The following is a 42,215-nucleotide window of genomic DNA, read 5'->3' on the forward strand; positions in this document are numbered from 1 at the left end:
TATTCAAAATCGTTAATTTTTAACGATATAGGCTTTGCTATGCTTATTTTTCAAAAAACTACTTTTAAAAAAGTCCTTGACCTATTACCGCATCACTTTTGAATAATTCACAAAATGATATAACGGCTAAAGTGCCAACACATCCATAAATCACCCACAAGATCAAATGTCTAACTTACCCGGCAAAACATTAATAACTAAATCCCCTATTTATACCTGTATGCTATTAAGGTCAACATATTAGTTTTTGTTATGAATATCATATAGTATAAAAGCTTTAACTTACAATTGCATGAATTTCCCCATAATGTTTAGTGGATTTGGGACTGGGTCAGGTTTGCTTGCTTCGACCTGTATGCTCCTTGTCGTTGACAACCTTGTCAACGATGAGATACTGCGATCGCCGGCCCAGAGGGCGCCCCGGCTCCTCGAGTCAGATATGCCAGAGGCGTTAGACAACATAATACCGCTTAGTGTCTGTATCTATTCAGGGTGAGTGGTTGGAACAGGCATCATATTACGCCTGGATAAGTAAGAAACTAGCAGTCCTGGCTCACGAAAACTGATTTCTTTACCTAAATGAAAACTCCAAGTTTTTACCTAGTGCTTTTGATACCTTTACCAGTGTCGATATCTTTATATCTTCTGTGTGCTTTTCTATCCTTGATATTGCTGACTTTTTTGTATGAATAGCATTGGCTAATTCTTCTTGGGTTAATCCAGCTTTTTTTCTTTCTTCCTTTATCATCTCTCCAATTGCCTGTAGTTTAAAATCCTCATATTCTTCATCATAATTCCTGAATTCTTCAGAATATTTTCTTGAAACTTCCTTTTTATGGTCATCATACCTTATCATCTTTGTCCCCTCCTCAAATACTCGTTTTTATATTTAATGGCGAGCTCAATCTGTCCTTTATCTGTCTTTTGCGTCTTTTTCTGATATCCATTTGTTAATATTACTAAACTGTCCTTATCAAAAAAGCAAAATATTCTATATATATTCTATTCTTATTTCCCATATCCCTGCTGCTCCGTCTATTTTATCTAAAAATTTTCTAGGCACTCTGTCAAAACTTTGTATAATATCAAATACGAAAAATATCTTCTTTATCACTTCTTGGGTTTGCCCGTCAATAAATTCTTTGATTGGACATCTTCCATTAGTCGAATAATATAATATTTTTCTGCTCATATTCTGATTATACCCTTTTTATTTATTAAGTAAACCTACATGTTAACTTTAGCAATTTAATCTCTTATTCATTACTCATTAGTTCTTTCCCCCGGTATTTTCTTGATAGTTTATCTACTCTGATAAAAGGTACTTGATGCGTCTCGTTACCTCCTTGCGCCACAAAGAATCGCACATCATGTGCGCAAAGACAAAAAAACACCTAACAATTATTGACATTAGGCACACATTGTAGTTATATAATTAATATGAAAACATTCAACTGGAATACAGAAAAGAATCAGCAGCTAATAACAGAACGAAAAATATCTTTCGAACAAATCGTTCAGTGCATAGAAGAAGGCAGATTACTTGATATCGTTGCGCACCATAATCCAGACTCTTATTCTAATCAGCAAATACTTATTGTTGAATATCAAGGATACTATTATTTAGTTCCTTTTGTTGAATCAGAAACTGAGTATTTTCTTAAAACAATAATTCCTAGCAGAAAGCTTACATAATTAAGGAGGATAAAAAATGAAAAACTTAAATAAGGATGAAAATGACATTCTTCAATCTTTTGAACAAGGAGCGCTAAAATCTGTTATCACAAACAAAAGCCAGCTAGATAAATTTCAAAAAGCTGCAACAGCTACACTTCAAAAAAACAAGAGAATTAATATTCGCGTATCCGAAAAAGATCTCAATGATATCAAGCTGAAAGCCGTTGACGAAGGACTGCCATATCAAACCCTAATATCAAGCGTTTTACATAAATTCGTAACTGGTAGATTAAAAGAAAGAACAACCTAAATATATCAGAATATCCAAAATGATTCGCTGAAATCAAAGAAAAAGTTATTATTGCTCGTCAAAAAGCTTCACTTGCCGTTAATTCAGTTCTAATGGAATTATACTGGGATTTAGATAAAAAAATAGCAGAAAAAGAAAATAATACTAAATGGGGCAGCGGTTTTATTTAGAAGCTATCAATTAACCTGTTTCTGCTTCGTCAACATGCTTAAACAACATAGCATATTGCTTCGCCGTCCCTGGCTCAGGCTAACAAGTTGTAGTATCAACACTGCAGAGTGGTATTCCCAGGGTTTTTAACACTCGATTCAGGTATTCGATCAAATACCCTATCCGACGGATATAAATATCGGCACATTTACTTTTTGCTTCTTCAGGATCAATTTTTGTTTGGCAAAATGAACATAACTTATCATTTTTATTAGTTAAAAAATAGTCGGTGAAGTAGTCCTCCATCTGCGGATATAGCTTGAATAGTTTTTGCAAAGACTGTTTTAGATCCTGATAATGCGGATCTTGCGGTTTAGAGGGAAACTCCATGACTGAAAACAACCTTTCTGCAATATGTTCAACGAACGCTTCCTCAATCATATTGTCATCAAAGCCTTCAAAACATAAATGTACTCCTTCATGAATAACAAGATAAACAAAACTTAATTTATCTTTATAATAATTGTTGATATTGATAAAGCTCTTATGGTTAACTTTATTGGCATGTTCAGTATAGTCATTTGTGACGTTAGTTACTGCCGACAGAGATAATGGTGCGGGCTTAAGAAAAACGCTAATGAACGCTTTTTGAAACTGTGTATCAATATCAATTAATAGAGCTTGAATATCCGCAGGAACAGCCTTTATAGCTTTAGCTTCGTCGGCTCTGCTATTGATTATCATTCTAATAGCAACTTCCTCTATAATTGCTTCCCTTGTGGTTTGATAACTACCGTTATTTTTTTTAAAAAACCTGAAGGTATTCACATTCCATTGTTCATTAGAGCTTTTGTATTTGTCAAAGTAATATTTGCCAAGTTGTTCGTCACTGCCATTAACCGGCATGTCCCCGAATTCTCTTATTTCTTCAGCTAATAATAGCAAGAATTCTAAAATCTCTTCATTATTATAAATTCCTGCAGTACAGAGCTCATTTTTAATTACAGAGTTGTCTTTCAAACTATTCCGATCATTACAATAACTGAAAAGAATTGTTGTTAATTCTGGTATCGAAGCAAAATGTTCTATAAGATTTGAATACAAACCAAGTTTCTGTCCGATATAATCTTTAAATACATCAATATCATTGCCCCTCCGAAAGTTCTGGTCAAAACTCAAATGATCTGTATATTTTCTTTCGACTTGAGAATGGAAACTTATAATTTTTTTATAGTTAACCATAGGAGCACCTTTCATATTAATTATTCCCACGTAAATTATTTGTGAAACTTATGGCCTCCTCGAGTCAGATATGGCATCCATTGCGCGAATTGTTGGCCCTTCCTCAGCTCAACTCCATTTCGGTTACGCGACAGGTTGAATTGTGGTAACATATTACAGTAATGACATCCTTGGACAGATACATATTTTAAGGAGACTGGAACGATGAACACCTGGATTTATAACGAATTCAAACATTGCGGAGTTGATTACGCGGATGTTAAACAAGCGGAAAACTATGATAACCAACATCAAAAGTTTAGGAATTACGAGCAGGAACTCATTGGCATGATAGAGTTTCTGTCATTGCAGAATACGCAGGAGATGACACTCATTGATTTGGGGTGCGGAACCGGAGCTACGGCAATTTTGGCTTCGGCAAAATTCAAAAGAATATATGCGGTTGATGTTTCGGAAGTAATGATAAATCAGGCAAAAACTAAAATGGCTACCATTAATAACATCGAATTTATAAATTCCGGTTTTTTAAGTTATGAACATAAAGCTGAACCCGCAGATATAGTGTTAACAAAAGCAGCATTTCATCATTTACCGGATTTCTGGAAACAAATAGCACTGATAAACATGAACAAAATGCTCAAACCCGGAGGAATTCTTTATATTTTCGATATCGTTTTTCATTTTGAACCAACCGAATACAAGAATAAAATTAATGATTGGGTAACAGGATTTGAAATAAAAGCCGGTAAAGAATTCAGAACAGAAGTTGAAACACATATTAGAGATGAGTTCAGTACCTTTAATTGGGTAATGGAAGGAATGCTGAAAAAAGCAGGATTCATAATTGAAAAAAGCAGAACAAGTGACGGATTTATAACTGAATATTTTTGTAAAAAAGTTGAATAAACAATAATAACTGATAAATAAGGATATGTTTATGTGCCGGGATAGTAATAGTACGCCAGACCAGGACAAAGCCAGCATTAATAAATGGTTAAATAAAGAGCGCGACACCAATAAGCAGGCTGATGAGTATAATGACAAAAAAGGCACCACTGACGATGGACAGTGGCCGGAATGGTATCGACGGGCAAGGAAATAGTCCGGACTAGCTGGAACGCGCTTGAAGCATCTATTTTTACCGCGCTAATTCATCTAATCTGGCGTAAAGTTCCCTATCATCTATGTTTCTCATTTTTTTGGCATTCTGAAAATCTTCCGGGTCCAGATTATTTTTTTTCAAAAACTCTATGATGATTTCGCTGGCTAATGCCGGATCTTTATATTGATTCAATAAATCAAGAAACGATTCATCAAGCTCGTATCCCTCATCATCATTATCCGACAAATCCTCAGCAATAAAGACCTTCGGCTTTTCCTCAAATTTCTTTGCCATTTTTTTTCCTGGTTTCATAACCGTTCTCCCTCTTTTGATTAGATTAACTCGACTTACCGACTCCATGTGCATTAGTTTTTATAATAAGCAGCTGATTGCCCCCTACCTGGAATTCGTAGTCAACTTTTTTAATCTCTATTTTCTTATAGCTGAATTCTTTTAATATTTCACCTAAATAACTGGATATCTCAGCATTAACATCAAGAATCGGAAAAATTCTTACCTCCGGAGCAATTCTCAGCATTTCAGCGATGGCATCCCGATGGAACTGATACGACAAGTTATCCGTGTATAAAAACAGGAAGTGGGAGCAGAGAGCAATATCAAAAGAATTATCTTCAAAAGGAAGTGCAGGAAGCTCGCCGGGAACGTATGTATGAGGGTTTTCTTCATAAGAATTCAAAAATAACCGCATAGCGTCCATTCGTATTTTGCCTAGTTCTTCGACAGAACCTATAGTGTTCCATATAAATTTGTCTTGATTTTTTCTGGTTTGGCTGATAACGGTGTCATACGTTTCTTCTATTCGTCCTTCAATCTGCTTTTTTGTTAAGTTATAAATCGGATCAACAGAAATGACATCTCCGCCGAGCTGATTACAAGTACAATTAAAACTAGCCGGACCTCCCCCGCAATCGAGTATTTTTAAACTCATGTCCGAATCGGTTAAGGCAAACATTCTTTTGTACTCATCATAATTTCTGCCCCAGGGAACCACTTCTTTATAGTTAAATGCCATAATACTCCTTTTTATATCCCGCACGTCAAAGCTTATCAGGCAAATCCAGCCATAGTTTGCGTTAGTTCATGGACCGACTGAAGGATCGGGGGTACGTGCCAATCAACGATGTTGTCAGATATCAAATAATCTTTTAGGTTAATAGATTCCCGAATCTTTTCTCCGTAGTTAACCCTCTTCTGTTTTGGCAAGGGATTAACACCGCTAATTTAATACAATTATACGACGATCCATGGTGTTTATAAATGGCAACTTACAAAAAATTATCTGTTTTAAATCGCCTGATAGAATAATTATTCAAATTCCCATATAATGACTCTATGGAAAAGATTGAACTCCTGGCTCCGGCCAGAAACCTTGAATGCGCAATCGCGGCAATTAAATGCGGTGCAGATGCTGTCTACATCGGAGCGCAGCGATTCAGCGCACGGAAGTCGGCTGCAAATACACTGGAAGATATCGCTGCACTGGTTCTTTATGCTCATAAGTACTGGTCAAAAGTCTATGTAACGATTAACACTATCCTTACCGATGCTGAGCTTTCCGACGCGCACAACCTGATAAAAGAGCTTTACGCTATTGGAACAGACGCAGTTATTATTCAGGATATGGGGTTGCTGGAATTGGACCTGCCCCCTATTCCGTTGTTTGCGAGTACGCAGTGTAATAATGTTACTATAGAGAAAATCCAGTTCCTGGAAAAAGTTGGCTTTTCCAGAGTGATACTTGCCCGTGAATTGTCCCTTGATCAGATAAAAGAAATAAGAGCTCATACGACCATCAAGCTGGAATCGTTCGTACATGGCGCGCTATGTGTCAGTTATAGCGGGCAATGTTACTTAAGCTGCGCTATCGGCGGAAGAAGCGGTAATCGGGGACAGTGTGCGCAACCTTGCCGCAAGATGTACTCCCTCATCGATGCAACCGGAAAAGAGCTGGCTGCAAAAAAGCATCTGCTTTCTCTCAAGGATTATAACGCTTCTGATTATCTGGAAGAGCTTCTTGCAGCCGGAATCACCTCCTTCAAAATAGAAGGACGGCTTAAAGATGTCGGCTATACAAAAAATATTGTACGGTACTACCGGGAGAAAATAGATGGTTTTCTGGATAACAAACACTATAAAAAAGCCTCCAGCGGAACAAGCCAGGCAAACTTCGTACCAGCCCCCAGCAAAACATTTAATCGCGGCTATACCGATTATTTCTTAAAAGGCCGAACAACAGCTATTCACTCGCCTGATACCCCCAAATCGATAGGGGAATATATAGGAAAAGTGTGTGATCTTCGGAGAAATTCGATCATTATCGATTCTGATAAAAAGCTGCATAACGGCGATGGCATATGCTTTTTTGACGATAACGGACAGCTCGGTGGAACCCTGATTACCAGAGTCGAGGATCCACAGGTTATGCCTCAGTCCATGAGTGATATTAAGATTGGCACGGCAATCTACCGCAATGCCGATATTGAATTCGAAAATATCCTTAAATCAGCAAAAATAGAAAGAAAAATAAATGTATCTTTCACTCTTAAAGAAAAAGACACACAACTGCAGTTATCTGTCATAGATGAAGACGGGACTGAAGCCGCATACGCTATTGAGATGCCGGTTTCGGTTGCCCAGAACCCGCAGGTAATTCAGCAGAAAATAAAAGAACAATTGCAAAAGCTCGGAGATACAATATTTCGAGCTACTGAAATCGACCTTGGAATTGATCCCCGGACCTTTATTCCGATTAGTGCAATTAATGAAATGCGCAGACAAGTTATCTCACAGTTAATACTCGCACGAGAGACCGCTTATCCGGTGATCACGGAACAACGGAAGCCGAATAATGTGCCATACCCAGAAAAGAGCCTCGATTATCGTGGCAATGTGTTCAATGAAAGCGCGAACACATTCTATATACGCCACGGGGTTGAACAGATTGATCCGGCAGCGGAAACGGGCATCCCGATGGCAGGAAAGCGCGTCATGACAACTAAGCTTTGCCTGAAATATCAACTGGGGTTATGTTCGAAACAAGGGAATAAGGTCAACTATGAAGAGCCATTATTCCTGGTTGATGAGATGAAAAAAAAGTATCAGTTGCATTTTAATTGTGAACGCTGTGAAATGGAGCTCTACTTTAGTGAGCGTGTTCAGTGATCCTGAGTATTTTTAAGGAACTATCGAACCCCGGTTAAAGCTTAAGGAGTTTTTATTCTTGCAAGTTATAACAAAAACTATTTGCCGGATAATGATTACGGTACTCCTAGGTTTTAGCGTTGCCAGTCCAGGTATTGCCCAAGAGAAAATCAGGAACAATTATGCCTCTCCCTCAAAAAAAGCCCATCCATTACCTGCAACGCGTTGGGTAGCGGTGGGATATTCCGATCTACTTGATAAGAATAAGATAATCAGAACCGGGCAGCCGCTGCGCTCAGCCTTAAGCGATCCCGCCCTGCGCGGCGCAGTTCAGCCATTTGTTGATCGATATTCGTATCTTTTACCCTACGCAGTTGAGATGTTAAATGGCCCTAACCCATCCTATCATAAGGATATAACAGCTGATTACCCGATTGGAACGAGTCAGCCGGCATGGGTAGCCATCGTGCGCGAAGGAACAATCGTCGTAATGACCGACCATTCAGGGAGTGCACAAGTCTTTCTCCCGGCAGAGAGCGCACATTCTGCGTATGTACAGCACTACCCGGTTATCCGGCACGCTCTCTCGACACTCCTGCCCACGGATGGATCAGCATTAGCTGTCGAAGTGTACGCCTATAAGCATAGCTACCGAAATTCAGAATTTCAGCTTAATCCCCAGCCTTATCGCTTTCGTTCGGCGAGTTTTCCTCGACCGGCAGGAACTATACCGCTCGATCTGGCAGGGCTGGAAACTTTTTTTACTCGCGGAGGGCAGCTGGAATGCGCTGAGATTTCAAGACAAAAGGGACTGATCCTCTATGCAAAAGAAGCTTCGAAACAGACTCTATCCGGACAAAAAATTGCTCTTTCCGATTTCGCTGTTGCGTACCGGGCAGTTTTTCATGCGGGTGACAACCAGGCGTTCATTAGTCTGGACCCGCACAAAGACATTACCAAGACTACGGTTAATTTCGGCGGACTGCTTGAGGATACCCGGATCGGCTCTGTAGTACTGGAAGCGGATAAACGTTTCAAGACCATTTCCAGTGGAATTGATCCGACGACCTACCAGGATATGCGACAGTATACGCGACGTTTTGTTCCGGGATTTTTGTCGGTTTCCGAAAGGGAGTTTGTTACCGACTATGAAGACAATTCCAGTAACTGGATAAAAACGCGGTTCTGGTTCTACCCTGATTCGATCGATATGATAACTGATGCAGCTAATCATTTTGTCAAGATTAATAGCCCCCAATTCACAGCTGATGCAGAGCGAAGCAGCGATGATTTTTCTTCCAATGCAGAGTATCAGAGAAAAAAGAAACAGGCGCTTCTGCCAAGCATTCGAAAGAATATCGATCATTTGAACCAGCATTACGCTGAGTATGCCAAAGCATATCAGGATATCAACGAACTTTCGAATGTTGGCCGGCTAATGGGAATATGCAGTTGGCTCAGTAAGGCCAAGGCACCTTGGCTGGACCTTGCTGAGCTGTTGTCAGTCGAACTGCCGCCCTGTCAGACGGAACGGGAACGAACACAGATGATAACCGTTTCCTACCTGGCAACAAACAACGCGGCAATAAACGAAGAGACAGTCAATGAGAAGGTAAAGGTCAGCTTTTTAAGTCCTCTGCTCGACCAGCCAGTGAAAGCATGTTTTGGCAATCAGGATAACCTGGCTGAGTTTCTGGCGAGAAAAAGCAACAAACCAGCGACTACAATGGATTTTTACAAAAAAGAATCCCGGAAATTATTTAATGCTCCCATTACAGCACGAGAATTGATTTCTTCAAAACATGATCTTGAAATGTTTGCGGTTTATAACGCCGGCCGGATTGATAAAGGTCCGGTATATATCGCTGACAAAGAAATTATCGAAAAAGAGAAAAAAACACTGGATACAATATTTGCTACTCTCAACACAATAAAAAAGCAAATCGATTCGCCGGATGTCACAAGTAAAAACTTGTTAATCGAGAAATACAAGGAGCTGGTTAATCTCTACAATTCAAAGGGAGAAGCGCTCACAAAAAAAATCGAGAACTATAACGCCCTGGTCGGTAACTCAAGACATAAATTATTCGTCGAAATTAGTGGCGGCATCAATTTGGAACCTAAATATTTCGCAATAAAAAAATCAACGGATGCTAATGAATTCCGTCATTTAAAACACGTCAAAGACAACAATTGGACGCAGTTCGCTAATTCTGGAAAGTGGATTAGGAGTCGGGTCGACAGTCCTAGAGGACCAAGAGCTCAGACTCCTCCGCAAAAAAAACAATCTGCCTTTGATTCTATTCCAGGATTATCATTCCTTCGTTCTCTCAGAAACGAAAAACCTATCGCCAGCAAAAATAAACCTCAAGATAATTATTCGATTACCAGAAATGCCCAGACTCAGTCCTGGAGTGATTCATACTCGGAGCAGGCTTCCGTAAGCCGCACCAGGAGCTTTGACGGAACAAGGAAAACATTGAAGATCACCGATTATCACAATGGCAAAGTCGCATCAGAGATCAAAGGTGAAATGGTCAATAACAACAAAATTGTCTTCACGAAAATTCCGGACAAAGACAACTAATAGAAAACGTCAATTACCTGCCAAGAAACCCGGCATGTGAACATAAGATCGAGATAAGGCCTATATACACGACCATAAGAATGAGTGAAAGATAAAAGAAATTTACAGCAACACGCAAATTGGCAGTTTTGCGGGACAATATCCTGGACACCTCATAAAGCTGATCGAGGATTTCGTTAAACATTCGATCTTCATTAATATCATCGTATTGGGTAACAAAATCAGCCTTCTTCATTCTTGCAATATGTTCAAAATAAAATACCGAATGGTCTTGGTGAGAAAAATGTTTTGATAGCCGTGGTTTGATGATCTTAAACAACATATAATATAGTTGTACCAGGAGAACAATAACCAGAGTTGCTCCGACAATGAAAGTCACAACAGATAAAAAAGTTCCTGTTGAATGCTTGAACGTAAACGGATTAACATAGGTAACATTTGAGGAAAAGTCGATAAGCGCTTTGATAACAAAGCTATAGACAAGCAATATTATGCTGGCCTTCTGGTCAGTAAACTTAATTAAGTCCTGCACGTTCTTAAAATCTTCTAAAATAAAATTGATTTTGTTCATAATTACCCTCTCAGGTCTTGTGATAATGTATCATTATAATCATAAAAAAAATTAACGGTCAACGTTCAAACCAGCGATGGTTATGTTTATCGATTATATTTGATGAATGAGCGTACCTGCGGAATCAGTGGACTATGAACTCTCAAGGTAGGAGATAGTCTCTATTTCGATTTTTGCTCCCATTGGCAAGGCCGCCACCTGATAGGCCGCCCTGGCCGGAAAATCTTGTGTAAAGTACTGCGTATAGATCTCATTCACTGTTTTAAAATCACTAATATCCGAGAGGAGTACCGTAACCTTAACAACATGCTCAAAATCCATTTCAGCTGCGCTAAGGATTGCCTTGATATTAGCAAAAACCTGCCGCGTTTGTTCTTCAATCGTGGTCCCTTTGATCGTCATTGTTTGCGGATCAAGAGGTATTTGACCTGAAATGTAGAGGAATGGCCCGGCTTTAACTGCTTGAGAGTAAGGGCCTATTGCCTTAGGCGCCGCATCGGTTGATATGATTTTTTTCATATTACACTTCCTTTTTTGCTCAGTTACATTATAAGAAGGTTTTTGGTTTTCGACCACACTCAGGTTTCTTTGCAATTTTGCGCCTGCCCTTTGCACACCCGGCGTTCAAATACGTCACTATAAACCGTTATCCTTTTCCAATTTTTCTTCTTTTAAAGCCTTTTGTATTTCATTAAGCAGGCTTCCAAAGCGAGACCATTGAGAGTCAGCATCAGCTAATTTGCATCCAAGCATAAGCATTTTTATGATTTCCAGCGGATTTACATTCAGCGAGTCAAAATATTTTGACGTCAACTCAAGTCCTTTTCCATAGTCCTTTTGGGCTACCATTAAAAGAGCATAGTCTTTTATTGCCTCAAGATACATTTTTTGCATACCGCGTTCCAACCCGATTTCAGTAGTGATTACCGCTTCGGCAAAATGTTTTTTAGCAGAATCTCCTTCCACGGCATTTATCCTGAATCGATTTTTATACACGTTCAAAAACTTAACTATTTCTTTATAATCTTCCCCCTCTTTATCGAAGTCGATAGCTTCCTTGCGAAACACAGTTCCTTTCCTCAAAACGAAGCAGATACAATTTTGAATACCGTCAGCAATAATATCAAATCCCGCTAATCGAAAAAGGATAGTTATCGTTCTATAGGAAAAGTTATACAGATGGGCATTTTGAAAGAAATTATATTCAAGGTCACCATAAGGTTGTCTGATATCAGGAACCTCAATATACACCACTCCGTTTTCGCTCAGCATATCCCTTACTAACCCAAGTGATTGCAAGGGATCTTCGAAGTGTTCCAGTACATGATCAAGAATTATCAGGTCAAACTTTACGGTGCTGCGAGGATAATCCTCAACCATTCCGCAAAAAACTTCAAAACCGTAATTTTCTGAGGCACTCTGCGCAAGGTTACTTGCAGGCTCAATTCCGAATACAGAAATATCGTTCCTGAGATTTTTTATTTCGCTGAGCAGCACACCATTTGCGCACCCGATTTCGAGTACCTTCCCATTCTCAGGTACATAATTAATGAAAACCTGGGCTTTTGCTCTTTTTCCAGCCCGGTATTCGACGCTATCAATATCAACTAGGGTGTATTGTTCCCGATACTGCTTATCGTAATAACTTTTTAAAGATTCCTTTGTTTGTCTGGGATTAATAAAAACCAGCCCGCACATTTTACATATTACATTCGTAACTTTGATATCATACCGCGACGTACCGCATAGCCGTTCATGGCTATCACTGCCACATAGCATGCATGGAACTCTCTGGTCCATAGGAGACATTACCCTTCTTGCTGATTTTCATATTATTCGGTATAACAGGTGAACCTTCAAAAAAGTTATTCACTGCAACACAAACTTTATGCAGGCTAACTGACCTTATTATACTTGAATATGTCGGCTAAATCCCGGTAACTTTAATAATAGACTGCTTCAAGTTTTCAAGAAGATCAGCTATTTCCTCTTCAGCAATACTTAATGGAGGTACGAGAACTATAACATTCCCGAGCGGGCGTAACAGGAACCCTTTATCAAGCATATCTTTGCAAACACTAATTCCAGTCCTCTCGTTCCACCCATAGGCTTGTTTGCTACGTTTATCAAGGACCAGTTCTATCCCCACCATTAATCCCTGCTGACGGATATCCCCGACATGACACAAATCACGAAAAGGAACTAACAAAGAAGTAAGCAATGCAATTTTGTTTTGAAGTTTCTCGATAACCCGATCTTTCTCAAAGAGATCCAGGCTAGCTAGGGCCGCACTGCACGCCAGCTGATTTCCGGTATACGAATGCCCGTGAAAGAAAGTCTTCTTCTCATTATACTCACCTAAAAATGCCTGATAAACAGCCTCCGTGGTTAGGGTCGCAGCCAACGGCAAATAACCACCGGTCAATCCCTTGGCAACACACATGATATCAGGAGAGACACCTTCATGCTCACAGGAAAACATTTTTCCTGTACGGCCAAACCCGGTAGCCACTTCATCGACAATAAGTAAGATTCCATATTCACGGCACAGTGTTTCGACTTGTTTAAGGAATCCTGGAGGAGACGTAATCATCCCGGAAGCGCCTTGAATACGGGGTTCGATAATGAGACCGGCAATCTCCTCGTGATGTTCCTTCATGATGGTTTCCAGCTTATAAAAGCAAGTATTGCTGCATCGGCTTTCAGAGCTGTCGCAGCGATAACAATACGGATAAGGGGCCTCATAGGTTTCGAATAATAGCTGTTTATATGTTTCATGAAAATCGTCCATGCCCCCTACACTGACCGAGCCTATAGTGTCTCCATGATAAGCGTTTTTGAAGGAAATGAATTTTGTTTTGTTTCTTTGGGGAGTAGCGATCTGCTGCCAATATTGGAAGGCTATTTTAAGTGCGATCTCGACTGACGTAGAACCGCTATCGGAATAAAAAACTTTCACAAGGTCCCCAGGAACAATCGCAACAAGCTTTTCTGCCAGAAGGATTGAGGGAACATTGGCAAATCCCAGCAACGTCGAATGGCTGACGGTTTGGACTTGCCTGATAATTGCCTCATTTATTTCTACGCGGTTATGGCCGTGAATATTTACCCACAAGGAAGAAATCGCATCCAGATATTTTTTCCCGTTAACATCAAATAAATAGTTTCCCATTCCCTGTGCCATTATAATTGGTTCTTGTGCCAACCAGTCTTGCATTTGGGTAAAAGGATGCCAGAGGTACTGTTTATCAAGTGCTTCTAATTGTTTATAGTCCATAGGGTTTACACGTCTCGAAAAGTTTCCTTGTATTGATTTCTTTATCTAACAAGTTAGCCAGTTGATCGTAACTTTTTTGATACGCTTTATTATAACTTATTTTAGCGATGACAGGAACCTTCGCCAGCCGATTTATCAACTGATAACTGCTATCCGTTGTCATATCGTCATCAAGACATAAGTTATAAATAATACCCGTAACCTCGATGCCGCGCTGTTGTAGTAAGGTCGTCGTCATAAGGGTGTGGTTTATCGTACCCAATCGGGCAGGTGAAACCACGATAGTCTGCAATCCAAGGTCCGCAATAAGATCAAGTACCAGATAATTCTCGGCAAGCGGTACCATAATACCTCCGACTCCTTCAATGATGCTGATATCATGGGATTGAATAATACGCTTAATTCGGGAAAGCAAATCGGGGATATCTATTGTTTCATTCTGGAGTTCTGCAGAACTCATTGGAGCCAGCGGATATTTAAGAAGGACGGGATTGATTACGCCCATAAGGTCAGTGGACCTTGATGCCTCTTGCAACCGGATAGCATCAGAAGAAATTGATTCACCGGTAGCTACAGGCTTACAACATCCGACATTAAGCCCCAGCTTACAGAATGCCCGGCATAATCCTGCCCCGACCAATGTCTTTCCAACTTCCGTATCCGTAGCTGTAATAAAAAAAGCTTTCCCCATTTCAAATCTCCTTTATTGCACTGATGCGATAGTATATTTTTTGCAAACAGTTACAAGCGTTTTCGCCAGGAATTCTATCTCTTCGCAGGTATGTGCTGCATTGATAGCGATTCTAATTCTCGCAGTATTCGGCGGTACCGTAGGTTCACGAATGGCCAGCGCAAGAATATGATTTTCTTTTAAACACTCAGCAAACGCTAGTGCCTTCCCGGTATCCCCGATAACCAAAGGAAATATAGCACTCTCTGAATGAGAAACCGGGATATCGAGTGCTTTAATTAATTTCCTGAAAAATTTAAGTTTCTTATGATACTGGTCAATGTACAAAGCATTGGCAAATAAAAATTCTATATTCGCAGCTATTGCACCACATAATGCCGGAGCAATTCCGGTTGTATAGATAAACGGTCTGGCAGTAGAAACCATATAATCAATCAGTTCCTGTGACGAGCAGATAAACCCGCCCTGAACGCCAAGTGCTTTGGAACAGGTTCCCATGATTATGGGACTTCCCTCTGTAGAAGCATAATACTCTTCGATCCCCTTCCCCGTTTTCCCGAGCACTCCGGTAGAATGGGCCTCATCGATAATCAGTCGGGCTTTATGTTTTTCGCAAACTGAAATTAGCTCAGGCAATGGGGCAATATCCCCATCCATGCTGAATACAGCTTCGGTAGCAACATAGAGATTGTCATACCGGCCCCGGTATTTTGTAAGAATACGGTCTAAATCTGCCGGGGAATTATGCTCAAAAACAAGCAGCCTAGCGGCAGAGAGTTTGACTGCATCAACGATACTGGCATGCGCCAGCCGGTCGATGACAATCGCATCTTTGGGGGTAGTTATTGCAGTAAAAAGTGCCAGGTTCGCCATATACCCGGTCGGGAACAATAAAGCAGCCTCACGCTTCTTCAACCGGGCAAGCAATCTTTCGGTAGCCACATGAAGCGAGGTTGTCCCACAGATAAGCCTGGAAGCAGTTGCCCCGGCCCCGAAATCATCAAGGGCTTGCTTTGCTGCCTCAAGCGCGCCTTTATGCCCGGAAAGGCCCAGATAATCATTTGAACAAAAATTAAGATAGGCAACACCGTCTATCTCAATAGCATTTAATTTTTTTTTAACTATTTCTTTGGTTGTTCTGAGAAGATTGGCTTGCTTTAGCAAGGCAAGCCGGCTATGGATCTCTTCCATTAAGAAACCTCTAGTCCGAGATTACAGATCATTTCCAGATCTTTTTGAGCCGGTCGGCCCTGAGTCGTAAGATAATTTCCCAGCAAGATCACATTCGCGCCCGAAACCAGCACAAATGACTGGAGATCTCCCATACGGGATTCCCGGCCTCCAAGAACACCGACATCTATTCGGGGAAAAACAAACCGATAGGCAGCAATAAGTTTGAGTGCTTCAAGCGGCTTGAGCGAAGGCGCATCAGCAGCTTTCGTTCCCGGGATCGGATGAAGAATATTGATGGGAACAGAATCGACATTCAGTTCCCTGAGTGTGAACGCCAGCTCAATCCGTTGAAAAGAGGTCTCTCCCAATCCAAAGATTCCGCCACTGCATACTTCAAGGCCAATTTCTTTTGCATCCTTAACTGTTTGAACCCGATCTTCGTACTCATGAGTTGTACAAATCGCGGGAAAGAAACTGCGGGCAGTTTCAAGATTATGATGAAACCGTTTTAAACCGGCAGCCTTGAGTGCTAGAAGCTGTGCCTTTGTTAGAATCCCGAGAGAAGCACAGGATTTTAATGAGACATTTTCAGTGACGCCCTTAATCCCATTGGTGATAGCGTCAAAATCGTTTTTATCTGCGGCTCCGCGACCGCTCGTAACAACGGAAAAACACGTAGCTCCATGCTTCGCAGCTCTCTCCGCCTCGGAAATAATCTCCGATTGAGAGACTAGAGGGAATTCAGCAACATCAGTATTGAAATGCGCAGACTGGGCGCAGAAGCTGCAATTCTCCGAGCACGAGCCGGATTTAGCATTGACCAGAGAACACAGCTTAACTTTATTACCGAAAAAATGAGATTTGATTTTATTGGCTGCCGAAGTAAGCAGAAACACCTCTGCGTCAGAACAGTTGATAAGTAATTCAGCCTCTTCCAGTGAAATCTGATAGCCATTTATTACTTTATCAGCCAATGATAAGAAATCCATTACGAGGTCCTCTCTAGCGTTTCTTTTTGAGAGATAATTGTATCATGTCTATATTCTTAGAGTAAATAAGCTTTGCTTCTTTAGCCAGGGCTATCGCATACTAATTGAAACAAATGGAATTAACCCGCCCAACAGCATAAATGAGCTATTATTCTCTGTTGTCCCTCCCAGGAAGGGAGTGGAAATATCTATAGAAACCTGATAAATATTACAAAAAGAAAAAGTTAAGTAACGTCATTAAGATAATTATATAAGTTACCTTCAGGATAATCTTTTTCGCAGGTTATCTTATTCTCGCCAGGAGTAACAATAAACTTGTAATTTAGCAGATACGGGTTCGAAACTAACTCCGGGTTAACCTCATATCGAAAAATGATTTTGCCGGTCGTTCCATTATCCTCATAATCTATTTCCGCCAGTTTATGTGACTTATTATTAACCCACAGATACTGTTGCAAAACAAGAAACAGGTCCATGGTGACCCCTGCGCGCAATATATCATCTGTTGAAATATTTTGCCTAAATATAAGGACTTCTCCATCAACATTTACAAATAAGTTCCTTAAGCTTTCTTTTTGCTGTTCATATGTGGGGAAAATATCAGAGCGCATGATCTTCCCGGATGAAAAATCCAGTTGCCGGTGACCATCGGCAAGGTTCAATTGTGGACGCGCCATATCTTTATAGTTAATTACAACCAGCTTTGAATCATTAGTATTGCCATATCCACTGAGAGCTTTCACATTTGGCGAACAGAAACGTATGAATTTTAATTTAAGGTCATTGATGGTTGCCGAATATGGAACTTCATCTCTGATTTTTATAATTTTCTTATTCACCGGCCACTCACGTCCTTTACTTGTACTCTGCAGGGAACTTTATTAACCATTATTTTGTTTAATGTAACAGCACTATATGTTTTTAGAATATTTCGGCACTCACCAGAGCGCACTATCAGACTTTTTGAACACATAAATATATTGCAAAAATCCTCCAGACATTGCATCGATAATATTTGTTGTATGTAAATAAACTGGCGGGGCCTACAAATACTTTGAAATACAGCTCTATATTTGTTAGAATAATCTACACCGTCACTTAATCTGCTCTAAAAGAAATATAACTATGGAACTTATTACTTCCGATGGAATTAAAATAAACTTTGAAGTCTCCGGAAAAGGAAAACCGGTCATCTTTATTCATGGCTGGACCATGGACCAATCCGTTTATTTTTACCAACAGAAAGAGCTCAAAGAGTATCAGATAATAACCGTCGACCTAAGAGGTCACGGAGCTTCCGATAAAAGTGAACCGATAGACCTGTCGTTTCCTAGAATGGGCAAAGATATCGCCGAACTAATATCCAGCCTTCCAATAACTAGCCCGGCCATTGCCGGCTGGTCTATGGGCGTATCAATCATTCTTTCATCGATCGACACGTTACAGCCGCTTGCCGGTTCATTTATTTTCCTGTCCGGCACTCCTAAGTTCATAGCCGGAGATAACCTTTCATTTGGCATGCGGGCAACAATAGCGAATCGATTAGCTGACAATATAAAAACCGACTACCAACCGGCTCTATCTAATTTTTATCAACTTATATACCATTCCGAATGCGTCAATAAGGAAGAGAAAAAAATGCTTGAGTCACTCTTTAACAAGCTCCCCGGCTTAACTCCGCAAACCGTAGCACAAAAGACACTTGAACACCTCTACGAAGCAGATTACAGAGACCTTCTCAAAAAAATATTGGTGCCGACTCTGATCATTTCTGGTACACTTGACAAAATTTGTTCTCCAGCCGCCTCTGAATATATGGCTAAGCTTATTTCGAACTGCGCATTTGAACCTATACCCGATGCCGGGCACATGCCTTTTCTTACGAAATCAGAACAATGCAATACGATTATAAAGGATTTTTTAAACCACCTATATGCGCCTTGAACAGATAACAAATAACTTCTCTAAAAAAGCTTCAAACTACAACTCCAAAGCTGTAATGCAAAAAGAGATAGCTGAAAAGCTCGCGTTATTTTTACCGGATAAAGAGTACAAAACTATTCTAGATGTCGGATGTGGGACCGGGTTCCTCACAAAACTCCTCCGACAAAAATATCCAAACAGTACAATTATCGGCGTAGATATTGCGCCCGCAATGATCGAAATTGCAAAAGAAAACGTTCCCGATGCCGAATTCCGATGCTGCTCGATCTACGAAATAGAAGACCTCAAAAATCAATTCGACCTGGTTGTATCGTCATCTGCACTTCACTGGATGCATGATCTATCTGAATGTTTTGCCATACTTCACGATATCCTTGTTCCCAATGGAGAAATAATTACCGCCATCTTTGTAGACGAATCACTTTTCGAATTAAAAGACTCGTTCAATTATGCTTACGAAAATACCAGGATCAAAAAGAAAAAACACGTCATAGATTTTCCCAAAAGCCAAGAAGTCATCGAAGACCTCTCGAAGAAGTTCGAATTACTCTTCAACGAAAAAATAGCCTATTTTCTCAATTATTCCTCCGCAAAAAACTCAATAAAGGCCATTCGCGAAATAGGTGGAAATTATTCATATCTGTACAACCAATCATTTACTGAAAGAAAAACTATCTTTTCAACCGTTTTCACTTATTATGACAAAAAATACAGAGGAACAGCTGACACAGTAATCCAAAGCTGGGAGATACTAATGCTCGGAGCAAAACGCAATGGCTAAAAAGGTTTCTGTTTCAAGATCTCGCCCTGAATCTCTGACTTTTTTTTCTGTACCTGTTTAAAAACGTTATTTACCTGAGCGTTCCACTCATTTTTTAGCCGGTTATAATTACTATTAACCTGTTTTTGTATCGATTGATATTCTGATTCCAACTCATTGATCTTCGGCGCAACTTCTTTATCCCACTGCTGAGAGAGTTGTCCTTTAATTTTTTGAGCCTGCACTTGCAGTATTCCTTTTGAAGCACGTTGAAAGAGAGCATCGAGATTAGTATCGATAAATACTTTCTTTCCATCCTGCCGGATGTTGATACGATAATCCTTTGTACTGCTCAGCATAGCGTAGAGTATCTGGTGAAAAGTATTTTTGGCATCATAGGTACCGGATGGCACGAAATCTGCATTGTTTGCTTTCACAACAACATTCGAGTTTATCGAGCCATTGGCATAATCGAGCAATCCACGGAAAATAAGCTTTCCTGAAGCAACGTCAAAAGGAATATACGTGGGATCCCAATATCTTTTTGCCAGGGGCAGGTTATCACTTGCTGCCGCGAGGTGAAATACCCTCCTGTTTTTCCGGTAATCAAGGAACCCATTGATACGAACCGTGCCCTTAACATTCGCCCTCACCGAGTTAATAACAAAAGTCGTTGGAATGTTTCGAATATCCTGATCGGATGTCACTTCTTTAATCACTCCATTAAAACTTATCCGATAATTTTCCGTGGTAAGGCTATCTACATTGAACTGCCCGGAGAGGTTTAAGGTTTTGATCAAAAATTTTGGCTGAGCTCCCGGAACAGGCAAAAACTGTTTTTCAAGTCTTGTAACTAATTTCTCGATTACACCGGGTTTTCTTTGTTTAACCCTTTTTTTTACTTCCCGGTACATTTCATTATATTGTTTCACCGAATCAATATATGCCATATATTTTTCTCCGATTATCCGGTTAAAAAGATTCGGAACAGTTGATTGCGCTAATGAAACTTTGTTTTTAATTGTCGCAATATCCTTCCTACTCTGGAGTTTCACTTGAGTGATATCCTTCTCTATTTTTTTAAAATCATTTTTCACAATATAGTTTAATGTCGTAATGGTAGTCTGGAAATTTCTGATATCGCTATTTAACCTATCTAATTGCTGGTAATATTGAGTATATTCCTGAAGGCTCTGTGGACTTGTGCGGGATATACGGTCCCATCTCGACTGAATGTTTTCTAGTTTTCCTGGAATGTTCGTACTGGCGATTTGTTGATTTACTGTCTCAGGTAGAAGTTTTATTGCGCTTGAAGACTGATTTAGCTTCTCAAAAGTTTTAAGCGAGTTTAGGTCGACAATATCGTTAAGATGTAATCTTTTTGAAATCTGACCTAAAGAGTAATATTTCTTTAACTCTTCCAGGCTCGGCAAGGTTGTTCCTTGTGTTTTTCCCGGCATTACAACTGCAAGAGTAGCTCGTTTTGTAGCGAATCGAAGATCGTCAATATTCATCGTATCGATTAAATAGTGAAACCGAAGCACTGATGAGGTATCATAGGTAAGCTTGCAGTGCTTAAAACTCGCAAGGTTCCTCATCGGATTGTTACGATCTCCGATTTGGACATTATACAGGTCCATTGTATGGTTGCGCAGTGATAACCGGAGATCTCCGATATCAACCTTAGCTCCCAGGATTTCTTCCCCGTTTCTGGCAATTCTCGATTTTACAATTTGATCAAGCAGAAGGAAACGAAAGACAATAATCCCAGCCACGATGATAATAAGGAATAATACAAACCCGTATATTTTTTTCATAGCCAGCATCCATTGTTTATCTTATATCATTCTTACAATAAATTAAGGTCGGTACATTATGCTGGGACATTATAGACAATTCTAGCCATTAGACAAGGTCCGGAATACCCGCCGGGAAGCTGTCACAGGTTGTTATTATTACCTTTAAACTAAGACTATTCTGAGGTAAACTCATAGTAAGGCTCCTGGTATAATTTTCTGTCCATATCAGACAGACTCCTTAGGAGACCCTTTTATCTATTATTTTGCCCTAACAAAAAGCTACTTTCCGAATAGTTCCAGGTGCGGAACTGGAAAAAGTTATTTAAAAAATCAAGGAGAATTTGTCAATGAAAACGATAACTGCTGATAAAAGTTTGATTGCTGCTTGCGGGCTTTATTGCGGCGCTTGCAAACGATATTTGAATGAAAAATGTCCCGGCTGCAAAAAAAATGAGAAAGCGACCTGGTGCAAAACCAAAAGCTGCTGCAGCGAGAATAATTATTCTAGTTGCGCGGATTGCAAAACAGTTTCCGAAGCTAAAGATTGCAAAAAAGTAAACAATCTTATCTCAAAGTTTTTTAGCTTGATCTTTCGCTCGAACAGGCTTGAATGCATAAATATTATCAAGAAAAACGGCTATGATAAATTCGCCCGGGAAATGGCAGAGAAAAAAACAATGACCATAAAAAAATAAAGCGCCTGCATTGGAAAAAAACTATTAGCCTGCGTACGGTCATTAGAGTAGAATATAAGCAACAGATAATTGGGTGCAGCAAAAAGTTAGCAGAAAAAGCAAAAAATTACCGAATCAAGGAGTAAGCTATGAACCACCATTTTTCACGAAGAATGAATAACGCTCACAAATCATTTATTCGGGAAATATTAAAGGTAGGCGAGAATCCTTCCGTAATTTCGTTTGCAGGAGGGCTTCCTAATCCTGACCTTTTTCCCATAAAAGAAATACAGGAAGCGTGCAATAAGGTACTTACAACCGGCGGTGCCGATGCCCTGCAATACAGCACAACCGAAGGATATCTGCCGCTCAGGGAATACATAGCCGGACGCTACCTAAAACGCTTCGGGCTTACAGTTGACCCTGCCGAAATACTTATAACGAACGGTTCCCAGCAAGGCTTGGACTTGCTGGGGAAAATATTTATCGATGAAGGAGACAATCTCATTATCGAACAGCCGGGATATCTGGGGGCAATTCAGGCATTTACGGCGTATACCCCTAATTTCTTCCCGGTTCCGCTTAATGAAGATGGCATAGATATCGCAACTTTCTCTGAAACAGTAGCAACCGCCAAAGCCAAGTTTTTTTACTGTGTTCCGAATTTCCAGAATCCTTCCGGGATAACCTATACGAAAGAATGCCGGGAACAGGTAGCCCGCATACTCGACAAATCAGACACACTCCTGATCGAAGACGATCCTTATGGAGAACTGCGGTTCATTGGGGAACCCAGCCCTACGTTCAGAAGCTATTTAGGAACTAAAGCAATAATTTTAGGAACCTTTTCAAAAATCGTTGTACCATCATTTCGGCTTGGCTGGGTCTATGCTCCCAAACGGATCATGGAAAAGCTTATCATCGCGAAACAAGGAACGGATCTCCATACGAATTACTTTTCACAAAAGATAGTGTCCCAGTATTTACAAGACTATAACATTGATGATCATATAGAAAAAATTAAAGTAGTTTACAAAAAACATCGCGATACAATGATCCGAATGATCGAACAGCATTTCCCGTCAGAAATAGAATATACCAAACCTGAAGGCGGCATGTTCTTATGGGTCACATTGCCGGCAGGACTTACTTCGATGGCGCTGTTTGAGAGAGCATTAACAAAGGATGTCGCCTTTGTTCCCGGAAATCCGTTTTTTGTAAATACCAAAGGGAACAACACGTTACGGCTGAATTATTCGAATGCTAATGAAGAAATGATAGAAAAAGGCATAAAAAAGCTAGGAGAAGCCATAAAGGAACTCATAACAAGTCAGGCAAAAACTCTATGTCCCGCTTAAACCATGTTTTCTGTACTCAATTCGTTTAAGGAAAACTTTCATAATTTTTAAATACATTTCCGCTTTGATGACGGCATCTTCGACACCGGAATCAATCGTCGGATTATCGTTAATTTCAATGACATACAGCTTACCCTCGATCTGCTTGATATCCACACCATACAGCCCATCTCCGATGAGATTCGCCGCTTTCAGTGCAATACTCACCACCTCTTTTGGCGAATCCTCAACAGCTAAGGTTTCGAAATCACCATAAATACTTCGCCCGGAAGAAGTACGCTTAACAATCTGCCAGTGTTTATCAGCCATATAGTATTTGCATACATATAACGGCTGTCGATCAAGGACCCCAACCCGCCAATCAAACGTTGTAGGCAAAAACTCCTGCGCGATTATCATATCCGATTCCTCAAGCATCAACTTCACTTTTTCTTTAAATTCTCTCTCATCGTCAACTTTTATTACCCCCAGAGAAAAAGAGCTATCAGGCAATTTCAGCACACAGGGAAACCCGAGCTGATGTTTGACCGGGGAGACATTCGCATTATGAAGAATGACAGTCTTTGGTGTGTTAATTTTATGCCGTTTTAATAGCTCAGACAGGTAAACCTTGTTCGTACAGCGCAATATCGACTCAGGATCGTCAACAAGCACCAGACCATCTCTCTCCGCCTGTCGCGAAAACTTATAGGTATGATGGTTTACCTTCGTCGTTTCCCGAATAAAAAGGGCATCAAACTGAGCAATCCTTCCCAGATCATTTTTTCCAATAATTTCCGGTTCCAATCCCACTGTTTTTGCAGCTCTCAAGAATTTTTGCATAGCCTTGGGGTTTGATGGACTATCCTTCTCTTGGGAATTAGCAAGTATCGCTATATCATACCGATAGAATTCTCTTCTTGGCCGATTACAGCGGCGATTATCGAAATACTCCCTTGCGGCAAAGACAATGAATTCACGATGGTGCTCAGGAATATCACTCACCGATAAAGGTTTAATAGTTTGAAGATGCCACTTATTATTACTGCAAACAAAACTGGCACGCAAAAGCGGCGCTTGAAATACATAAAAAAGTTGAACGCTTAAACGTTCATATATCTTAGCAACAGTCCTTGCAAAATAAATACTGATCGTAAATTTAGTTGATTTAATATGCCGCAAGCTCTTCTGGATAAGTTGGTCAAGTTCATCTGAAATAAAGCGTATTACCGGCTGTGAATTCATATCAAGGATATTGCTGATCTCAGGTAATGGCTTATGCGCACGCGCTGCAGCTAACAACGAGACATAGTAACCGATACTCTGGTATTGATATGATCGGCAAAGATTAAAAACCCTCGTCCGGTTAAACTCACTGAAATCATCCTTGCGCAAGTATTCCCTTGCAGAAATAACTACAACTCCAGGAATATCTATCGGCCAATCTTTAGGATTGTTAACAACAACTAATATCTGCATAAACCAGTTTCATAACTATAGACACTTAATTAGGCAATAATTTTAATAACTTTTTAAGATAAAACCTTCAGTCTTAACTGTTTTCAAATCCCGTTTAATTATCATCTGACTAAGCCACCTGTTGCCAGGCCTTATTCTATACGAAAAGTCTAATAAACAAAAGAAGCAATATAAGTCACAAACAGCACTTGCAGTCAGGCGGATAATTTAAAAAAATATTTTGCTTTTTTTAACACAAAAATTTGTGCTGGAAAAAAATATTTTTTTGATGTATTTTATGCACAAATTAAAGACAATAAAAATGTTCATTTATGATAAAGCAATATTATTATTACTATTAAAACAAAAACAATACTTAGGTTACCTCGTTATCGACAATAGTGACAAATGAAATCGATAATGTAGCGTGTTCGCGCAAACAGATCGAACATAATGCGTAAAATGACGATCAATAAGAGGTAACTGAATGAGTAAGCTGCTAAACATACCGAAACAGCACACACCGAAACTCTGCACCCTCATCACCGGCGGGGCCGGCTTCATCGGGATCAATTTATCGCATCGGCTTCTCAAATCTGGAAAGCCAATACTCATTTTGGACAACCTTTCGAATCCATATGCAGAACAAAATCTAAAATGGCTTCGTGCCCTTCATGGAGACACCGTTCAGACACTAACAGCAGATATCCGGGACAGAGATTCTTTGCATGACGCCATACAAAAATGCGACGAAATCTTCCATCTTGCTGCCTACGTTAAGCTCGGGAAAGATCTGGCTGAGCCGATGAACGCCTTCGAAGCAAACTGTTGCGGGACCTTGAATATATTGGAAGAACTTCGATCCCAGAGTAAGCCAATCCCGCTATATTTTGCTTCTAACAAGGAAATCTATGGATCTCTTGCCGATATTGCACTAAGGAAAAACAAAACAAGATATGAGCCTGAAAATATTTTTTTTGCGTTAAATGGCATAAGCGAAAATCGACCTCTGGACTTGGAAAATCCGATAGCCTGCTCAAAAGGAACAGCAGATCAATATATCATGGCCTATTCAAGGAAGTTCAATATACCGGCGATAGTCTTTCGTCTGAGTACTGTTTATGGGTATCACCAATGGTACGGCAACTGGGTAACACAAGGTATCATAAGTACAATAGCCGGAATCCAGGAACATGGGGAATGGGATTTTCTGCAAGTTACCGATTTGCTGTTCATCGACGACCTCATTGACGCGTTTTTCTTAGCGAGAACGCATATCAGTAAGATGTCCGGACAGGCCTTTAATCTTGGCGGCGGACCGGACAATACAATAAGTGTTATAGAATTTCTCGATCTTATCCAAGAAATGTTCCACCCGCACCATCCAATTATTGTAACTGATACCCCGAGAAGCCGGGATCAGGCATATTACGCGACTGATTATTCCCATTTTAACAGTAATACGGGATGGCATCCTAAATTTGACATTAAGCACGGACTTGAAAGGGTCTATGGCTGGTTGCTCGAACGAAGGAATGAAATCCCGGCATTAATAAACGTCAGGAGCGCCACATTATGAAATTTGCACTTATTAATCCTCATTGGTCATTTAAAGGAAGCATCTATTTCGGTTGTAGAGAGCCCCACCTGCCTATCGAATACGGCTACGCAAAAACTCTCTTGGAAAAGAAAAAACATGAAGTCCTCATTATTGATTGCCATAGGGAAAACTTGTCAGTAATGGAGTTACGGAACAAAGTCATTACCTTCAACCCCGATTATATAGTGATAACAACCGCACCCACGTATCTTTATTGGCGATGCACACCTCCGGAGCTGACGGCCCCGATTGAAACTATCGAGGCTATCAAAGACCTTGATTGTATCAAAGTCATTGTCGGCCCACATGGATCAGTTACCCCAGTGACAACACTTCGCAAACTGGGTGCAGATATAGTCATTATAGGAGAATGCGAAGAAATAATCCCATTGCTGAATGACAAAAACCGCAACAAATGGAAAGACATCCACTCTATCTGCTATAAAGACAGAGACCAAATCTTCGTAACCGGGGGACCGCATGCGTCAAATATGAGCTTATTACCCCCGATCATATGGTCCAAAGCAACCCTCGACCAATATCGGCATCAGCATCACCGTTTTGACTCCAACGAATCCAGTAGCGGCGCTGAACTTGAAGGCTCAAGAGGCTGCCCGTACAACTGTTTATTCTGCGCTAAAGATAACTTTCGGAACAGGTATCGAAAAAGACCACTCACAATTGTACTTAAGGAACTGGATAATCTCATTAACAATGGAATTGAATACATCTATTTTATCGACGAAATATTTCTTCCCGACAAAGAATTACTTTCGGCCCTCATAGAAAGGAACATAAAATTCGGTATGCAAACAAGGATCGATCTCTGGAACCGGCAAACGATCGATCTTCTTAACCGGGCAGGATGCATATCGATGGAAGCGGGAATTGAAAGTATTAGTGAAAAGGGACAGTTAATGATTAATAAGCAATATATAATTTCAACTGAACAGGCAACAGAATACCTGATATATGCAAAAAAAAGAATACCGTTTGTACAAGCCACCTTAATTGACTCCAGACTCGACAGTCAGGAAGCTATTGAGAACTGGAGGCAATACTTACAGCACTTCGGCGTTTGGGCAAACAAGCCCTATCCGTTATTTCCCTATCCAGGCTCGGCAGAGTACGCAAAAATGTGGGGAGACCCTGATATGCAGGCCTGGGAACGTGCCCAGGAATACTATCATAATACCTATACGGAGTTTAATGACTTACAGGAAGAGCATTTTCTTCATTTATCAGAGCGGGAAGTGAGGTCGATACATGAACAACGCATGCGCATTACCAATTAAACGAATATTGATGACCGGAGAAATAACCAGCACTATCTGGACATACATGATGGAGCTAATCAAAGCACTCGATGAATATAACATTGAAGTAGTTTTGGCAGCGATGGGAGGGCTTCTTCCTGATGAACAAAAAGAAGAAATAAAAAAATTAGCAAACATCAAGGTATATGAAAGCAATTTCAAGCTTGAATGGATGGAAAAACCATGGAAAGACCTGGAAAAAGCCGGCAAATGGCTGCTTATGCTGGAAAAGCTAACGAAACCGGACATTATACACTGCAATAGCTATGTATACGGCGCACTTCCCTGGCACAATCCGGTTGTACTCGTAGGACATCCATATGTACTCCACCAACTCGCACTCCAGGCAGACGTCACCAAAGAACACGAAAAATACTATCAGCACGTACAAAGCAGTCTGGACAAAGCCGCGTCTATTGTCGTACCAACAAAACAGTTACTGTTTATGCTCGAAAAAAAATTCGGGCAATTAAGCAGAGCACGCATCATTAGATACAGCAGGAATCCCTCACTTTTTCCACTTGGGAAAAAAAATCCGTTCATTTTTTCTTCTGAAGAGACATGGAATGATATTCCCTCTATTGAAACGCTGAACAATATAGCGCCATCTCTGAATTGGCCAATCTATATAGCTAAAAATAGCGATGTCCCAGGAGAGAAACCTAACCCTTACCGCAACCTGTTAATCCTGGACCGGTTATCCTCAAAGCTCGCACGTTCCTGGCTAACCAGCGCAGCTATCTATGTTCTGCCATCAGGCAATGAATCCTTCGGCTTCTCAGTTCTCGAAGCTGCCTTGTCCGGATGCGTACTGGTATTGGGAGATACCCCGTCTCTCAGGGAGCTGTGGGGTGATTGCGCTGTTTACGTTGCTCGCAATGATGAAGAAGGATTAAAAACAACACTAAAATTCCTTATAACGAGCAGGGACTTTTGCCAGAACATAGCTGCACGCTCTCACAAACAGGCACTCGAATATATTCCCAAAAATATGGCAAAAAGTTATATTTCTTTATATCAGGAACTCAATATAGCACGTTACCAGAAATCAACGCTCACGATAAAACAAGATACTCCCCAAAAATACTGTGTCACTCAGCAGGCTACTTGTTTAAGCGCATAAAAGGAGGGATTTATGTTTATAAGCGATCCTGATTTAAATGAATTAGCTACCTATACAAGGGCCCAGGGGGCCATAAGTATTTATATTTACACTCCGCCCGATGAAAGCTTACAAGGATTCCGGACACGGCTCCATAGCTTTGGCGATGGCATAAGAAAAGAATCGGCCCAGTTTAATAATAGAGACCTTACCTTGCTCGTTCGAAAGTTTGAAGAGCTGGAACAACAATTTGTTGATAATCACGTTGAGAAAAAAGCGAGGACCTATTGTTTATTCTGGTCACCAGATTATTTCAAGCTTATCGAAGTACCTGTTAAGCTCAAGGAACAATATCGAATAAATCAAAGTTTTTATATTTTCCCAATACTGGGTCCGCTCCAACAATTTGAGCGCTTTGCAATTCTGGTATTTAACAAAAAAAAAGCTCGCATTTACAACTATTATCTTGAAAAAATCAAAGAGGAACAGTATATCGAGCATGATTATGTCATGCCGAAAACCAGACCCCCCGATGCCTATAAAGACAAGGTATTTCTAAATAAGCTTGATGAGGAATATAATCGGCATCTGAAAGAGGTATCGATTTCATTATTTAATTATTTTAAAGAAAACAAATTCGACAGGTTACTGATTGCTTCGCAGCAAGACAAGATCAACGATATCAAGCCTCACTTGCACTCCTACCTTCAACAAAGTCTTGTAGGGGAATTTGTCGCAGATGTTAATGATACCATCTCCATAATACAAGAAAAAACAGAAGAAACTGTCAATACCCATAGAAAAACAAAAGAAAAGAACCTGCTCAACCAGTTAAATCAGGATTTAGGCCGCCGGAAGGCTGTGTACGGCGCTCATGATGTCGTTGACGCGCTGAGGGAGAAAAAAATCAAAGAAATCTACATTTCCCCGGATTTTCATATTAGCGGATACGCCTGTCCGGAAGAACATTTCTTCTCAGTTGATTATATCGGCGAGAAAAAATGTGCGCCTGACAACTCGGCAATGAAAAAAGAACAAAACTTAGAGGAAGATATTGCACAGGAAGCTTATCAGCAAAACGCAAAAATTGTTTACATCTTTTACCCGGACGAAGAATTTAGCAAACATAATATCGCAGCTACCTTAAGATATTAACGTATAAAAAACAAGGAGGGATTCTCTATGAGCATGACCGGATTAGGAGTTTTTGATACAACCGTACAAAAATCAAACTTATGGTTAAAATCGATTATGGAAGAATTGGATTGGAACGACAAACATAAAGCATACCTGGCACTGAGAATAGTACTGCACACATTGAGAGACCGGCTCACGTTCGAAGCGGTAGTCGAGTTCGGAGCACAGTTGCCGATGCTTATCCGTGGGCTTTATTATGAAGGGTGGGAACCGGAAGGGAAACCAATTAAGTATAAGCACAAGGAAGATTTCCTGGCACCGGTTGTCAGTCATTTTCAAGATGATCCGCTACTGGATGCAGAGAGGGTTGCGCGTACGGTTTTTGATGTCATTGCAAAAAACGTCTCGGAGGGTGAAGTAAAAACAATAAAAAATCTTCTCCCGAAAGATCTTAGTAGCTTGTGGCCAAAAGCTGCGTAAATAGAGCGGGCTGGTTAGTTGTCAGTTATTAAGACTACTTTGTATTTTCAATAACTGACAGCTGGCTAATCCCTAAATCTCTGAACTGCATAATCGATATCGGTCTTAAGAAAATCCCGTAAAGCGTTTTTCTTGAGCTTATTGATATTTTATTATATTTTTTGAATTGGGTACGGATATCTCAACAATCTGGCATACCACCCAAAATATATGATCAAACATTATATAAAGATATGATAATTTAGTGGATTGACAAAGATAATCCAAGATGATACCTTTGTCCGCACGTAAGAAGGCGTGTCACGATGAATATTCTTTATTATTGTTAAATTATTCCTGCCATTTTGCTTTTTACCAGATAATAACAGGTAAACACATAAAAAATGAGATTAATTGATAAACAACCTCGCAGTCATTTCTACCCCTGCGCAATGTCGCAACAAATAACGGACGTTTATAGTGGTTTCATTGAAAGGCATTCATTTGAAAGGAGAAAGAAAAATGATCAACCGAAGTAATTATACTGAATGGTTCGAACATATCGGTGCAGATGATGTCAATTTTGTCGGCGGGAAAAATGCCTCTCTGGGAGAAATGATCAGCTCATTAGGAAATCAGGGGATACAAGTTCCGGGAGGATTTGCAACTACCGCTACGGCGTATTGGGTTTTCATTGATGCGAATGATCTCCGGGGAAGAATCTCAGAACTGCTGGATAACATGAAAAACCAGCAGAAATCGCTTGAGGACACGGGCAAAGCAATTCGAAGACTATTTTTAAACGCAATGATTCCCGAACATCTCTCCGTGGCCATTAGAAATTCGTATAGAGATCTGGGGACTAGATATGGCAAAGAAAACGTTGATGTTGCAGTAAGGAGCAGTGCCACAGCGGAAGATCTCCCCGGAGCAAGTTTTGCAGGGCAACAGGAGACCTTTCTAAATGTAACAGGAGAGGATGATCTGATGGATGCCTGTAAGCGATGCTACGCGTCCCTCTTTACCGATCGAGCCATAGTTTATCGCGAAAATCAGGGCTTTGATCATATGAAAGTCGCACTTTCAATCGGCATCCAGAAAATGGTTCGCGCTGACAAGGCTGGCGCAGGGGTAATGTTCACTCTTGATACTGACACCGGGTTTCGAAATGTGACCATGATAAATGCTTCCTGGGGTCTGGGAGAAAATGTAGTCCAGGGAAAGGTAAACCCTGATCAATATACCGTTTTCAAACCTTTACTCGACAAAGACAATTTAAGACCGATCATTGAAAAAAACTTGGGAACCAAGGAAATCAAGCGGGTATATTCTACATTCGGTACTCAGGCGACCAAAGATGTTAACGCATCGAAACAAGAGCAGCAAAGCTTTGTCCTTAATGATGACGAAATTCTGACGCTGGGAAAATGGTCTGTCATCATTGAAAAACACTATAACCGGCCAATGGATATAGAATGGGCTAAAGATGGCGAAACCGGCAACCTCTATATAGTTCAGGCCCGGCCTGAAACCGTACAATCACGCAGAAAAACAGGCTACGCAAAAATATATACGCTAGCCGAAAAAGGCAAAAAGATAATAAAAGGACTAAGCATCGGGCAGGCAATTGCTTCGGGCAAAGTGAAAGTGATTAGAAGCCCTCACGATATGGACCAGTTTGAAGATAAGGATATTTTAGTAACCGGGATGACAGATCCGGACTGGGTTCCAATAATGAAAAGGGCCGCTGGCATTATCACTGATCAGGGAGGCAGAACGTCACATGCAGCGATTGTTAGCAGAGAGTTAGGAGTTCCCGCTATCGTCGGCACAGAGAATGCAACGCACGTCTTAAAAAATGAGCAGGAAATAACTATGTCCTGTGCCGAAGGAGAAGAGGGTTATGTCTATGAAGAACGGCTCCATTATGAGATATCAGAAATAAATTATAATGATCTGCCACGAGTAGAAACACCTCGTATTCTGATAAATATTGCCAGTCCCTCCGAAGCTTTTAACTGGTGGCAATTACCGGTCCGGGGAATTGGTCTGGCGCGGATAGAATTCATTATAAGCGATATTATCAAAATCCACCCGATGGCCCTTGCCCGGTTTGAGCAGATTGAGGATAGGGATATACGAAAACAGATTGAAAAACTAACAACTCTTTATCCGGACAAATCAGAATATTTTATAGATCACCTATCACGCGGAATCGCCAAAATAGCAGCTTCACAGTATCCACACCGAGTTATTGTAAGAATGAGTGATTTCAAGTCAAATGAATACGCCAACCTAATCGGCGGAAAATTATTCGAATATTCTGAGCCAAACCCTATGTTGGGATTTCGAGGAGCTTCTCGCTACTATAACGACCGCTATCGTGACGGATTCGCGTTAGAGTGCATGGCGGTAAAACGAGCTCGCGATGTTCTGGGGCTTTCAAATATAGCCATAATGATCCCCTTCTGCAGGACATTGGAAGAAGCAGACAAGGTACTAAACGTACTCTCGGCAAATGATTTGAACAGAGGCGAAAACGGTCTCCAGATTTTTGTAATGTGTGAAATTCCATCGAACGTTATTCTGGCAACCAGGTTTGCAGAAAAATTTGATGGATTTTCAATAGGAAGTAATGACCTTACCCAGCTTGTTCTGGGCGTTGATAGGGACTCCGCAGAACTATCAGGGCTATTTAACGAAGAAAACGATTCAATAAAAATAATGATCCGGGACCTTATTAACAAAGCCCATCAGGCAAACCGTGAAGTGAGCATTTGCGGACAGGCCCCGAGCGACCTTCTTGATTTTGATACGTTCTTGGTACAGGCAGGTATAGACTCAATTTCTATCAATCCGGACAGCTTCGCAAAAGTGATTCAACGAATTGCAGAAGTGGAACAGGGTCGAAGGCTCAAGGTAGCATAATAAATAATTTCCGGATCCAGGAAAAGCAGCTTGGTTAAATAAAATCAAAAACGGGGGGATATGCAATGGATGAACATGGGATTTGTGCAAATACAATAAAAACAGCGAATGAATGGTTAACTTTTATAATGAACGAGTTAGGCTGGGAAGATAAAAGAAAATCTTATATGGCATTATATTTGGTACTTCAAGCCTTACGAGACCAATTGAATACCGATGACGCAGCAGAATTCGGAGTTCAGTTGCCGATGCTTATCAGGGTACTCTATTATGAAGGGTGGAATACAAATCTTAAGAATAGGAGACCGAAAAGAAAGGACTTTTTTCTCTCTATTAAGGAACAATTTAAAGATAGCAAGGAGATCAAACCGGAAACAGTTGCCAGTGCCGTGTTCAAGCTATTATCAAATCGCGTCTCAGTAGGAGAAATCAAAGATATAAGAAAGTTATTACCTTATGAATTGCGCAAATTATGGCCCAAAGAAGAGCTGGCCAGGTATCAGGCTGCTTAATTATGATTAAAAAATTAAGAAATAAAGGAATTAATGATATAATATAATTGTCATGCAGCACCCTATTAATATATTATACGATGCAAATATGCCTCTATTACGAGTACATAGCGCATTAACTCATCACAGCATGGATTATAGCTTTACCAATTACACGCTATTTGCGCATATTTTTTAGCTGATTTTGGAGGATAGTCGATGATAAACTCTGTAAATAAATATTCAAATAATTTCGTCCCAAACGTTATAGGCGAAATAAAAGAAGATGCAAAAAAATGGATTGTCCTTATTAACGAAACCAGAGAATTTCTCAATTGTCATATTCAGCAACAAAAAGATAACGGGCACTGGAACACGATAAATACGAATTTCAAATCACTTATTATGTATGCCCTGAATTACTTCAGTCGAGGGAAGGATGAGTTATCAAAAATAACCAACGAAACATTGACTGACTTTACTTCTGAACATGCAAATAGATTAAGAAAATTAGCCGAATTGGCACAAGATCTGGAAAAAGACTTTGAACAATTATGGCAACAAAAATACTTGCAAAATGAATATCGCAAAAAAAATATCCGTATACTCGAGACTCTCTACAACAAAACCAAAGGCATGGCTGCCGACATGACAAACCTTGCCCAATTGGCATATCGGATGGAAAACCGACTTAACCTTGATCATGGTCCAGAAAACACAAAGGAAGAAAGCAAGTCAAAACCCATATTCTTTAGTCTATAACAATCAATATCTCATAATCCCGGCGCGACACCAGCTTGGAGTATGAAAATAACTTTTTTAACACTAAACGCATGTCGTAGGGGCATAGCGCACTATGCCCCATATACTTAATAGATCCCTTTATCCCTCAAGCTACCTGACTACAATAAAAACCATAATTTCAAATTGAACATTTTTCAAAATTATGATTAACTTTCCCCAATCTTTAAGGTAATAATTAGAACTATGAAGAAACTCGTCCAAAACATTAGCATCACAAATTCAGAATCTATTTTTTTGAAAAAGAAAACCTTATCATTTGCAGAAGCCTGCTCTCGATTAATTTCAAAGAACCCTTTACTCACATGTATAGTTACGGCTTTCATTATGATGAGCTGGCCCTTTGTTTATTATCCGTTAACTGACGGAGATGTTGCTCATTGGATAAAGGTTGCCAACCATGTAAGAATTAACAATCTGTTTCTTACCTCAATTAATGATCAGACACATGGCCCGATTCTCTCTTGGGCATCAGGAATCATCACGAAAATAGCTCCGCATTCGTTCTACAGCTATGCGTTATGGGATATTGTCCTGGGTCTATTTGGAATATGGTTAATTTACTTCTTTTCATACAAAATCTGGCATAACCGCAAAATTGCCCGATTAAACGCGGTGATCCTTTCATCAAGCTTAGCTTATATCTATCTCATCAGAACCCCGATGTACGACTTTACTTCAGCTATTTTTTATTTTGCTTTTGCCGGAATGTATCTCCTTTATATCCTTGAAAAAGACGAAACAAACCGATACTTCCTTTTATCATTACTCTTCGTAGGTCTTGGCAGTCTCAGCCGCTTTTCAATATGCTTGGGCCTCGCTGAGATCTATATGGTCCTCGTATCGCTGGCATACAAGCGTAAGTTCACGCTTATTATTCGCGACGGGTTTTTAATTTTTTTACTCCCGTTGCTGTTCAATCTACCCTGGATCATCGGACAAACACATGTCTACGGGAACAAATTCCTCTCTGATTTTTTCTATGATAATTTTGGAAGATATATCAAAGAGCCAGGCACAAAGTCTGAGATCAACAAAGATTTTTACGCATTTCCGCTCTATGTCATTGTAGGTATGCTTCCCTTTACTAGTTTACTAGTTGCCTCTTTCTTCAGAAAAACATTTCTTCAGCGGATACGACAGCAAAAAGTATACCAAGCACTAGTAGCCGGATTCCTGCCTGGTCTTATAATATTTTCGTTATCAGGCCACCCCAAGCTCGGACGATATATATCATTTGTTTTTCCCTTTGTATCAATGCTTTTAGGCCATACTTTGTATATATATGATCTAAGAGACAAAAAATTATTAAAAAAAGTCGGATGGATAACCTTAATAATTATGATACTGATTGCAATTATCTTCTTAGTTGTCATTAAACATTTTCTTTTTGAAGCACAAGAAGGCTCACTCTTAACCGTAGGGTTAATAACGTTAGTGTTTTCTATGTTAGCCGTGATGTATTATGTTATCAAATATAAGCCGGACTTACTGACAAAAAAACCTGAAACAATTCTATTCCCAATAGCCTTACTTTATATGGGATTCTTTACAATTTTAACATACGAGACACTTCATGTAGGATTCTTATTAGCTATCAGACAAGAAATACTTAGCATTATCAAATAACTTTTCACAGATAAGTTATTCGATATAATATAAATACAAATAAATTTATGTTTAAAAATAAATTTATGCGGGAAATGATAGAAAAGGGAAAAAGATCGAAAGGATATTGAAAATGGTACTTAGCAAAAAAATAAATTATGAAGTTCTGGCTAATAATAACGATGTAAAACTAGAAGGAGTTGTTGAGACTGCCAGGGCTGTATGCCACGAATTGTGCCAACCGCTTCAAGGTGCTTTAACCTTCGTAGAACTCCTCCTCCAGAATATGCCAAAAGAGAACAATCTTTATGACTTCTCAATCAATATTAAACAAAACATTGATGAAATTGCAAATATAACCCGCAAATTAAATAACATTACAAAATATGAAATCAAAGAATATGTTGCCGGGGTAAATATAATTGATATTCATAAAGCCAGTTCAGATTTTCCCAGCAATAGCATTATGATAAAACCTTTTCATTGCAATGTACATAAAAAAATCAATTCGAAATAATCAATTCTCGAAAAAACTAATAATCAGACCTTATTTTTCATCAAAATAGGCTGTCTTGTTGCCTCTAGAACATCTCTCCACAAGCTGCTTTCAGGATTAACATAATTCCGCTGTAAGACTGCCAATTTAATTGGGATATGAACAAAACAATTATTAACCTGACTGATGAGGATCTTTGTTTTCCCTGCCATTGCTGCGTGAACAGCATGACTCCCAAGTCGAGCACAATAAAGAGAGTCACTGGGTATAGCCGGTGCACTTCTAATTATATAACTCGGATCAATATACTTGAGATTTATCTCGATATTCTGACTTTTAAAATAATCAATAATTTTTTTCTTCAAAAAGATACCGATATCACCCAGCTTTTTGTTCCCAGACTCATCTTTATCGTTTGTTTGTTCAAGCAACCCCTGTCCAGCACCCTCTGCTACCAGGACTACTGCGTGGTTTCGTGCTTCAACCCGTTTCTTTAACAGGGATAAAAGACCGTTATCTCCCTCGATATCAAAAGGAACTTCAGGAATAAGTACAAAATTCACGTCGTTCATAGCCAGTGCAGTGTATGCAGCAATAAAACCTGACTCACGGCCCATTACCTTCACCACGCCGATACCATTAATAGCGCTATCAGCCTCTATATGAGCGCTGCTTACAGCTTCAACGGCCTTAGCAACTGCCGTTTCAAATCCAAAAGACTGCTGAACAAAGCTCAAATCGTTATCAATCGTTTTCGGGATCCCGACAACTGCAATCTTCAGTCCCCTTCGCTCTAATTCTTCGGCAATAAAAAGCGCACCTCGTTGGGTTCCATCCCCACCAATAGTGAAGAGCATATTAATATTTAATCGCTCAATTGCATCTACGATATCATTTATTCGATCTCCTCCTCCACGCGATGAACCGAGTATCGTTCCTCCCATCTGGTGGATATCCTTTACAATATGGGGATTAAGGTCCATGGTCGAAAGATTATACTCCGGCAAGAACCCCCGGAATCCAAATCTTATACCAGTCACCCGCCGGACACCATATCGATACCATAACCCGCGGACTATCGCCCGGATAACGTCGTTCAATCCAGGACATAACCCTCCGCACGTTACAATTCCCGCATGAACATGCCCTGGGTTAAAATATATCTTTTCCCGAGGCCCAGCCTGCTCAAGCAAATTATCTTTTCTATAGGCTTTTGAATGGTCATCGGCTTTGGCAGTAATATTATAGATAATGAAATCATCATCATTAACAAAATCCGCCTCATTATCACCACTATTATTTGAAAAAAGAATTGGTGAATTTATTCTGGGAACTCCAAGCGATGGAATACTAAAATCAAAATGATCTAACATAATAAAATCTCCCAAATTATCTACACAGGATTTTAAACATATCTATTTTATTACTTTACTATAACTAGTACAAGTAAAAAAGTATCTTTCCACAGGGCTATCGCATACTAAAATTCCATCCCTGAATGCCCTTATCAGGGATCTATAAACTATAACCTATAATAGGCCTAATTCCAGCGTCGGTACGAAAATGGCCAAACAGACAATCAGGAGTTGTAAAAGTCCCCAAAAAGCACCTATGTTTAGTAATAAATTTCCAAGAAATATGCATATAGATATAATTTGTTACGATATATTAATATAAATAGGATTATCTCCTAATTATGTCATTAGGAGTAAGAATATAAACATATTAATGATAAGGAAAACTCGATGAACATTTTCATAACCAAATTGATTTGTTTTACAGATGCAGTCTCTACTCAAACACTAACAGAAAAAGCCTTCGGAGTGACCGAAGAGGTTCATGCCCGGGCACTTTCTGCGATGGAGTTATCAGCTAAGGCGAGAAACCTTTATTCCCATATAGCTCAAAACAGGATAATCGGCCTGGTGCCTGATATGGGGTTTAATCGGGACGGACAGGAGACAAAAGAAATCGGTTTAAATTCTGACAAGTCTATGTTATTGCACCCGGAAAGTTATAGCGCGTTTATCTTGTATTCAATCCTTACCAAGTTAATAAATGGCTCAGTAATGTACCTTGGCGATCCTGGGACAGGCAAGACCAGTATGGCAATGATGATGGGAATGGCAGCAGGCAGAGAATATAACCAGCTCAAAAAAGAAGTCGTCCATGGACAACCTCAATTAACGATCAGTGATCTATTCGGGAACCTGAACCTGGCAGAGTATCAGAAAGGCGCTGTTAAAGCCATATTCCATGAACGAATAACTAATCAACAAGCCGACCTGATCATTGACGAAATTAACCGTATCCCGACCAAGACCCAGTCCGCAATTTTGAATCTGCTGGCAGAAAAATATGTAGAATTGTTTGGGCAGGTAATGGATGTTAATGACAGGGCCATATTTGCCACGATGAACGATAAGAACGGTGGCGGGACCTATGATCTGATAGATGCCCTGCGTGATAGATTTAATATAGCTGTAATGGCCTATCCACGTAATTATACCTATACAGGAATAACCACTCCTGATAATACCTCCAAATTCCCGGAAGAGTATATTTTCAAGGCGGATGAACTCAATACCCTAAGAACTCAGATTGAAGGCCTAAAGGTATCCAGTGATGCACAGCGCAGACTGCAGTTTTTCTTATCAATACTCAATACAGCGGAAAATGCCGCAAATATGCCTGAACACGGATACAAGGCAAATGTGTCCGGCTCAGGAGTAAAAAGTTCCTCGGTGTTCAACAGCAAAGGCCATGATGACGCAAAAAAATATCCAGGAGCTTTGATTGAAGGAACCGTGAGTGACCGCTTTCTGCGGTCAGTGCTGCATTATGCAAAAGCACTGACGTGGTTCAGGGGTAAGGAGCAGTGCGATACCGAAGATATTGCGGCGGTAATAACCCCAGCGTCGCTGCATCGGTTTACACCTTCTCCGCACTTTGAAAAGATTGATCTAATGTACAAATATGATGCCTGGGAGAGAAGCCGGTATTTGTGGCAACAGGCTATGGATAAATATGATACGAGGTATCCCGGCAAACAGGAGACGGTAAGCGAAATAAAGAGCGTATCTCAATATTTTAGCGATGAACAATATGAACAGGCATCGGCATACGATAACTACTGGGACCTGAAGGATGCAGTCGAGGAACTGCCGGACTCCGGCGGGAAGTTGTCAGTAATTTATAAATCTATGGAAGAGTTTGCGAAGGATCATCTGGAGGGTTCTGAAGGACTGGAAGAACTGCTGGCCATGAAACTATTGTTTTACGAACACTATGGGCAGGTGCTGGATGGCAAGGCACTCCAAAATATCATCACCGAGACAGCTACACCTTCGCAAGTAAAGGAAAAAGTTGTTCAAAAAACGAGTCCGGTAGCAGTAACGAATAATATTGCTAATACTGATAGCGCTAGTATGAAATATGTTAAGATTCCCGGCGGCAATAATATCCAGTTTGGTTCAACCGAATTTGATGATAACCCAGCGCATACAGTGAGCCTATCACCATTTAGTATAAGTGAGACTCCTGTTACCCAAGCGATGTATGAGCAGGTAGTGGGAAGCAACCCATCCAGCTTCACAAAAACAAATGATAAAATCAAGGCCGCTGGAATAACAGATACTGGCAAACATCCAGTAGAGAAAGTCAACTGGAATGAAGCGAATATATATGCCCAGAAGTTGTCATTACTGGCAAATGATATAGATGCCAAAATAAAAAAAGATATTAAAGATTTGTGTCCGGACGATTATAACAAATATGTACTAGAGCATCCCGGGAAAGGTTTGTACCGGTTGCCAACGGAAGCGGAATGGGAGCATGCAGCACAAGATGAAGGAGATGAACCCTGGAGAGATCAGAATAGCGGCGACAGAACGCACAGTGTGGATGAAGGTAAGGCAAACAAATACGGGCTAAAAATGAGGGGAAATGTATGGCAGTGGTGTGCTGATACGTGGGATAGAGAATTTTGGAAGACGACGAAAGGACAAGACCCAGTAAATCTGAGCACACGCGGTTCCCGTGTGGTCCGCGGCGGTTCTTGGAGCCTTAGCGATGATGACCGCTTTCGCGCCGCGTACCGTGGCAGCTACGATGCGAATGATCGTCTCAGCAATCTCGGCTTCCGTCTCGTCAGAACTGGTGAGTAATACTTTGTCCTTTTACTTTTTTACACTTTGAATAGAATTGCAACTTTTTTCTATACTGAAAAATCTGTTGGAAGCAAAATATATCCGAAATAAAAAAGATCATCTGATCAAAAACAATATTTTTCAATTAAATCAAGCAGATGTTCCGGAACATCCTGGAAAAAAGAATCGAAAGTAAGAGGCTGGTATTCAGGATCAATTTTGTATCTATAAAGTGAATAATGATTATCGAACACAACAGGAGGCAATATAAGGAGTTGAGGGTTAACATTTGGAAAATCTTCATTTAGTATTTGTAACGGAGTATTCCATTTTTTGCCACTATTTTTCTTATCATATTGAACCAGATTTGTTTGTTGGCTGCTTGGGTAAAGAAATCTTTTTTTGAACATTGTCGCCTCCGGGCTTCAAAAAACGGCGTTTATCAATGCCATTTATTAGCTTTCGTGTTATAATAATTCTATCAATAAAAGGAGTTTTTTATGGAAACACAAGTACTAAGCCAAATCCTTGAACAACTTAACAAGCTTACCACGAAAGTCGATAATATCGATGTTAAAGTGGATAAACTAGGTCTTGAATTTGAAGAGCATAAAAGTGATATCAAGTTGGTTGCTGAAGGTCATTCCATTCTTAATCGGAAACTCGATGAACAGGCTGAAGTACTTAATGGCATTGATAAACGCCTGCAAAACGTTGAAAACCAAGTTATTTCCCACGAACAAAAATTACGACTCATTAAGTAGCACCGACGACACCGCTGCGGCCCATAGCACGGATTGTTGGCCCTTGCCTCATCTCGATGCTGTTTCGGCTACGTTAATATGCTTCAAAACATTTATATTTTGCTTTTATTGCTCGTAAATCCTTGCTCTTTTCCCATACGCTTACGTTCCTTGATTTTATTGTTCCGTTTCAAAACTCTATATACCGTTATAGCCGCCACTCCAATATCGTATTGATGTTTCAAGTTAGTAGCAACCATTTCTTCTAATCCTCGGCATTCTATTATTTTATTTTCTAGTTCTTCTGAGGTTTTATTAGGGCTATTATGGGTATATCCACGGCAGGTTCCTTTCTTTTAGTAAGTTCGCACTCACTATTATAACCCCAACTCCTAAACAGAGAACTATAGCAACTCAAAAAAACATTGTAGTGATATTGAAAAATAGAGGAGAACAAGAATCACCTAATTGGTGAGAAAATAT

The 42,215-nt window shown here is 40.1% G+C and carries 38 protein-coding genes and 1 pseudogene; 22 read left to right on the forward strand and 17 right to left on the reverse strand.

All coding sequences use genetic code 11. The features are described 5' to 3' along the window. Positions 1 to 571: 571 nt before the first annotated feature. On the reverse strand, positions 572 to 856 hold the full coding sequence (locus tag DKM50_00530) for a transcriptional regulator (GenBank protein PZM84813.1): 285 nt from the start codon (positions 854 to 856) through the stop codon (positions 572 to 574). Further along, positions 853 to 1,192 (reverse strand): annotated as a pseudogene (locus DKM50_00535) (type II toxin-antitoxin system RelE/ParE family toxin). The gene DKM50_00530 and the pseudogene DKM50_00535 overlap by 4 nt, the downstream one beginning before the upstream one ends. A gap of 248 nt (positions 1,193 to 1,440) precedes the next feature. Here DKM50_00535 and DKM50_00540 point away from each other — a divergent pair. The 3 genes from DKM50_00540 to DKM50_00550 are packed head-to-tail and all read left to right on the forward strand — an operon-like array spanning position 1,441 to position 2,157. Next, positions 1,441 to 1,695, forward strand: coding sequence for a toxin (locus tag DKM50_00540; protein ID PZM84814.1), 255 nt, complete (start codon positions 1,441 to 1,443; stop codon positions 1,693 to 1,695). A 16-nt stretch (positions 1,696 to 1,711) separates the two neighbouring features. After that, the gene (locus DKM50_00545) at positions 1,712 to 1,987 is read left to right on the forward strand and encodes a hypothetical protein (GenBank protein PZM84815.1); all 276 of its coding nucleotides are present in this window, start codon (positions 1,712 to 1,714) and stop codon (positions 1,985 to 1,987) included. A 32-nt stretch (positions 1,988 to 2,019) separates the two neighbouring features. Next, a complete protein-coding gene (locus tag DKM50_00550) occupies positions 2,020 to 2,157 on the forward strand; it encodes a hypothetical protein (protein PZM84850.1) in 138 nt (45 codons plus the stop codon). 79 nt (positions 2,158 to 2,236) lie between these two features. Here DKM50_00550 and DKM50_00555 read toward each other — a convergent pair whose 3' ends face one another. Then, on the reverse strand, positions 2,237 to 3,409 hold the full coding sequence (locus DKM50_00555; protein PZM84816.1) for a hypothetical protein: 1,173 nt from the start codon (positions 3,407 to 3,409) through the stop codon (positions 2,237 to 2,239). Positions 3,410 to 3,583: 174 nt separating this feature from the next. On the opposite strand from DKM50_00555, the gene DKM50_00560 reads away from it, so the two are divergent. Next, on the forward strand, positions 3,584 to 4,285 hold the full coding sequence (locus DKM50_00560) for a class I SAM-dependent methyltransferase (GenBank protein ID PZM84817.1): 702 nt from the start codon (positions 3,584 to 3,586) through the stop codon (positions 4,283 to 4,285). Between the two features lie 232 nt (positions 4,286 to 4,517). Here the strand turns inward: DKM50_00560 and DKM50_00565 are convergent, their stop codons facing one another. Continuing rightward, complete coding sequence (locus DKM50_00565; protein ID PZM84818.1) at positions 4,518 to 4,793, reverse strand: hypothetical protein; 276 nt, start codon at positions 4,791 to 4,793, stop codon at positions 4,518 to 4,520. A gap of 25 nt (positions 4,794 to 4,818) precedes the next feature. Further along, entirely contained in the window at positions 4,819 to 5,514 is a 696-nt protein-coding gene (locus DKM50_00570) for an SAM-dependent methyltransferase (GenBank protein ID PZM84819.1), read from the reverse strand. 320 nt (positions 5,515 to 5,834) lie between these two features. Here DKM50_00570 and DKM50_00575 point away from each other — a divergent pair, with 320 nt between their 5' ends. Next, entirely contained in the window at positions 5,835 to 7,664 is a 1,830-nt protein-coding gene (locus DKM50_00575; GenBank protein ID PZM84820.1) for a collagenase-like protease, read from the forward strand. 58 nt (positions 7,665 to 7,722) lie between these two features. Further along, positions 7,723 to 10,230, forward strand: coding sequence for a hypothetical protein (locus DKM50_00580; protein ID PZM84821.1), 2,508 nt, complete (start codon positions 7,723 to 7,725; stop codon positions 10,228 to 10,230). Positions 10,231 to 10,243: 13 nt separating this feature from the next. On the opposite strand, the gene DKM50_00585 is transcribed toward DKM50_00580, so the two are convergent. The 8 genes from DKM50_00585 to DKM50_00620 form a co-directional block, all read right to left on the reverse strand. After that, complete coding sequence (locus tag DKM50_00585; GenBank protein PZM84822.1) at positions 10,244 to 10,801, reverse strand: hypothetical protein; 558 nt, start codon at positions 10,799 to 10,801, stop codon at positions 10,244 to 10,246. Between the two features lie 132 nt (positions 10,802 to 10,933). Then, a complete protein-coding gene (locus tag DKM50_00590; GenBank protein ID PZM84823.1) occupies positions 10,934 to 11,320 on the reverse strand; it encodes a hypothetical protein in 387 nt (128 codons plus the stop codon). Positions 11,321 to 11,437: 117 nt separating this feature from the next. Continuing rightward, complete coding sequence (locus DKM50_00595) at positions 11,438 to 12,610, reverse strand: hypothetical protein (protein ID PZM84824.1); 1,173 nt, start codon at positions 12,608 to 12,610, stop codon at positions 11,438 to 11,440. Between the two features lie 118 nt (positions 12,611 to 12,728). Next, on the reverse strand, positions 12,729 to 14,078 hold the full coding sequence (gene bioA / locus DKM50_00600; GenBank protein ID PZM84825.1) for an adenosylmethionine--8-amino-7-oxononanoate transaminase: 1,350 nt from the start codon (positions 14,076 to 14,078) through the stop codon (positions 12,729 to 12,731). Then, positions 14,068 to 14,769, reverse strand: a complete 702-nt coding sequence (gene bioD, locus DKM50_00605; GenBank protein ID PZM84826.1) for a dethiobiotin synthase — start codon at positions 14,767 to 14,769, stop codon at positions 14,068 to 14,070. Before bioD ends, bioA begins: the two co-directional genes overlap by 11 nt. Positions 14,770 to 14,781: 12 nt before the next feature. Next, positions 14,782 to 15,960, reverse strand: coding sequence for an 8-amino-7-oxononanoate synthase (locus tag DKM50_00610; protein ID PZM84827.1), 1,179 nt, complete (start codon positions 15,958 to 15,960; stop codon positions 14,782 to 14,784). Further along, positions 15,960 to 16,931 carry a biotin synthase BioB gene (gene bioB / locus DKM50_00615; GenBank protein PZM84828.1) on the reverse strand — a complete coding sequence of 324 codons (972 nt, stop codon included), beginning with the start codon at positions 16,929 to 16,931 and terminating at the stop codon, positions 15,960 to 15,962. The genes DKM50_00610 and bioB overlap by 1 nt, the downstream gene beginning before the upstream one ends. Before the next feature lie 224 nt (positions 16,932 to 17,155). After that, positions 17,156 to 17,770 carry a hypothetical protein gene (locus DKM50_00620; protein PZM84829.1) on the reverse strand — a complete coding sequence of 205 codons (615 nt, stop codon included), beginning with the start codon at positions 17,768 to 17,770 and terminating at the stop codon, positions 17,156 to 17,158. Between the two features lie 286 nt (positions 17,771 to 18,056). On the opposite strand from DKM50_00620, the gene DKM50_00625 reads away from it, so the two are divergent. After that, complete coding sequence (locus DKM50_00625; protein ID PZM84830.1) at positions 18,057 to 18,875, forward strand: hypothetical protein; 819 nt, start codon at positions 18,057 to 18,059, stop codon at positions 18,873 to 18,875. Further along, the gene (locus DKM50_00630; protein PZM84831.1) at positions 18,865 to 19,656 is read left to right on the forward strand and encodes a hypothetical protein; all 792 of its coding nucleotides are present in this window, start codon (positions 18,865 to 18,867) and stop codon (positions 19,654 to 19,656) included. Before DKM50_00625 ends, DKM50_00630 begins: the two co-directional genes overlap by 11 nt. Here DKM50_00630 and DKM50_00635 read toward each other — a convergent pair. Further along, on the reverse strand, positions 19,653 to 21,461 hold the full coding sequence (locus DKM50_00635) for a hypothetical protein (protein ID PZM84832.1): 1,809 nt from the start codon (positions 21,459 to 21,461) through the stop codon (positions 19,653 to 19,655). The two genes, DKM50_00630 and DKM50_00635, sit on opposite strands and share 4 nt — an antisense overlap. A gap of 320 nt (positions 21,462 to 21,781) precedes the next feature. Here DKM50_00635 and DKM50_00640 point away from each other — a divergent pair, with 320 nt between their 5' ends. Continuing rightward, positions 21,782 to 22,129: a hypothetical protein gene (locus DKM50_00640; GenBank protein PZM84833.1), complete on the forward strand. Its 348-nt coding sequence runs from the start codon at positions 21,782 to 21,784 to the stop codon at positions 22,127 to 22,129. A gap of 128 nt (positions 22,130 to 22,257) precedes the next feature. Beyond that, positions 22,258 to 23,466, forward strand: coding sequence for a PLP-dependent aminotransferase family protein (locus tag DKM50_00645; protein PZM84834.1), 1,209 nt, complete (start codon positions 22,258 to 22,260; stop codon positions 23,464 to 23,466). On the opposite strand, the gene DKM50_00650 is transcribed toward DKM50_00645, so the two are convergent. Next, a complete protein-coding gene (locus tag DKM50_00650) occupies positions 23,452 to 24,924 on the reverse strand; it encodes a RimK family alpha-L-glutamate ligase (GenBank protein PZM84835.1) in 1,473 nt (490 codons plus the stop codon). The two genes, DKM50_00645 and DKM50_00650, sit on opposite strands and share 15 nt — an antisense overlap. A 466-nt stretch (positions 24,925 to 25,390) precedes the next feature. Here DKM50_00650 and DKM50_00655 point away from each other — a divergent pair, with 466 nt between their 5' ends. From DKM50_00655 to DKM50_00700, 10 genes are all read left to right on the forward strand, one after another. Then, on the forward strand, positions 25,391 to 26,482 hold the full coding sequence (locus DKM50_00655) for a CDP-paratose 2-epimerase (protein ID PZM84836.1): 1,092 nt from the start codon (positions 25,391 to 25,393) through the stop codon (positions 26,480 to 26,482). Beyond that, positions 26,479 to 27,798, forward strand: coding sequence for a TIGR04295 family B12-binding domain-containing radical SAM protein (locus DKM50_00660; protein PZM84837.1), 1,320 nt, complete (start codon positions 26,479 to 26,481; stop codon positions 27,796 to 27,798). The genes DKM50_00655 and DKM50_00660 overlap by 4 nt, the downstream gene beginning before the upstream one ends. Next, complete coding sequence (locus DKM50_00665; protein PZM84838.1) at positions 27,770 to 28,942, forward strand: hypothetical protein; 1,173 nt, start codon at positions 27,770 to 27,772, stop codon at positions 28,940 to 28,942. The genes DKM50_00660 and DKM50_00665 overlap by 29 nt, the downstream gene beginning before the upstream one ends. 12 nt (positions 28,943 to 28,954) lie before the next feature. Next, a complete protein-coding gene (locus DKM50_00670; protein PZM84839.1) occupies positions 28,955 to 30,076 on the forward strand; it encodes a hypothetical protein in 1,122 nt (373 codons plus the stop codon). A gap of 27 nt (positions 30,077 to 30,103) precedes the next feature. After that, positions 30,104 to 30,538, forward strand: coding sequence for a DUF2267 domain-containing protein (locus tag DKM50_00675; protein PZM84840.1), 435 nt, complete (start codon positions 30,104 to 30,106; stop codon positions 30,536 to 30,538). 501 nt (positions 30,539 to 31,039) lie between these two features. Further along, positions 31,040 to 33,445: a phosphoenolpyruvate synthase gene (locus tag DKM50_00680; protein ID PZM84841.1), complete on the forward strand. Its 2,406-nt coding sequence runs from the start codon at positions 31,040 to 31,042 to the stop codon at positions 33,443 to 33,445. Between the two features lie 65 nt (positions 33,446 to 33,510). Next, positions 33,511 to 33,957, forward strand: a complete 447-nt coding sequence (locus DKM50_00685) for a DUF2267 domain-containing protein (GenBank protein ID PZM84842.1) — start codon at positions 33,511 to 33,513, stop codon at positions 33,955 to 33,957. 198 nt (positions 33,958 to 34,155) lie between these two features. Next, complete coding sequence (locus DKM50_00690; GenBank protein PZM84843.1) at positions 34,156 to 34,698, forward strand: hypothetical protein; 543 nt, start codon at positions 34,156 to 34,158, stop codon at positions 34,696 to 34,698. Between the two features lie 225 nt (positions 34,699 to 34,923). Next, a complete protein-coding gene (locus DKM50_00695) occupies positions 34,924 to 36,366 on the forward strand; it encodes a hypothetical protein (GenBank protein PZM84844.1) in 1,443 nt (480 codons plus the stop codon). 112 nt (positions 36,367 to 36,478) lie between these two features. Then, entirely contained in the window at positions 36,479 to 36,862 is a 384-nt protein-coding gene (locus tag DKM50_00700; protein PZM84845.1) for a hypothetical protein, read from the forward strand. 23 nt (positions 36,863 to 36,885) lie between these two features. Here DKM50_00700 and DKM50_00705 read toward each other — a convergent pair whose 3' ends face one another. Beyond that, positions 36,886 to 38,214: an ATP-dependent 6-phosphofructokinase gene (locus tag DKM50_00705; protein PZM84846.1), complete on the reverse strand. Its 1,329-nt coding sequence runs from the start codon at positions 38,212 to 38,214 to the stop codon at positions 36,886 to 36,888. Positions 38,215 to 38,586: 372 nt separating this feature from the next. On the opposite strand from DKM50_00705, the gene DKM50_00710 reads away from it, so the two are divergent. Next, the gene (locus tag DKM50_00710) at positions 38,587 to 41,007 is read left to right on the forward strand and encodes a hypothetical protein (GenBank protein ID PZM84847.1); all 2,421 of its coding nucleotides are present in this window, start codon (positions 38,587 to 38,589) and stop codon (positions 41,005 to 41,007) included. 107 nt (positions 41,008 to 41,114) lie between these two features. Here DKM50_00710 and DKM50_00715 read toward each other — a convergent pair whose 3' ends face one another. Continuing rightward, a complete protein-coding gene (locus DKM50_00715) occupies positions 41,115 to 41,399 on the reverse strand; it encodes a hypothetical protein (protein ID PZM84848.1) in 285 nt (94 codons plus the stop codon). A gap of 90 nt (positions 41,400 to 41,489) precedes the next feature. Here DKM50_00715 and DKM50_00720 point away from each other — a divergent pair, with 90 nt between their 5' ends. After that, positions 41,490 to 41,753 carry a hypothetical protein gene (locus DKM50_00720; protein ID PZM84849.1) on the forward strand — a complete coding sequence of 88 codons (264 nt, stop codon included), beginning with the start codon at positions 41,490 to 41,492 and terminating at the stop codon, positions 41,751 to 41,753. Positions 41,754 to 42,215 lie beyond the last annotated feature (462 nt).

The organism is Candidatus Margulisiibacteriota bacterium, from assembly GCA_003242895.1.
Classification (GTDB): Bacteria; Margulisbacteria; Riflemargulisbacteria; order GWF2-39-127; family GWF2-39-127; genus GWF2-39-127.

Bases quoted from the DNA above. Each gene is read 5' to 3' on its own strand.
- DKM50_00675 (PZM84840.1), top strand. From the start codon at position 30,104: ATGAGCATGACCGGATTAGGAGTTTTTGATACAACCGTACAAAAATCA.
- DKM50_00635 (PZM84832.1), bottom strand. From the start codon at position 21,461: ATGCTGGCTATGAAAAAAATATACGGGTTTGTATTATTCCTTATTATC.
- DKM50_00670 (PZM84839.1), top strand. From the start codon at position 28,955: ATGTTTATAAGCGATCCTGATTTAAATGAATTAGCTACCTATACAAGG.
- DKM50_00695 (PZM84844.1), top strand. From the start codon at position 34,924: ATGAAGAAACTCGTCCAAAACATTAGCATCACAAATTCAGAATCTATT.
- DKM50_00680 (PZM84841.1), top strand. From the start codon at position 31,040: ATGATCAACCGAAGTAATTATACTGAATGGTTCGAACATATCGGTGCA.
- DKM50_00560 (PZM84817.1), top strand. From the start codon at position 3,584: ATGAACACCTGGATTTATAACGAATTCAAACATTGCGGAGTTGATTAC.
- DKM50_00645 (PZM84834.1), top strand. From the start codon at position 22,258: ATGAACCACCATTTTTCACGAAGAATGAATAACGCTCACAAATCATTT.
- DKM50_00545 (PZM84815.1), top strand. From the start codon at position 1,712: ATGAAAAACTTAAATAAGGATGAAAATGACATTCTTCAATCTTTTGAA.
- DKM50_00650 (PZM84835.1), bottom strand. From the start codon at position 24,924: ATGCAGATATTAGTTGTTGTTAACAATCCTAAAGATTGGCCGATAGAT.
- DKM50_00665 (PZM84838.1), top strand. From the start codon at position 27,770: ATGAACAACGCATGCGCATTACCAATTAAACGAATATTGATGACCGGA.
- bioD (PZM84826.1), bottom strand. From the start codon at position 14,769: ATGGGGAAAGCTTTTTTTATTACAGCTACGGATACGGAAGTTGGAAAG.
- DKM50_00690 (PZM84843.1), top strand. From the start codon at position 34,156: ATGATAAACTCTGTAAATAAATATTCAAATAATTTCGTCCCAAACGTT.
- DKM50_00565 (PZM84818.1), bottom strand. From the start codon at position 4,793: ATGAAACCAGGAAAAAAAATGGCAAAGAAATTTGAGGAAAAGCCGAAG.
- DKM50_00610 (PZM84827.1), bottom strand. From the start codon at position 15,960: ATGGAAGAGATCCATAGCCGGCTTGCCTTGCTAAAGCAAGCCAATCTT.
- DKM50_00715 (PZM84848.1), bottom strand. From the start codon at position 41,399: ATGTTCAAAAAAAGATTTCTTTACCCAAGCAGCCAACAAACAAATCTG.
- DKM50_00540 (PZM84814.1), top strand. From the start codon at position 1,441: ATGAAAACATTCAACTGGAATACAGAAAAGAATCAGCAGCTAATAACA.
- DKM50_00630 (PZM84831.1), top strand. From the start codon at position 18,865: ATGCGCCTTGAACAGATAACAAATAACTTCTCTAAAAAAGCTTCAAAC.
- DKM50_00720 (PZM84849.1), top strand. From the start codon at position 41,490: ATGGAAACACAAGTACTAAGCCAAATCCTTGAACAACTTAACAAGCTT.
- DKM50_00585 (PZM84822.1), bottom strand. From the start codon at position 10,801: ATGAACAAAATCAATTTTATTTTAGAAGATTTTAAGAACGTGCAGGAC.
- DKM50_00575 (PZM84820.1), top strand. From the start codon at position 5,835: ATGGAAAAGATTGAACTCCTGGCTCCGGCCAGAAACCTTGAATGCGCA.
- DKM50_00595 (PZM84824.1), bottom strand. From the start codon at position 12,610: ATGTCTCCTATGGACCAGAGAGTTCCATGCATGCTATGTGGCAGTGAT.
- DKM50_00655 (PZM84836.1), top strand. From the start codon at position 25,391: ATGAGTAAGCTGCTAAACATACCGAAACAGCACACACCGAAACTCTGC.
- DKM50_00640 (PZM84833.1), top strand. From the start codon at position 21,782: ATGAAAACGATAACTGCTGATAAAAGTTTGATTGCTGCTTGCGGGCTT.
- DKM50_00710 (PZM84847.1), top strand. From the start codon at position 38,587: ATGAACATTTTCATAACCAAATTGATTTGTTTTACAGATGCAGTCTCT.
- DKM50_00590 (PZM84823.1), bottom strand. From the start codon at position 11,320: ATGAAAAAAATCATATCAACCGATGCGGCGCCTAAGGCAATAGGCCCT.
- bioA (PZM84825.1), bottom strand. From the start codon at position 14,078: ATGGACTATAAACAATTAGAAGCACTTGATAAACAGTACCTCTGGCAT.
- bioB (PZM84828.1), bottom strand. From the start codon at position 16,931: ATGGATTTCTTATCATTGGCTGATAAAGTAATAAATGGCTATCAGATT.
- DKM50_00660 (PZM84837.1), top strand. From the start codon at position 26,479: ATGAAATTTGCACTTATTAATCCTCATTGGTCATTTAAAGGAAGCATC.
- DKM50_00705 (PZM84846.1), bottom strand. From the start codon at position 38,214: ATGTTAGATCATTTTGATTTTAGTATTCCATCGCTTGGAGTTCCCAGA.
- DKM50_00625 (PZM84830.1), top strand. From the start codon at position 18,057: ATGGAACTTATTACTTCCGATGGAATTAAAATAAACTTTGAAGTCTCC.
- DKM50_00530 (PZM84813.1), bottom strand. From the start codon at position 856: ATGATAAGGTATGATGACCATAAAAAGGAAGTTTCAAGAAAATATTCT.
- DKM50_00685 (PZM84842.1), top strand. From the start codon at position 33,511: ATGGATGAACATGGGATTTGTGCAAATACAATAAAAACAGCGAATGAA.
- DKM50_00570 (PZM84819.1), bottom strand. From the start codon at position 5,514: ATGGCATTTAACTATAAAGAAGTGGTTCCCTGGGGCAGAAATTATGAT.
- DKM50_00700 (PZM84845.1), top strand. From the start codon at position 36,479: ATGGTACTTAGCAAAAAAATAAATTATGAAGTTCTGGCTAATAATAAC.